This window comes from Apilactobacillus ozensis DSM 23829 = JCM 17196 (assembly GCF_001435995.1).
GTDB classification, from domain to species: domain Bacteria; phylum Bacillota; class Bacilli; order Lactobacillales; family Lactobacillaceae; genus Apilactobacillus; species Apilactobacillus ozensis.
Genome location: NZ_AYYQ01000034.1, coordinates 1 through 43705 on the forward strand (window position 1 = coordinate 1; position 43705 = coordinate 43705).

Genomic DNA, 43705 nt, shown 5'->3' on the forward strand with positions numbered 1-43705 from the left:
AAATAACCCCCAAATTATTGAACATTTTATTGTCCAACTTTTGGGGGTCACTTCATTCCTTTTTTATTTTATAAACTTAGATAGTAATTAATACATCATCGTTAAATGATTTTTTAGCTTTACCATCAGCAGTACAATAAATAATTTGAATTTCTTTACTGACTTCCTTAATTAGTTTCATTGCTTGATTCAATCTGTTTTCATCGTATTCATAAAATCCGTCATCAATGATGATGGGCAATTTATATTTTTCGCCAAAATTAACTGCCATTGAAAGCAAAATTGCAAAATAAAGCTGTTGCATCGTCCCTCTTGATAATTCACCAACATCAAATTTTAACTTATCGGCTCTTGTTAATTTAAGTTTACTTTTATAATAAGTAATGTTTATATAATTTGAATTAGTTAAAATAGAAAAATATTTTTTAGCTCTTTCTTTAATTTTAGGAATTAAGTCGGCTGTTGCTAAATCTAGCATTTCGTCAATCCACTGATTAGATAACTTTAAGGCAAGCCATTGATAAGTTATATGAATAATTTCAGATTCAAGATTGGCCTGTTTTTGAATTAATTCTGAATAAGTACCGTCTCTTTTTATAATCGATAATTTGGAATTTAGTTCAGTCTTATCTTTAGTTAAAGCCAACATACTATCTTGTAAGACTTTTCTCTCATAATTTAATTTAGTGTAATCACTATTTAGTTCATCAACATCAGTATATTTATTCATTGAAACATATAATTCATCAGGAATTTGTTTACTTATTTCTTTTAAATCTTTTAAATTATAAGCAATATTTTCTTGACGATTATACTCTTGAATAAATTCATCATAATTTTTTACATTTCGCTTGTTAAAAAATTCTACTAGTTGTTTTTTTAAAACTAATTTTTTGGAATTGATACTTTGTTGCTTGGATTTCAACAAAGTATAATGTTGTAAATTATTCTTATAACTGCTTATTTCATGCTCATTTTTATCAATATATTTTTTTAATTTTATTAATTTGTTGGAATAATCTTCATCGTTATTATCTAAAATATTTGTGATTTTATTGAATTTATCAAAATAATTATCTATTTTTTGTTTTAATTTAACCTTATCCGATGCTATTTGATCACGATTAATTAGTGTTTTTTTGTAATTTTTTAAAATAGGTTGAACAGCAATCCAATCATTAGGATTGTTACTTTTATAATTAAATTGTTGCTTATAAAAAGATATTTTTTCATCAATTTTAGTAACTTTTTGATTAATTTCATTCTTAGCTTTTAATTGTTTTTGATTAGATTTATAAAGTATTCCTATTATTATCGCCAAAACTAATCCAAATAAAGATAGTGACTTAGTGGTTAAAAATCCAAGCAACATCAAAACAAAAGATATCAAAAAAATAACTAAATATAAAATATTATTTTTACCAGTAGACATATTATTTGAGTTTAAAAGTTTATGTCGATTGACTAAAAGTGATTTTAGTTCAAACACCTGTTTTTGATGTAATGGTTCAGCATCTAACTCATTTGAGTAGTCATTTGAATAACTTTCAATTTGATTATTTAACGATTTTAAATTACTAATATTAGCATTATAATTAATAATGTTTTTTTCCATACTGTTAATTTCAGACTTGATATCGTCGATTTCAGACAAATGATTCTTAAACGTTTTATTTTGATCACTAATTTTGTTAGATACATTTAAATTTAATTGTTCATTTAAATTTTCAATTTTATCATCTACATTTTCTATGCTACGTGATAAGTTATCTAAAGTTTTCTTATCTTCAATGCTAAACCCAATAGGCATTTCTTTATTTTTTAGAGAGTTATATGCTTTAAGTTTTTGAAAAAGTGTCCAATTATTTTTATAACCCTGTAATGTTTTTAAATGATTATTTAATTTCGATAACTTATGACTAGCCAAGCTATATTTTTTATCAACATTATTGTATTCAAGTTCTAGTTGAGTGTATTCATTTTGATTTTGCTTTGCTTGTTCAATTTTATCTAAAAGTAATTTATAATCTTTTAGTTTTTTATTTAAGATGGGGTTCCTACCATTCTTAGCATATAACTTTTTATAACGTTTAGATAAATCATCTTTCAAAGCAATGAATTTTTCACTGCCAGCAAATCCCACTTTTTGTATTATATACGCCAATTGTTCATCACTAATTTTTGAAAAAGCTTTAGTGTCAAAATTGCCAAAATAAAATATACTATCAAAAGATTCACGATTAATTGGGCCCATAATGTCATCTAATTTTTCATTAGATATTGTTTCTCCCGAATCATTATCAACGATTGATAGTTCTCCACCGTGAGTTCCGGCTATGCGCTTTATTTTAAGCAGCTTATTATTTACATCAACCAGTAATTCTCCACCATAGGACTTAGTATTTTTAGGAATATATTGTTCATATGTATTATGACCATCCTTAAATCCAAATAGTATTCCTTTAATAAAACTAATTAATGTAGTTTTACCAGATTCATTATTACCAAAAATAACATTTAAATTTTTACTTTTTAAGGTTATTGTTGAATCCTGCCATTTACCGTACCCAAAAATATTTAATTGCTTAATTATCATTTATTCATCCCCTTTCATATTTTCACCCATTAAAATATTTTTAGCGGATTGATTTAAATCTTCAATGCTTTCATTTTTAGAAAAATGGTCGTTTATAAATGGGTACTTAAATAAAGAATCAGCAGTATTTAATATATTTTCATTATTAAAAACTTTAGACTCGGTTAGTTTCCAATATTTATCACCAATCAAATTAAAAGAATTTTGTATAGACTTCAAATTAATATTATAAACCCAAGCGTTAAGGTCAGTATAAATTGAATAAATCGCGTCTTGAACTATTTCTAACAGGTCATCACTAGACATTTCATCAATTTGATTGCAATATAAATTAATTTCTAATAAGTTAGTCTTACTAAACTGTTGTTTACTTATAGTATCAATTATTAAGTTTTTAATCTGTAATTCTGATAAATCATCAACTTTTAAATCCATACTATTCCAATCAATCACTGAAGTTGAAATAAACTTCGCCTTACTGTCATTATCAGTATCAACAAACAAATAACCTTTATCACCATTTTCATTTTTATGTCTACCCTGAATATTGCCTGAATACCAAACTGGTGGTTCAACGTTTAATTGTTGTCTTTTATGGATATGTCCTAAAGCCCAATAATCGTAGTGTTTGGCAAGTAAGTCATCAATCATAAAACTGGCATAATTAGATTCGTTACCCTGCTCTCCATGAAAAGTTCCAATTTGATAATCGATATTCTTTTTTATAGGATATTCATTAATTTTCTTTTCAGATATCCACTTATTAGTATAGCTAAAACCACATATACCGATTGTTTTATTATCAATATTAATTATCTTATTAGTAACTTGTTCTGGAAATACATAAACATTTTTAGGATATATACCTAAATCATTAGCGTGATAATCATGATTACCATAACTCATAAAAACACTTATATTTGCTTCATTAAGTTGCTGAAATTTCTCTTGTAGAAATAATTTTGCTTTAGGCGTAGGATTTTCAATATCAAATATATCACCTACAATTAAAATAAAATCAACTTTTTTACTAATAGCATCATTAACTAAATTAGTAAAAGCATTGAACGTAGAATTTAAAATCATTTTTTTTAAATTGCTGGGAAAATCATCCCCCAGTATTCCTCTAAAAGGACTTTCTAAATGCAAGTCTGCAGTATGAATAAATTTCATAAATTTCTCCTTAAAAAAAGTCGTATCATACTGAATATGATACGACTTTTAAAATACAATAGTCAAAATTTCTATTTTTCAATCATTTTTTTGGCACTTTCAATCCAATTTTCGGTATTTTGCTTAATGTTATTAAAACCGTCTTTAATACTAGAACCAAATTTGGATACACCATTTTTAATATTTTCCCAAGTGTCAGAACCATTAGCCGGTCTATTCTTTTCTTGAACCATTGAAGAGGCATCTTTAACATCAAAATTGCTATTCTTAGTAGTTGGAATAATTTGTTGCATTTCTTGTTTAAATAACGGTCCAACACCGGTGCCACTTAAATTTTCTAAATGATGAGTAGCATTGGTATTATCAAAACCTTCCCACGTTGCTACTACTACATCAGGTGTATAACCAATAATCCATTTATCTCTCGTTGCATTACTATCACCAGCATAATCAGCTTCGGTGCTTCCAGTTTTACCAGCAACTTGATATCCATCTGGTTTAGCATCAACACCAGTACCTTCATTAAATACATTTAGCATCATACTGGTCATTTCGTCAGCAACCTTACCACTCATAACTTTAGTAGGGTCACCATTATCTGTATTATCAACGACTGTAGTCCCTGATGCATCTACAATTTTTCGAATGTAATTTGGCTTAGTCATGGTACCTCCATTAGCAAAAGCTGTATAAGCTCCAGCCATTTCTTGAGGCGATACCCCTTTAGAAGTTCCACCTAAAGCTAAAGCTAAATTATTATCACTTTCGCTAATTGGTAGACCAAATTTTTTAACTGACTTATATCCTTCATCAGTACCTATTTTATTTAAAAGCCACACTGCAGGTGCATTCATACTATCAGCTAAAGCTTTATACATTGGAATTTTACCAGTATATTGATCATTATAATTTTTAGGTGTGTAATGGTTTGAACCGTAAGATTTTTTCTTATTAACCAGACTAGAATCATAAGAATAACCATTTTCTAAAGCTGGTGTGTAAACAGCAATCGGTTTTAAAGTTGAACCTGGTTGTCTTTTAATTTGATAAGCACGATTGTAACCTCTAAAAATATGTGTACCGCGTCCACCTACGACAGCCATGACGCCACCATTTTTTGGATTTACTGCAACTGATGCCGCTTGCACTTTCGTACCATCGGCAGCATTATTTGGAAACATACTAGGATTGTCAAATGAATTTTGCATCGCTGTTTGCTGTTGTTGATTTAAATTAGTGTATATTTTATATCCCTTATTCATAATATCAGACTCAGATATATGATATTTATTAACAGCTTCATCAATTACTGCATCAAAATAATAAGGGTATTTATATTTATCTTTATATGAATAGTTATCCTTCAAATTAATAGGTAATGTTTTTAAATAGTTTGCTTTACTTTGTGATAACTTATTATTTTCTACCATCAACTGTAATACTACATTACGTCTAGCTTTTGCTAAATCTGGATGATCTACTGGATTAAATCTTCCTGGATTAGTTAACATACCAGCAATAACAGCAGCATCTTGAACTGATAAATCTTTAGCTGGCATTCCAAAGTATCTTTGAGAAGCATCTTCTACTCCATAAACACCATTACCAAAATAAGCAGTATTCATGTACATAGATAAAATTGCATTTTTAGAGTAAACGTTTTCCACTTGAATTGAAATAAATAGCTCTTTTAGTTTTCGGCTGTATGTTTGCTCTTGAGTTAAATACGCATTTTTAACTAATTGTTGCGTTAAAGTACTACCACCACCACTGATGTAATTACGATGCATTATTTTATTTTTAATTACCATTAAGGCTGCTCTTCCAATTCCTTTAATTGAAAAACCATGTTCATGATAAAAATTACGATCCTCAGTCGATAAAATAGCATTCGGAATGTTAGGCGAAATCCGTTTAAAACCCACATACGTACCTTTTTGCGAGTAAATACTACCTGCTTTATTATTATTAGAATCATATATTCTAGTTGTTTTTTCTAGGGATGAGTGCAGTGTCCCAACATCGATAGTTTTAGCTACATAGGTACAATATGAACTAATAATAAAAATGGCTGCAAGTATAAATATAATTAAAAATTTAGTTATAAAATATCTCTGCCAAAATGCTCTAAGCTTAGATAAAAAATAACTAAAATTATTATTTTTTTCCATTAACAGTTTTCTCCTTTTATAAGGGAATTTTACTTTTAAACAAACACTATTTTACAACAAATCAATAAATTTATTCATAATAAAAAAGTACATTTAACAAAAATGTTAAATGCACTCTATTTATTACATTGCATCTGGAGCTTTAACACCAAGTAATCTCAATGATTCTTTTAATACAATTGATACAGATTTAACTAAAGCTAATCTAGCATTGAGTTCACTATCATCAGCCAATATCTTAGAATGAGCGTAGTATTTGTTAAATGCTTTGGCTAAACGTAAGGAATATTTAGCAACGACTGAGGGTTCTAATTCCTTGCAAGCCATTTTGATGATATTTGGAAAATCATTTAATAACTTAATAGTATCCCATGATTCAGTGTCGTTAAGCTTGTAGTCGTTATCATTAAATTCAGTTTTACCAGCTTTTCTTAAAATACTTTCAGCACGAGCGTGTGAATATTGTACGTAAGGACCTGTTTCACCTTCAAAACGTAGTTGGTCTTCTAGCACGAAATCAATATTGTTAATTTTTTCGTTCTTCAAATCACCAAATACAATTGCTCCAACACCTACTTCATTAGCAACTTCTTCTTTATTTGGTAAGCTTGGATTCTTTTCTTCAATTTGCTTTTTAGCAATTTCAATAGAATCATTTAAAACCTCGTCTAGTAAAATAATTCTACCAGAACGTGTTGATAACTTCTTACCATTAACAGTAATTAAACCAAATGGAACATGGTATAGATGTTCAGCTGAAGGAACTCCCATTTCTTTAAGTACTGCTTTTAATTGTTTGAAGTAATAAGTTTGTTCTGAACCTACTACATATAAATTCATAGCTGGCTTGTAGGTACGATCACGATACAAAGCAGTTGCAATATCACGAGTAATGTATAAAGAAGCTCCATCACTCTTTAAAATAAGTGCTGGATTTAAATCATACTTACTTAGATCAACAATAGTAGCACCTTGTGACTTACTTAGTAGACCTTTACCGTTTAAAATATCGATAACTTCTTGCATTTTATCGTTATAGAATGCTTCACCATTATAAGTATCAAATTTAACGCCTAATTTGTCATAAATTTTATCAAAGGCTTCAATTGAAACTTCACGGAACCATTTCCATAATTTAATGGCTTCTTCATTACCATTTTCAAGTTTTTTGAACCAGTCACGAGCAATATCATCTAATTCAGGATTTTCTTTGTCTAGTTTATGAAATTTAACATAGTACTTAACCAAATAGTTGATAGGGTCTTTTTTAACATCTTCTTCATTACCCCATTTCAAGTAAGCAGTAATTAACTTACCAAATTGAGTACCCCAATCACCTAAATGGTTATCTTTAACTGGGTGATAACCGTTTTTAGTTAAAATGTTAGCTATTGAGTTTCCAATTACAGTAGATCTTAAATGGCCCATTGAAATAGGCTTAGCAATGTTAGGTGATGACATATCAATAGTTACATTACCGTTTTTTCCATCATCATTAGCACCATAGTTACTGCCATCATTTAAAACATTCTTAATAACATTGTTACTAAAAGCACTCTTATCTAAGAAAAAGTTAACATATGGTCCTACAGCAACCACTTTTTCGAAACTATCTTTTTCAATTTTATCTACGATATCTAAAGCAATTTGTTGGGGAGCTTTACGCAAAACTTTAGCTAAAGCAAATGCTGGAAAGGCTAAATCTCCCATTTCAGAAGTTTTAGGTCTTTCAATTTTACTATAAATATCATCAACTGATAATTCGTTATCAATGGCTTTATTTACTGCTTGTGAAACTTGTTTTTTATAATCCATAATCATTTTACCTCCTAAATATAAAAAGTCCCTTACAATAAAAATTGTAAGAGACGAGTTTTCCCGCGGTACCACTCTAATTGATATAAATCCACTTTATAATTTATTTAACTGTGTTCTAAAAAGTGCGATTCGAAGCATTTAATTACCCAGCTCTCATCATCCTAGGCTCGCTAAAAATTAAAATGCATCTACTATTCTCTTATTATCGAACATAAAGAAAATCTAATTATATAATTTTCTAAAGCGGGTAACGGGAATCGGACCCGCGACTTAAGCTTGGGAAGCTTATATTTTACCACTAAACTATACCCGCATATGAAATGATTATAACATAATCAACACATGCATGTATAATTATTTTTTAGTAATTTTGGCATTCTTCTTGCTTACAATCGCTCTTTTATTATATTCATTTACAACTATTGAATCTTCTTTATTACTATCAGTTATAAATACCATGACAGAATTTTCATATATTTTTTCAATTTTTCCATAAAAATCGTGTTTTAAGTAACCAAATTTTGGTGCTGAAACATAATCACCAATTTTTAGCTCTTTTTCAGCCATTATTTTCACCTCAATCACATAGAATTAACGTGATATGATATTACCAAATAAAGACTGCTATATCAAGACTTAAAACAGTTAAAAATAAATTAATTATCCGTTTAAAACTTCTTCATATTTATTTTTAATATAGTTAGCTGAACTTTGCAATTTATTTAATTCATTTTCAGAAAGTTCTAATTTTGTTTGCTTAATTATTCCCTCACGTCCAACAACTGCTGGATATGATAAGTAAACACCATATTCTTCTCGATAGTTAGAAACTGGTAACACTGTCATTGAATTATTTAACACAACATTCATTAATCTAACCGCTGCAGTAGCAACTCCATAACTAGTATACTTTTTACCATTAAATACAGTAAATCCACCGCTACGTGCATCTTCATCTAACTGATCTAAATCTAAATGATATTCATCAACTAAATCATAAATAGAGTGTCCCAAAACGTCTACTGTTGACCAAGCTGTAAATTGTGAATTACCGTGTTCTCCTAAGTTATAACCGTTAACAGATCTTGAATCTACCCCTACCTTTTTAGCAACTGCACGTTTCATTCTAGCAGAATCAAGTAAAGTTCCCGTTCCCATAACACGTTCTTTAGGCAATCCAGTAAATTTTTGATATAAAGAAGTAATCACATCCACTGGATTAGTAATTGCAATTAAAATGCCTTTAAATCCAGATGCTTTAATTTTTTTAGAAACTTCGATAACATTTTTTTGATTAAAAGGTAGCTCCGCGAAACGATTGCCTTTGGCTTCAGGAGTATCTAAAATTCCAATGTTCCCTAATGCTGATATGATAACATCGGCATCTTTTAATTGATCATAATCATTTACAAAAATATTAGTATGACAATCTAAATTAGGCATAGCCTCTTCAAAATCAATTGCATCAGCATTAACTTTTTTATCATTAATGTCAATTAAAACTAAATCATCCACAAATCCATTTGCAACAATATAATGGGCAACTGTAGAACCAACATGTCCATCACCAATAATTCCAACTTTTCTAGACATATAAACAACTCCTTTTTAAGAATTTTATCATTATTTTTTAATTTAATAAAGTCAAAATAAAAAAGAGCTTATAGCTCTTTTTTATTTTTTGCCATTTCGATTGTTTTATCTACTAAAACCGACTGTGCATCCACCACATTAAAATCATGATTGCCTGCACGTTCTTGGGCAACCGAAAGTTCAGTACATCCCAATATAACAACGTCACTATCTAATTCGTTAGTCATTTCATCTAAAATGTTATGATATAAATCAACATTGACCTTATTTTTTTCTTTTACCCATTTATAAATTAACTCCATCGTTTCTAATTGCACATGTTCAGTTGGGCGAATTAAATTATAACCCATCGCTTTAATCTCATTATCATAAATATGATCATGAATAGTCCCTTGCGTTGCGATTAATCCAACATTTCTACAATTAGGAAAAGAAGTTTTAATAGATTTAACAGCTTCTTTAGGCATATGCAAAATTGGAGCGTTAGCTACCGATTGCAACTGTTCATAGAAATAATGTGCAGTATTACATGGCAGCGTGTAAAAATCCGGCTTTAATAAATTTTGTTGTTGTATGTCCTCAACTAAGTCATTTAAAGGATTGGGTTTACTATGGTCTAAAATATAATCAGTTCGGTCTGGAATAGTAGCATGATTAACCAAAATGTAATTTAAATACTCTTGATCGTAATGTGCGTCAGTACGCTCATTTAGAAGATGAATATAGCTTTCTGTGGCTTCGGTTCCCATACCACCGATAATTGAGAAAAAGTTTCTCATAAAAAATCATTCCTTATTAATTGAAAAATAACGATCAAAATTCTTCTTATAAATATGTTTCATCCAAGTTATTAATAACCAACGTTTAAAATTACGGTCCTTATCATACCAGAAAGTTGTACCAAATTTACCTTCGTTAATTAAGTTGTTAGCTAAATCTTTTTCAGAATTTTCCTTAGCATACTTTCTAAATACGTTTTTACCAACACCTAACCATAAACTATAATTTTCTTTATTCTTGTTACCGTATACAGTTGGTTGGTCTTTTAAGCTATCGTAAACATAATCTTGAATAACCCAATCAGCCAAATTATAACCGGCTAAAGTTACAAAAAAGCTACTACGGCCCTGTCTCAAATTAATTTCAAATAACTTGTAAGAACCGTCACGAGAATCATACTTCATATCAAAGTTAGCATATCCTGTGAACTTAATATCCTCAAGAAACTTTTGAATCATATCATAAATTGCTTGATTGTATTCAGGAATAATTGCTACATAGTTACCAATTGAAGAAGGTGATGGATCTTCCAATAATGGATGACCTAAGCACATCATTTTTACTTTATGGTTTTTGTCAACATATGCATTTAATACACGCATGTTGCTGTCATCACCTGGAATAAAGTCTTGAAGTATTAAGTCAGATGTATAACCATTTTCATATATTTTAGAAACAATATCTTTAAATTCTGCTTCTGATTTAATGACAAAGGCCTTTTTACGACCTTCAAAATGAATATCTAACCATTCAACACTATTAGTTGGTTTTAAAGCAACTGGATAACCAAATGGTTGTTTAATTGGTTGGTCACTTTCAAAATCATTTTTAGTAATAATCTTAGTTTTTGGATAGGGAAGATTGTGTTTATCACACATATTGTAGAAATTTTCTTTGCTATTAAGTTGCTTAATTAATTTGAAATCAACATATGGGCAAACAAAAACATCACTCAATTCGTCTTTATGTTTGGAAATTAATTCAGCATATCCATCGCCACAACCAATTAAGATTACAGGCTCTTGATGATTAGCATACACTTTTTTAAGTTCACGCATTTCTTCAATCCATTTAGGATCTTCACTAAATCCAGGAATGGTTGTTAAATCAACAATTTTAGTATATCTAGTAGGTGCTAAACGTACTTCTGCATAAGCTTTAACTGGCTTATGATATTTTTCGTATAGTGATCTAGCCATTCCATAAACATTAAAATCACTACCTAATAATATTGGTGTAAAATTTTTTAAATCACTCATTATTCTATAATCCCTTCAAAATGTTATTAACCACTACTGAATCTGTTTCGTAAGGTGTATCTACTCCGTTAATTTTTTGGTAAGGATCACGGCCCTTGCCGGCAACGACTATAATTGAGTTCTTATCACCACTAAGAATAGCTTTTTTGATAGCTTCCTTACGATCCATTACGAAATGAACATCTACTTTTTGATGATCAATATGCGCATCAATTTCCTTAGCAATGTCTAAAGGATTTTCAAAGGCTGGATCATCAGTCGTTAAAAATGCTTCATCAGCATTTTCTGTAAGTGCCTTACCAAAACCTTCTCGACGGTCTACACCCTTATTTCCAGGACTACCCACTACAACAATTACTCTTCCTTTAGGACTCTTGCTTTTTAAGAATCCAAGTAGAGCATGCATACTGGCATAGTTATGAGCATAATCTACATAAACAGTTCCATGATTTTTACTTTCATAGGATTCCATTCTCCCAGGTATTAACACAGAAGATAAGCCTAGTTTAGCATCTTGCACTTTAGAACCAGCAATAGCAGCAGCAATAATTGCTGAGGCAGCATTAGATTCGTTATAGTCACCCACTACGGCTAATTCATAGTCACTATCAATATTTAATTTTTTACATTTATCAGATACTGATAATACTTTAATAATATTAGAATTTAAATCGTCAGAGATGCTACTAAATTGGCAATCAACTGGTAAGTTCATTGAATTGGTAAATCCATTACGACTGTATAAATAAACATTATTAGGCTGAGATGTAGCCTTAGCGGTATAGTAAACATCATCTAAATAGTCAGTTTCAGCATTGATTATACATGTTCTAGAATTAACTAATAACTGTTCTTTACAGTGTAAATAATCAGCGAATGTAGGATGTTCATTCGGTCCAATATGGTCTGGAGAAATATTCAAGAAAAGTCCTACGTCAAATTTTAAGCCAAAAACACGATTTTTTTTGTATGCTTGCGAAGATACTTCCATAACTAAATGAGTCATGCCATTATCAACAGCTCTACGCATATTTTTAAAAATATCGATAGACTCTGGAGTAGTTAAATGTGATTTAAAACGGTCTTCCGGCTTATTTCCTAGAACTGTATCAATGGTTGAAAATAAGGCTATCTTATTATTAGTAGTGTTTTTTAAAATACTGCGTACAAAATAAGATGAAGTGGTTTTACCCTTAGTTCCAGTGTAAGCAATAATAAACAAGTCATTTTGCGGATACCCATAAAAAGCAGCTCCAATTAAAGACATTGATTTTTGAATGTCAGATACTTGAATTGAAAGCATACCTTGACCAGCTTCATATGTTTTTTCTGAAACATATGCCGTTGCCCCAGCTTTTTTAGCACTCAATAGATATTCTTCTTTAAAATTACCCTTACAGCAAAACAATGTTTTTGGCGTAACTTGTCTAGAATCATAAGTTAAATTTTCAAAAGCTAAATCATCAGCAAGCGATTCCACATTAGTTAATAAATTATGTTCTTTTAGGATGGTTAATATTTCTGTAAGTCTTAATGACAATTTAAAAACTCCCTATAAAGCTTGAGTAAGATGTACTTCATCAATTGTTTTTGCACTAGTATTTTCTGGGAAGTAAACTTCATACCACAAAATAAATGTGTAAATAGTGAAAATCTTTTGCATATTTGACTTACCTTCACCATGTTCTTTAAGTAAACGCATTAATTCATCAACATTAAAGAATTTTTCAGCTACGTCTGAATTAAATGCTCTAACGATTTTTTTGTGGTATTTAGGTTCATTCATCCAACTAGCAATTGGTGAAGGAAAGCCCATCTTTTCTTTCATCGCAACTTTGTCTGGTAATGCAGATTCAGCAGCTTTTCGTAATGAAATCTTAGTTCCTTCTTTATTGATACGAGTTTTAATTGGCATAGTAGCTGCAAATTTAGCTATTTCTTTATCAACCAATGGAGTTCTAACTTCTAGTGAGTTAGCCATACTCATACGGTCTGCCTTTTGTAAAATATCAAAAGGTAACCATGTATTTATATCAAAATATTGCATTTGAGTCATTTCATCTTTACCTTGAACTTCATCAAAAATGTGTTTTGAGTAATCACCAGAATCCATATTAAGTGATGGGTTCTTCAATACACGATTACGATCATCATAATTAAATACATAGTTAACACGATAGTAACGTTCGCTTAAAGGTTGAGCCCCACGAATCAAGAAGCGACGGCCATGGAATCTAGGCATCTTTTCAGCAATGTTAGCCAATGCTTTACGAGCAAAACGAGGCACAAATTTTTGGTATCTTTCAAATGGAACCGCTTCTAAATAAGTATTATATCCACCAAAGAATTCATCGGCACCTTCACCAGATAAGGCAACTTTAACATTTTTTCTAGTTCCTTGAGCTAGATAAAATAATTGTACGGCTGAAGGATTGGATAATGGTTCGTCCATGTAATACATCATAGTTGGTAAGAAATTAAAGTAATCATCACCAGTTATTTTAATTGGTGTGTTCTTTTGACCAATTTGTTGAGCAAAATCTGTCGACCATGCTAACTCACTATATTTAGAATTATCGAATCCTAATGAAAATGATTGAATTGGTTTTAACTTGGAAGCTTCATTTAAAACATAGCTGGAATCTACCCCACTAGAAAGAAAACTACCAACTTCAACATCAGCAATCATATGAGCTTTAACAGAATCTTTAACTAAAGCTTCAATTTTTTTAGCATTGCCTTCGATGGTTTCATTTTCATCAATATGGTCATAATTAAATCTGAAGTATGGTTTCATTTCAGTAGTTTTAGCATCAATGTCATGAATGAAATAGTTACCTGGCATTACTTTGAAAACATTCTTGAACATAGTTTCTTTTGAAGGGATAAATTCAAAGCTAAGGTGAATTGGTAATAATTTTTCATTTAATTCTTTTTTAAATGCTGGGTTTTCTAAAAATGATTTAATTTCAGAACCATACATAAAGCTTTCGCCATCATCATAGTAATATAGTGGCTTAATTCCAAAATGATCACGAGCCCCAAATAATTGATTCTTAGTACTGTCGTAAATAACAAAGGCAAACATTCCACGTAACTTTTGTAATAAGTCTTTACCCCACGCTTCATATCCACGAATTAAAACTTCAGAATCAACATCAGTGGAAAATTCATAACCCATTGATTGTAATTCTGATCTAATTTCTTTATAGTTATAAATTTCACCATTGAAAGTTAATACCTTTTTATTATCAGAACTATAAAGTGGTTGGCCTCCATGAGCTAAATCAATGATTGAAAGTCTTCTAAATGCCATGGAAACTTTATCATTTTGGAAATACTTTTCATCGTCAGGTCCACGATGTTTAATTCGATTAGCCATTTTTTCAATTGTTGTATTAGGAACATCTTTTTGATTAACATATCCACAAAATCCACACATAATATTTTCTCCTCTTAAGATACATCAAAGTTATTTTTATTATTTTAGTTATTTTTAATTTTATTAACACTGCTCACATTGTAACAAAGTTGATATTATAGTACCATTCATCTAGTTAGATATGGCTATATATAACGTGCAAAATATTACAATTAGATGTAGAATTAACTTGCTAGGCCCCAATGGCGGAACTGGCAGACGCGCAACGTTCAGGTCGTTGTTTGATTTTTCAAGTACAGGTTCGAATCCTGCTTGGGGCATATTATTTATTATATACCAAAATAAACATTTTTAAGCATAAAAAAGAGTGATTTACTTACATTAAATAAATCACTCTTTTTTTATTTACATATTATATTTTTTTAAATACTTTCCAGTTATTGATTTCTCATCTAATGTAGATTGCTCAGGAATGCCTTGATATAAAATGTGACCACCATTGATTCCGGCTCCTGGTCCAACATCAATCATCCAATCAGCTTTACTAATGATTTCTACATTATGTTCCACCACAATAAGAGTATTACCATCGTTAACTAATTCACTAAATAATTTTTCAATTCGCTTTACATCTTGCATGTGCAAACCAGCTGTTGGTTCATCAAGAATATAAACTGTCCCCTTATTATTTAGTTGATTAGCTAATTTCAATCTTTGAACTTCACCACCTGATAAAGTATCTAGAGATTGACCTAACGATAGATATCCTAACCCAACTTTTTGCATATTAGACAATTTTGCAACGATTTCGTCATTATTTTCAAAAAAATCATGTGCATCAGATATTGACATGTTCAAAACTTCACTGATGTTTTTACCATTATATAGGTAACTAAGTGCCTCATCATTATATCTTTTACCATGACAACGTTCACACACCTGAATTACTGGATCCATAAATGCCATATTGGTAATATTAACACCCTTACCTTTACACATAGGACATTTACCTTTTCCATTATAGCTAAACAAAGAACGCGAAACTTTGCCGTTAGCATTGCTAAATAATTTTCGAATTGAATCTAATATATTTAGGTATGTGGCTGAAGTAGCCCTAATATTTACGCCAACCGAATCTTGTGATAAATCTACATAATCTGAACTCAAATGTTTTTTAATTGAATTAACTAGAGAACTTTTCCCCGAACCAGCCACTCCTGAGATTACCGTCTCGGCATTCATCGGAATATCGACACTAACTGAATGCAAATTATGGACTTGGGCATCACGTATTTTCAAAAATTCACTATGTTTCTTAGTATCTTTGAAAGTCAATTTATTACGTAACATTTTTCCAGTGATTGTGTCAGACTTAAACATTTCATCGTAAGTTCCAGAAAAAGTAACTTCTCCACCATCTTTTCCAGCACCAGGTCCAATTTCAAATACATAGTCAGCTACTGGAATCAATTCAGGGTTATGTTCAACTATTACTACAGTGTTACCACTATCTCTTAATTTAAACAATGCTTTTTTTATTAACTCAATATCTTTAGGATGTAAGCCTACACTTGGTTCATCGAGTATATAAAGCATGTCAACAAGCGAGCTATTCATAAACTTAGCAATCTTTATTCTTTGCACTTCACCACCTGATAAAGTATCAGTACTTCGATCTAAAGTCAGATAGTCCAAGCCTAAATCAATTAAGGACTGTAACTTAGCTTTTAATTCACGAATAACTTCTAATGCAAGCGAATTTTTAATACTATCTAAGAACAATAATACTTTAGCTAAATTCATTTGTAAGACATCTGCTATATTGTAATTATTTATTTTACATTTTAAAATGTCATCCTTTAATTTTTTACCATGACATTTAGGACAAATTTTTCTAGTTACAGTATTAGCGATAGCTTTTTTATGATGCTGTCCCTCACGACTTTCTAAAATTGAACGTTTGATTCTAGGAATTAAACCTTCATAAAGAATAGAATTTTTCCATTGTTTAGGAGCGTTTTTTAATTTTTGTTGAGGTGCATAAAGTAACATATTAAGTTCATGGTCAGAATATTCTTTAAGTGGTTTATCATTATCAAACAAACCAGTGTACGCATATCTTTTCCAACGCCACGTATTCGGTCCAAAACTAACAAAGGTTATTGCCCCTTCGTTAAGTGACTTATTATAGTCTAAAATCTTTTCGGGCTTAATTTCATCAACATAGCCTAATCCTTGACATTCATCACACATTCCCTGTGGCAAATTAAATGAAAAAGCATCAGAATAACCAACCCAAGGTTTTCCAATTCTAGAAAATAATAATCGCAGTAATGAATAAATGCCAGTATAAGTAGATAGTGTCGACCTAGGATTTTTCCCAACCTTTTTTTGTTGAATAACGATTGCTACTGGTAAATTTTCGATATTCCCGACATGTGGAGCCCCATACTTAGGGAGATATTGTTGTGTAAAACTAGGAAATGTCTCATTTAATTCTCTTCTAGAGTTAGCAGCCAAAGTATCAAAAACTAATGACGATTTTCCAGAACCTGATAATCCTGTAAAAACTGTTATTAAATGCTTTGGTATTTTTAAACTTATATCTTTTAAATTGTTTTGATGAGCATCTTTTATATGAATAAAATCATTTGTCATAAATCGAACTCCTCTTTGTAAATATAGTTATTATTATAAAATTAATAAATATAAAATGCATTCAAATGAATTTTCGCCATTTTGATATATAATTAAAGTAACTAAATATTTAAGGAGTTGTAAATAATGAATGAAAAAATGTTAGATATCGCGATTTACGTTTATAACACTTATACAGGTAGCGATTTAAAATACGCTACCAGCATTTTATCTAAAGACTACGAAGAAAGTCTAAAGACTTTAGATAAAGCGTACAATGAGGAAGTAAAAGAATTCAAAGATAGACTTCTAGAACCAGCTAGTTCTTCATCTGAAACTGTATCTATTAATTACAGTGCTGCATTTGAAGAAGCCGCTTTAAACAAAGTTAAAGAAGTACAACTTCAAAAACGTGCCAGACACGCAACTATCGCTAAAGATTTATTACAAAAAATGAGATAACAAATAAAGGGAGTAAGCAAATTGCTTACTCCCTTTATTTGATTAATTGTTAATATAGTCAATTCCTTTTTGTCCAATGTCATGACGGTAATAGTAATCATCTAAATTAATGCAACTCTGTAAATAATTATTAACCTTATTTTGAGCACCGGATAATGAAGCATCTTTTGATGTTACCATCATTATTCTGCCACCTGAACTCAAAACACTATTCTGTTTAGACAAAGCTGTTCCAGCATAACTAATTAATAAATCTGAATTTAAGTTAATCTTAGGTAGCTGTTTACCATCAATTGGGTTTGATGGATACCCTTTGGAAACAACCACTGATCCTAAATAATAATTACCATGTTGCCATTTCACATCAGTCAATTTGTTATCCAATAGGTTTAAAATCGTTGTGCCAAAATCAGAAACCAATTGTGGTAAAACTACTTGTGTTTCTGGGTCACCCATCCGTACATTGAATTCAATAACTTTAACTCCGGATTTAGTCATTATTAATCCAGCATACAAGAAGCCAACAAATTTTTTATTGTCTTTAGACATTTGATTTAAAACTGGTTTAACAACATTATCAATAGCTTGCTTTTTTAAACTTTCACTTACTTGTGGAACCGGACTATAAGCACCCATTCCACCAGTATTAGGGCCCTCATCGTTATTTAATAAGCGTTTATGATCTTGTGAAACCGGCATAGTTATAAAATTAGTGCCATTAGCCATGACAAACAATGAAAACTCTTCACCATCTAAATAATCTTCAACTAAAATAGCCGATTGATTTTTACTCTTGAGCAAAGATTTAGCAGCTTCATCAGCTTGAATTTGAGTTTTAGCTACAACTACACCCTTACCACTAGCTAAACCATTAGCTTTAATGACAATGGGCAAACTTTTTGAATTAATATAGTGAATAGCTTTTCTTGTATCGGTAAACTCTTGATACCCAGCAGTAGGAACGCCAGCTTTTTTCATAACATTTTTAGCAAATGATTTAGAGCTTTCTAATTTTGCAGCTGCTTTAGAGGGACCAAATATTTTCAAGTCTTTAGCTTTAAAATAATCAACAATTCCCAAAGATAAAGGCTTTTCTGGACCAACAATTGTACATTCCACATCGTTTTTTTGAACAAATGCAGCTAATGTAGGAAAATCAGTTTCATCTATATTAATAGTTTCAACGTTTTTAATTTCGTCCATCATTGGATTACCTGGTGCAACAAAAATATGTCTTTGACTATTCTTAGCTAAAGTTTCAGCCATGACATATTCACGACCACCAGATCCGACAACTAACCAATTGTTCATTATCAAAGTCTCCTAGTATTAGTGTTTAAAATGACGTTTTTTAGAAAATACCATTGCAATACCATACTTATCAGCCATTGCAATTGAATCCTTATCTCTGATACTGCCACCAGGTTCAACAATTGCTTTTATATTATGTTGAGCTGCATACTCTACACAATCGTCCATTGGGAAAAATGCATCTGAAGCCATAATTGCATTTTCGTAGCCCTGCTTAGTTTCTGCTTTTTCAATTGAAATTTTGGTAGAATCAATTCGATTCATTTGACCAGCACCAATTCCTAATGTCTGATCTGCAGTGGTTATAACAACAGCGTTACTTTTAACATGCTTAACAACAGTTTGACCAAATTCTAGCGCTTTTAATTGTTCTTCAGTGGGTTGAGCCTTAGTAACAACTTCGAAATCAGCTACACTTTCATGTGCTAAGTCGGGTTCTTGAATTAAAGTACCGCCTAGTACTGAGACTTCATCCTTGTGTTTAGGATCAATTTTATCAAAATCTAAAGTAATCAATCTAATATTTTTCTTTTTAGCCAAAACATCGTAAGCTTCGTCACTAAATGATGGTGCAATCACAATTTCTAAAAAGATTTCATGCATTTTTTCTGCCGTTTTAAGATCGACTTCACGATTTAAAACAATGATTCCGCCAAAAATAGAAATTGAATCAGCATTGTAAGCCTTAGTCCAGGCATCAAATAAATTGTCAGCAAGCCCAATCCCGCATGGATTCATATGTTTAAGTGCAACTACTGCTGGTTGCTTAAATTCAGCTACAATTCTCAAAGCAGCATCAGCATCACGAATATTATTGTATGATAATTGCTTTCCATGCAACTGTTTTGAATTAGCTAATGAATATTTTTCTGGAATTGAATCTCGATAATAGGCAGCTTTTTGATGGCTATTTTCACCATAACGCATATCTTCTACTTTTTCGTAAGTTAAGGTAAGTTTTTCCGGAAACTCTTCTTTAGTCATATATTTAGCGATTAAGGCATCATATGCTGCTGTATCTCTAAACACTTTTGCTGCCAAGTGACGTTTAAATTCTTCATCAATTTCATCAGACTCTAATTTTTGAATAACAAGTTCATAGTCACTAGGTTCAGTAATTACAATTACATCTTTGTAGTTCTTAGCAGCTGCTCTTAACATTGATGGGCCACCAATATCGATATTCTCAATTGCTTCAGCGTCTGTAACGTCGGGTTTTTGAATTGTTTGTTTGAATGGATATAGATTAACACAAACTAAATCAATTGGGTTGATATTATTTTCCGCTAATTGCTGCATATGTACCTTATTGTCACGTTTAGCCAAAATACCAGCATGAATTCTAGGATGTAAGGTTTTTACACGTCCATCTAGCATTTCTTTAAAATTAGTAATATTTTCAACCGCTTCAGCATCTACATTGTTTTCTTGTAGCTTTTTAAGAGTACCACCAGTTGAAATAATGCTAAATCCTTGTTTGATTAATTTTTGAGCAAATTCAACAATTCCACTTTTATCAGAAACACTAAGTAAGGCTAATTTTTTCAACTTAAATCTCTCCTCTGTTTATTAAATCAAGAATAGTTTTAGGATATAAAACATGTTCCACTTTATGAATTCTGCTTTCTAAATCTTCAATACTATCATCTTTAAATATTGGGACCTCATGTTGTGCAATAATTTGACCAGTATCAATTCCTGCATCAATAAAATGAACAGTAACCCCAGTCTTATCTACTCCAGCGTTATAGGCATCATCAATTCCATGCCTACCTGGAAAGTGAGGTAATAAGGCTGGATGTAAATTCAAAATTTTTTTAGGATAGGCGTCTAATAAAACTTTTCCCACAATACGCATATATCCAGCTAGTACAATAAAGTCAATTTTTTTATCAAATAACTTATCTAAAATGCATTGCTCAAAAGCTTCCTTATCACGAAACTCTTTAAAATTTAAACACATTACTTCAACACCATGTTGTTTCGCCCTTTGGACTACTTTAGCATTGCTATGATCACAAACAAGTAATGAAACATTTATAGGTAGTTTAGCGTTTATGATTGCTTCAAAATTAGTTCCATTTCCAGAAGCAAAAATTGCAACATTTTTTTTACGAAATTGTAACTGCGACGTCGTCATGTCTGCTTACCACCTCACCAATCTCTAGCATTTCATCACCAAGAAAATCCTTTACTTTGGCAATATTTTTAGGATTTACAGCTAGTATCATCCCAATTCCCATATTAAATACCGAATGCATTTCTTGATGATCAATTTTTCCGTATTTTTGTAGTAAATCAAAAATTGCTGGTCGTTTCCATGTGCTTTCATCAATATCCGCAGTTAAATCGCTAGGAATAATTCTAGATAAATTATCTAAAATTCCACCACCAGTGATATGTGCAGCAGCATTGATTAAATTATTTTCTAGTAACAGATTTAAAACGTTGTAGTAAATTCTTGTTGGTCGCATTACAGAATCTAAAATACTTTCACCTAATTCTTTGCGATATTCTTCAACATTTAAATCGTTATCTTTAATAATTTTTCTAACTAAAGAATAACCATTGGAGTGAATTCCACTAGAAGATAGTCCAATTAATATATCACCTTTTGAAACATTTTTAGCACCAAGCATTTTGTTCCTATCAACCATTCCTACTGCGAATCCTGATAAATCGTAATCATTTTTTTGGTACATGCCTGGCATTTCTGCCATTTCACCACCAATTAAAGAAAGATGGCCTTGCTTACAACCTTCTGCAATTCCATTAACTACTTCAGAAACAGCATCTGGTTTTAGCAAACCTGTACTTAAATAATCTAAAAAGAATAGTGGATGAGCGCCTTGGGCTAAAATGTCATTTAAACACATAGCTACTAAATCAATTCCGATGTGCTTATTTCGATTATATTTAATTGCTAGCATTAATTTTGTACCGACTCCATCAGTTCCAGATACTAAAACTGGATCTTGCATTCTTTTTACAAATGAGCCGATTGCATATTCTGCACCAAATCCACCAATACCAGATAAAACATTGTTATCTTGAGTAGATTTAACCATTGACTTAATATCGTTTACAGCTTTTTCTCCAGCTTTAATATCTACACCGGCAGCTTTATATTGATCGTTCAATATAATTATCCTCCTCATAAAGTCCTAGCTCTTCAGCACTTTTATCAAATTGTGCTTGATAATCATACAAAGGAGTAGGATATTTTCCATCAAAGTAGGATGTACACAACCCACTACCTTCACCGTGATCATTTTTTAAGTTAATTGCTTTTATTAAACTATCGACGCTTAAATATCCTAAGGAGTCAGCACCGATGATATCTTTAATTTCACTAACTGTATGATTAGCAGCAATCAACTCTTCAGTAGTTTGAATGTCAATTCCGTAGAAACAAGGAAATCTTAGAGCAGGTGAAGCAATTCTGACATGAACTTCTTTAGCTCCAGAACGTTTTAATAGTTGAACAATATATTTACTGGTAGTACCTCTAACTATTGAATCATCAACTAGTACTACTTTTTTGCCTTCAACCACTGATTTAACTACTGATAATTTCATTGAAACACCACGTTCGCGTTTCTTTTGTGTAGGTTCAATAAAAGTCCTAGCAACATACTGACTTTTAATCATTCCCATGTCATAAGGAATATTACTACCTTTAGCATATCCTAATGCAGCAGATAAAGAGGAGTTTGGCACCCCAATAACTACATCAGCATCAACTGGGTTTTCTTTAGCACATAAAGCCCCCATGCGCATACGAGCTTCATGTACAGAAACGTTATGAATCACTGAATCAGGCCTAGCAAAGTAAATATATTCCATTGAACAAATAGCTAGGTTTGTATCATTGGTAAAGAAGTCATTTGTAATACCATTATTGTTGATAATTACGACTTCACCGGGTTTAACATCTCTAATGTATCTAGCATTAACCTGGTCCAATGCGCACGTTTCGCTACAAACTACATAAGAACCATCTTCTCTTCTGCCTATTACGAGCGGTCTAAAACCATTAGGATCTAAAGCAGCAATTAATTCATCACCTGTTGATAAAACAAATGCAAAACCACCCTTAATTTGACGAAGTGCCTCCTTTAAGCGATCAATGAATTTGACTTGTTTACTCATCTTTATCAATTGACCTAAAATTTCGCTATCAGAATCAGAGTTAAAACTAGCTCCTTTACTTTGCAAAGTACGTTTCAAAGTATCAGCATTAGTTAAATTACCATTATGTGCTAATGAGAAGTCTGTAAAATCGTCTAGGTGAAAAGTAAATGGTTGAATGTTTTTAACACCATGGCTTCCCGCCGTAGCATATCTTACATGACCAATCCCAATATTACCTTTTAAATCATCAAAAACATAATTATCGGAAAAAACTTGTGAGACTAATCCCAGACCCCTATGACGATGAATGTGATGTTCATTATCCATAACCACAATTCCAGCACCTTCTTGGCCACGGTGTTGCAGGCTATGTAATCCATCGTGGATTAATCCAGCAGTCTCATTCTCATTAGAGCCCCAAATGCCAAATAAACCACATTCCTCATTTAAACTTTTTACTTCATTAGGCATTCTAAACTGTCCTCCCAAGCACTCTTCAAAATTGATAGTTTAACATTAACTTGGTTATCTAAAAGACTTAAATTAAAAGATTCATTGTCTGTTACTTTACCAATTAATGTTGCATTATCTTGCATTAATTTTTCGAAATCTTTTTGATTTTTTGGATTGATACTTACAACAAATCGACTTTGTGTTTCTGAAAATAATTGACTAGAAGTTATATTAATTTTGGCATCAACACCAAAATTATTCTTAAAACAACACTCTGATAGAGATACCCCAAGTCCGCCTTCACTCACATCATGCACACTATTAACTAAATTATTAATAATTGCTTGGTGAATTAAGTTTTGATTTTTATTTTCAATATCTAAATCAAAATGCTCTATCTTACCTTCAATTTTCTTACCTTCAATTTTTTTAGAAACTAATTTTTGTAGTTCAGACCCACTGTAATCATCATAGGTTTCACCGATTATATATATTAGGTCATTACTATCTTTAAATTCTTGAGTAGTTATATGTTGATTATCTTCGATTAAGCCAACCATCCCAATCATTGGTGTAGGATAAATAGCTTTATTATCAGTTTCGTTATAAAGTGATACATTTCCAGATATTACTGGAGTATCAAAAAGTTGACATGCTTTAGAAATACCTTGAACTGATTGATCTAATTCATAAAAACTTTCAGCGTTATCAGGATTTCCAAAGTTTAAACAATCAGTAATTCCAATTGGAACCGCCCCAGAAGCAACTATATTTCTAGCAGCTTCACTAATTGCAATTTGTCCGCCAATGTATGGATCTAGATAAATGTATCGAGCGTTACAATCCGTTGTCATCGCTAATGATTTATTAGTATGACGAATTCTTACAACGGCTGAATCACTACCCGGAGATACCACAGTATTAGCTTGAACTCTAGTGTCATACTGACGATATATACTATGCTTAGATGCAATTGTTGGTGAAGATAATAAATCAGTTAATGTTTTACTAGGGTTTTCAACTGCAATATTAGCTGAGTTATTTTTATCCAAACGAGCTGGCCTTTTACTTTCGTGATGATATCTAGGTACATCGTCAACTAAAGTTCTAGTTGGTATATCACAAACTGTATTATTATCTTGAGTTAACACATATCGACCATCATCACTAACGTTACCAATATTTACAGCATCTAAACCATATTTTTTAAATACGTCGATGACTTCTTGTTCTTTACCTTTCTTCACGCAAAGTAACATTCTTTCTTGTGATTCGGAAAGCATAATTTCATATGGAGTCATATTAGGTTCTCGTTGTGGAACTAAGTCTAAATTAATGTGGATACCACTGTTAGCTTTAGAAGCCATTTCGGCTGAAGACGAAACAATTCCGCAAGCTCCCATATCTTGAATTCCAACCAAGGCATCTGAATGTTGATTAATAATTTCTAAGCAGGCATCAACTAGTAATTTTTCCATAAAAGGATCACCTACTTGTACTGCCGAACGATCAGAATCTTCTTCATCACTAAACTGACTCGAAGCAAAAGTTGCCCCGTTAATACCATCTCGACCAGTTTTAGCTCCAACATAGATAATTGAATTACCACTGCCTTGAGCTAAACCAGACTCTAAATTATCCTGGTTCATCAATCCCACACACATAACGTTGACCAATGGATTTCCATCATAAGATGAATCAAAAGCAATTTCGCCACCAACGGTAGGAACTCCTATACAATTTCCATAGTGAGCAATTCCAGAAACAACTTTTTCTAGTAAATACTTATTTTTAGAATTAGTTAATTCACCAAATCTCAAACTATCTAAAGAAGCTATTGGTTTAGCACCCATTGAAAAAATATCTCTAATTATGCCACCAACACCGGTCGCAGCCCCTTCAAAGGGCTCAACAAAGCTAGGATGATTGTGACTCTCGGCTTTAAAGACCACAGCTTGATTATCACCAATATCCAACACCCCAGCACCTTCACCTGGTCCTTGTAAAACTCGGCTACCTTTGGTCCAAAATTCTTTCAAGACCTCTTTAGAATTCTTATATGAGCAATGTTCACTCCACATTCCAGAATATAAGCCAGTCTCAGTATAATTGGGTAAACGATGCAATAATTTTGTTGAAATTAAATTATATTCATAATCAGTTAATCCCCAATCTCGATAAACTTTTTTATCTTTGATTTCTTGTGGTGAAATTTCTGTATTACTCAACTTCTGTTCCTCCTCTAAAACTTTTTAAAATGGATTTAAAAAGTTGAACTCCATCTTCACTACCTAAAATTTTTTCTACCGCTCTTTCAGGATGTGGCATCATTCCCATGACGTTACCATTTTTGTTGGTAACTCCAGCAATATTTGCAACGCTGCCATTTGGATTGTTGTTGTAGGTAAAAACGATTTGCTTGTTTGCTTTTAAATCTTCAAGTTCATTTTCACTACAATAGTAATTACCTTCACCGTGAGCAATTGGAATCATAATATTTTGCTTTGTTTCATACTCACTAGTGAAAATGGTTTTATTATTTTCCACCGTCAAAGCTTCATATTCAGAAATAAATTGCATATCTCGATTATTTTGTAAAGCTCCAGGCAATAGTCCAATTTCAGTTAAAATTTGGAATCCATTACATACTCCTAAAACTGGTTTTCCAGCATTAGCAAAGTCAATTAGTGATGGCATAATTCTTGCAAATTTAGCAATAGCACCACTTCTTAAATAATCACCATAAGAAAAACCTCCGGGGATTAAAACAGCATCAAATCCATCTAAACTGTTTTCATTATATGAAACCATTTCTACAGGCTCTTTTAAAATATCTTTCACAGCATAATACATATCATAGTCACAATTAGATCCTGGAAAACTAATAACAGCAAATTTCACAACTAATCTCCTACCTTTTCAACTTCAAATCGGTATGTTTCCATATTAGGATTAGCTAACAAAGAATCACAAATAGAATCAGTAATTTTTTCAGCTTCTTCCTTAGAATCACAGTCCAATTTAGTTTCAAAATACTTTCCTTGAGATACTGAAGTTACTGAATCGTAATCTAAACGATGTAAAGCGTTTTTAATAGCTTCACCTTGCGGATCTAAAATAGATTTTTTATGTGTCACAAATATTTTTGCCAAATACATAGCCCTAAATCCCCCAAAAAGATAATTAATTTATTTTGCTTCAGTTTCTAGTCTGGATAAAACAGTTTTATATCCATCAACTAAATTACCTAAGTTTTTTCTAAAAACATCTTTGTCCAAAGATTTCTTAGTTGTTTTATCAACTAAACGACATGAATCAGGAGAAATTTCATCCCCTAGCACAATCTTTCCGTCACTATCAATTCCAAACTCTACTTTAAAGTCAACTAGCATAATATTTGCTTTAGAAAATAAGTCTTTTAGTAAATCATTAATTTTTAAAGCCATGTCATGCATAATTTTAATTTGTTCATCATTTACAATACTTAATGCTTTAATTTGGTCATTATTCATGAATGGATCATCCAACTCATCACTTTTCATAAAGAACTCTTGAACCGGATTAGCTAAAGGTGCTAAATATTCAGTATTAAACTTTCTTTGAAAACTACCAGAAGCAAAATTACGAACCACAACTTCCAAAGGAATCATTTTTAATTTCTTATCCAATTGTTCGTTTTCAGATAGTTTCTCTAAAAAGCAAGTTTCAACTCCATTTTTAGCAAGATATGTAAAAATCAAACTAGAAATACGATTATTTAATGAACCTTTTTCATTAATATCTTCTTCACGTTTACCATTTAATGCAGTTGTATGGTTAGTATAGTGAACTCTAATGACGTTTTCGTCTTCAGTTGTAAAAAGTTGTTTAGTTTTACCTTCAGCAATTAGTTTATTCATTTTGTTTATCTCCAATAACTATTTAAATTTTTCTACGGAATCTAATAAATTATTCAACGAATTTCCTACTACAGTTATATGACCCATTTTTCTTTTAGGTCTTATCTCAGCTTTACCATAATCATGAAAATGCCATTCTGGATGTGTAGGTAAATTACGTCTACCAACAGTTAGTTCATCGCCCAACATGTTAACCATAACTGAGGAATTCAATAACTTGATTGGAGGAATTTCCAATCCACAAATGCTTCGTATATGTGCTTCAAATTGTGAAATATTACATGCCTCAATACTAAAGTGTCCTGAGTTATGTGGTCTTGGCGCTAATTCATTAACTAATAATTCATCATTATCTAAAACAAAAAATTCAATACCTAAAACTCCATATAATTCCAAAGAACTTGCTACTTTTTTTGATATCACGCTAGCTTTTTGATGAATTTCATCATCTACTCGAGCTGGAATAATACTAGTATGCAAAATATGGTCTCTATGAATATTTTCACTCAATGGAAAAGTCAAAACATTATTACGAAAATCTCGTGTAACAATCATTGAAACTTCTTTAACAAAGGATTGCTTTTTTTCGTAAATCCATTCAGCTTTTCCTATACTCTTAGATACTACTGACAAAAGTGAATCTTCATTAATATCAATTTGACCATGTCCATCATAACCACCTTCAGTGGTCTTTAAAATTCCTGGTCTACCAATTTTTTCTACTGCTTCGTAGAGTTCTTTTTCATTAGTAACACGTGCATATTGTGTAACCGGAATTCCGTTAGAAGACAGGAACGACTTTTCTTTTAAACGATTACTGGTAATTACTAATTCATCTATTTTTTGTGGAACTGAAGTTATTTTTTCTACTTTTTCTAAATTATATTGGTCTACATTTTCGAATTCATAAGTTAATACGTCTGATTTTTCTGCAAGTTCTTGTAATGCTTTTTCGTCAGAATAATTAGCTACAATCTGAAAGTCAGAAACCTGACCAGCCGGTGAGTTAGGTGTTGGGTCTAAAATTCCTACTTTGTATCCCATGGACTTGGCAGACAATGCCATCATTTGTCCCAACTGGCCCCCACCAATAATTCCAATTGTTGAAGGCGGTAAAATTTGTTTATTCAAGTTGCTCATTGCTTCTAATTGCCTCCTCGGATTGATTCTTACGATAACTTACTAACCTTTGGTAAATGCTATCATCATTCATTCCTAACATTTGAGCAGCGAGTAAACCAGCGTTTTTAGCGCCTGAATTACCTACTGCCACTGTAGCAACAGGAACTCCAAATGGCATTTGAACTATAGATAGTAGAGAATCAACACCATGTAAAGATTTGGTAAATACTGGAACTCCAATTACCGGAACTAAAGTATTAGCGGCCAACATACCTGGTAAATGAGCAGCACCACCAGCCGCAGCAATTATAACTTGGTAATGTTCGTCTTTTGCGTTTTTGGCAAATTGTTGTAAATGCTCTGGCATTCTATGTGCTGAAATTATTTTTTTATCATAATTAATTTTTAAATCATCCAAAACACTTGCAGTTTGCTTAACTACAGGCCAATCTGAAATAGATCCCATCACTAAAGCAACTTTCATAAAACATATACCCCTTTCTCTCATTGACCATATATTATCAAACATATAATGACTAGTCAACAAAAAATACGAACTATTTAAAAGTTTTAGATTTAAATAGTTCGTATTTTAATAGAGAATTAAAAAATCCCATACAAATGTATGGAATTTTTTATAATTTAATTTTTAATTATTTAAGTTTGTTGTATAAAGAACTAAAATCAACAGTTCCTAAACCGGTTGATTGATTATATAATTTACCTGGTTGACCAGTGTAGTAAATATTGCTGTTCTCATTAGTTGAATCTAGAGCAGTGAAAGGTGACCCAGATTGATTAGCAACCTTATATATTTGTGGATTCCAAAATCCAATTCTTTTTCCTAATTTATTACTCATCAAAGCATTTACTCCAGCAATTTGAGGGGCTACAACACTGGTACCTCCACCAAGTTGCCATACTCCATCGTTATAAATTGAATATCCAGTTGATGGATCTCCGTTAGCTGAAATATCAGGAACATTTCTCCCTTTATTAGTACCACTAATGCGTTTAGATGATTTTAATTGATAAAGATATTTACCATCAGATTCCCATAATTTATTAGCAGAGTAACTACCAATACCAGTAACATTTTGATAGTTAGGTAAACCATTAAAGTCACTAAATCCACCACCAGTTCCAGCAAAATATGCTTTCATCCAAGTATATTGATTTTTAAACATACTACTATTTTTGTTAAAGTATGGATATAAATAATCATTGGACCATGCTCGCTCATTTTTTACGTTAAAAGTAGTACTTGGCAATGTAGTAGCACCTGTTGCAGTAACATATGGAGAAGATGATGGTGAATCTACAGATAAATTAGTGTATCCATTAGGTAACCCATCATATGCTCCATAATCACCAGAAGCAGCAAAAACACTAATACCTTGTGCAGCTGCTTGCTGTAATAGTATATTCAATATTTGGTTATATTTTTTACTAATTAGTCCAGCATTCATATCATGTTTTAAAGCAGATTCACTTTCACCCCAACTGATTGCAATACTTCCAGATTTATTAGCACTAATAGCGCTTGCTAAATTGGAAACCATCCCTTCAATAGATGGATTAGCTAAATACACGTTTATATTCGATTTAGGCGCGATTGCTCCCGCTTGTTGAACGTCCATAGTAGTTTCTAAAGTATCACTGTTATTGATACTTTTATTATCAGTATTATAAACATGAATTCGATTAGGATTTGTTTTTATACCCATGCTATCCCAATAGGTTTTGGCAGCACTTTTATTTAACCCAGCAAACGATATTATGTCAATAGATTGTCCTTGTCCTTTATTATCGTTACTGTACAATGGTTTTAAGTTATAACGATTAATAAATTTATCTGGGCCATTACTTTTATCACCACTAGAGTTAGAAGCAGCTTTAGAAGTAATTAAATTGCTTTTCAATTTAGTAGAACTATCAATACCAACGTAATCTACAATATTATTTTTAATATTCTTAGGAAATGTTAATTTATGATTTGGCTTTAAAACATATTCTCCATTAACACTTGCTTTAACTAGCTTGAATTTAAAAGCCTTTTGCAAATTATTAGCAGAACCGTTGATTTTCAATACTAAATTTCCGGGATAAAAATTAGATTTAATTTTGTATTTATTCAGATACTGTCTAAATTTATTAACTTTAGTTTTATTCAAACCATACTTATATGAAAATTGCTTAGGATTTAAATATTTATGATAGTAAGATGAATTAGGATTAGTCGTCTTATAAATATATTTATCAATATTTGATTTGGGTTTCATTATGATTGATAAATTAATATTACTTTTACTAGTATGCTTGTTACTAGCAATTTTAACTTTATTGTTTACTCTAATTTTCTTCTTTTTGGTTTTTGCATTTGCACTAACACTAAAAGAAGAAAATAATAAGATAACAGAAAAGTAGCTTAATAAAATTTTCTTTTTATTATACATATAAAGACTTCCTCACTTATGATTTTTAATTATCCAAAGCATCAGAATTACTTGAATAATAATTAATAAGATTAACCATGTTAACAATAAAATTATGAACGGTATTTTCAAAAAAGTAGTTCCCCAAAAAAGTAAGAAGATAACTACAAACAAAGCAAAAAGATAAAGTACTTTTTTCATCATGATTACACTCCATATTTAAATATAGAAAAACTATGTTTAAGGCTATGATAACACATTGGAAATTATTAATATGTTAGCATATAATTATATTGTTATTTAGGAAAGGAGGTAAGTACATTGTTCAAAGAATTTAAAAACTTTATTTCTAGAGGAAACGTAATCGACTTAGCAGTTGGGGTAATTATTGGTTCAGCATTTACTGCAATTGTAAAATCATTAACTGATGATTTAATCAACCCAATTATTGGCATTTTCTTAGGTAAAGTTGATTTGTCTAACTTAGTATTAAAAGTTGGCAGTGCTCAACTTAAATACGGATCCTTCATTAATTCAGTTATCAACTTCTTAATTATTGCGTTCGTGGTATTTATTTTAATTAAAATTATTAATAGTTTTGTTAAGAAGAAAGAAGAAGCTGCTCCTCAAGTTAATAAGTCAGAAGTTTTACTTGAAGAAATTAGAGATTTACTTAAAAACCAAAAATAGTAAAAGGTGCTGAATAGCACCTTTTTTATTTAAATTTATTTCATTCTATAATCATAAATATGATAAACTATTATTATTAATTTTTAACTACTGAGGAGATTTTATGGTGATAATAACAGCTGGAATGATTGGTGTAGGTAAAACCACCCTAACAGAAAAAATAGCTAAGCATTTGGGAACAAAAGCGTTTTACGAACCTGTTGGTGATAATCCAGTTTTACCTTTATACTACAAAAATCCAGATCAATACGGATTTTTGTTGCAGATTTATTTTTTAAATAAAAGGTTTGCAATGATTAAAAAAGCACTTGCTGATGATAATAACATTTTAGATCGATCAATATATGAAGATGCACTTTTCACCAAGCAAAACAACATTGAAGGCAATATTTCTGATACAGAATTCAAAATATATTTACAATTAATAGATAACATGATGAACGAATTAAAATCACTACCTAAAAAATCACCAGACTTAATGATATACTTGGAAACTGATTTTGAAACTATTCTCAAACGTATTAAAAAACGTGGTAGAGACTATGAACAATTTGAAGATGACCCTAAATTAAAAGAGTATTATTATCATATGTGGAAAGCCTATAAGGATTGGTACGAAGAATACGATAAAAGTCCTAAAATTAAAATAAATCTGCAAAAATACGATTTGATCGACTCAAAGAACGAAAAAATAATTTTGCATAAAATAGATGAAGAATTATCAAAAATTAAATAAAAAAGATACGATTAGTTAAATCGTATCTTTTTTATTTCGTTATTCACATGATAATCTGTAAATCGATTGTCCATAAATTGACATTGCTAAAATCAAATCATTAACTGGTTGAAATTCATCAGCTTGATGCATAGTATCTTCAGTCCATGGGAATAAGGCCCCAAAAGCTACTCCTCTGGTCATCATTCGTCCATATGTTCCGCCACCAACAACTTCTGGATCAGAATCATTACGACCAGTTTGTTCACGATAAACAGACATAAGCTTATCTACAATTGGATCAGAAGGATCCACATAATGCGGTTCCATATTAGATATATTCTCAACGTTTCCGTTAAGCTCCTTGGCATTTGAAACTAACTGTTCCTTAATATTTGAAACTGAAATTCCCTTAGGATATCTAAAATTAGTATTAATAAAACCGCCACTTTGAACATCAAAAGTCATAATTCCAACATTCATAGTTAATTCACCCATCACTTCATCACTATAATTTAAACCTAACTTGTGGGCTCTAGAATCATTATGCAAATATTGACTAATAAATTTAACAAAGTAACTAGCATTACCACTAAGTTCATAATTGTTTAAAAAGTCAGCTAAATAAGTTCCACCATTAACACCGTTTTTAGGTTCCATCCCATGAGCAGATTTACCAATTACATGTATATTTAAGCAATTATTATCTAATGAAATATCACCATCAATGTTATTTTCTGCTATGAATTTATCAAAACTCGATACAATACTGTTTGCATCTTTAAAACCACTTAAGGTAGCAAATGCATCTCTGGGAACCATGTTTTCTCTTAAACCAGAATTAAATTTATGCAGGATTAGTTTAGAAACATCATCGTTACTATCTTTATTAAATTTAATTGTAAAGCTAGTATTACCTTTTTCACCATTTATTAGTGGGAACTCTGCATCTGGAGAAAATCCAAAGTCAGGAGCAGGTTCAACATCAAAATAATGTTTCATTCCAGTCCATTCAGATTCTTCATCAGTTCCAATAATAAATCTAATTTTACAATTTGGTTCAATGTTATTATCTTTCAACATTTTAAGACCATAATAAGCAGCTAAACCAGGACCTTTATCATCAGAAGCTCCACGTCCATAAACTTTACCGTCTTTTATAGTCATGTTAAATGGATCTGTATGCCAACCTTCTCCGGCAGGCATAACATCAGCATGTGCTAGAATCGCTAGTGTTTTATCACCCTCACCATATTCAATGTAACCTACGATATTATCTAAATTTTTTACTTTAAATCCATCACGTTGACCAAATTCTAAGTATTTCTTTAAAGCCATTGCTGGTCCTTTACCTAGTGGGAATTCATCGGTACTATGTGCATCGTCACGTTCGCTATCAATAGCAATTAATGCCTTTAAATCTTCTAGATAGCTGTCTTTATATTTTTCAGATTCAATTTTCCAGTTTATCATTAAATCACCCTGTCTTTGAAAGTTTAATTAATATTTTAGCACACACTAATCATTCTTCATAACACAATAAAACCGTACCCAATGCTATACTTATCAAGGGTGATAAAATATGATTAATTTATCTGACAAGATTTTAGAAGAAACTATAATAAAACGTCCCAATAAAAGCTATAAAGGTACGTTTGGTAGAATAACGTTAATTGGCGGCAATAAGAATTTTGCTGGAGCTATAATTATGGCATCTTCAGCTGCTGTTTATGCTGGAGCTGGTTTAGTTACAACTATGACGGATAAAAATAATAAAACCGCTTTAAATGAAGCCTTACCTGAAGCCATGTATGCTGATTATAAAAAAATAACCGATAACAAAGCTTTAATTCAAAATGCAGACGTCATAGTAATTGGTCCTGGATTAGGAACTAACGAATCAAGCGAAAAAATTTTAAGAAATGTATTAAAACTTATTGGTAAAAATCAAAAATTAATAATTGACGGATCAGCCATTACACTAATTGCCAAAAGAAAAATTAAACTGCCCCAGGCTAAAATTATATTGACTCCACATCAAATGGAATGGCAAAGACTTTCTGGAATAAAAATAGACGAACAAAATTACACTGTAAATAAAAAGTGTCAAGAAAAATTAAATGCCATTGTTGTCCTCAAATCACACCGCACCGAAATATACACTAACGATAAGTGTTTTAAAAATACCGTAGGAACGCCTGCACAAGCTACCGGTGGCATGGGTGATACATTAGCTGGTATGATTGCTGGATTCATTGGTCAATTTAAGCAAACTGAACAAGCTGTTAGTGCTGCTATTTATATGCATAGTAAAATAGCTGAAGAGCTGTCTAAAAATCAATACGTAGTTTTACCACATCAAATTATTAATAACATTCCATACTATATGAAAAAATATCAAAAAAAATAAAGAAGCTTTTAGTAAAAGCTTCTTTATTTTTTATTTTATTCTTAAAATTCTTCTAAGAGAATCCATTTTATTACCTATAATATCATCAGCCAATCGATTTTTTAAGGAAAGCAAGATATATACATAACCACCTATAATTGCTGATAGCATAACTACAATAAAGCTACCAACACTACTATATTGATTCATAAATAAACCAACTAATTTATTTCCTAAATGAACAACGATTAAAGCTACCATGTAAGTTGCAATTGAGTAAACTAATATTCGATTGATCTTATCGGATATGAATTTATATTCAATTCCAAATTGACGGTCTAAAGATCTAACGATTAGATAGTTAGCAACTATAAATCCAAATGCTGAAGATAATAATGGTCCAAAAATACCAAAGAAAAATACAAATGGAAATTGAGTAAGTGCTTTAGCAATAGTACCAACTACAAAGAATTTAACAGCTCGTTTATTTTGCGATATACCCTGCATCATAGCAGCAATAACAGTAAATAAACCAAATGAAATCCCAATTATGGAAGAAAAAGCCAATACATTAGCTGATAAAGCGGCTTGACTAGTTCCATAAAATACTCTGTTTAGAGGACCTGCAACAGCGGCCATCCCTAATGATGCTGGTAACATAACGAACATAAATAAAACCAACCCATTTGATATTTGCTTTTTAATAGCTTCATTATCATTACGGGTATAAGCTTCCGATAATAATGGAACCACTGTTATGGCCATCGCTGATGCTAATGAAATAGTAATCATAATTAATTTATTAGCGTTTCCAGCAAAAATAGTATATAAAGCATTTAAATGTGCATCTGAGTAGTTGGTCGCCAGATGCATAATTTTAAAGAAGGTATACTGATCAATTAATTGAAAAATAGTAATCCCCGAAGCTAATACAATAAATGGAACAGCTTGTGAAATTATTTCCTTATATAATTGATTCGTATTTACCTTTACTTTGTTATTACTATTAGCAACTAGAGAATCATAATATTTTTTACGCTTAAAATAATATAATCCTAAAATGGCCAAACCTGCTAAAGCCCCAATGAACGCTGCAAAAGTCGATTGAGCAACTGCATCTATCCAACTGCCATGAAAAACTTTTAATATCAAAAATGCACTTAACAGCATATAAATAACTCTAATTAACTGTTCTGCAAATTGTGAAATGGCAGATGGTGCCATATCTTGATATCCTTGAAAATATCCTCTAGTTAAACTCATTGTTGGAATAACTAAAACAGCCCATGCTAGCGAATGCATTATCGGGATAACGTTCTCATTATGTCCATCTAAGAGTGGTGCACCAATATACAGTATCAAAGCACACACAATTCCAGTAACAACAGAAAGCAATAACCCTCTCTTGTAGAGCCTAATTCCAACTCCATATTCATTTAAAGCATTATAGTGAGCTACTTGCTTAGCTATCGCAGAAGGAATTCCGGCTATCGAAATTATTAAGAAGAGACTATAAACATTGTAACCTTGTACATATAAAGCATTAGCTTGTAAAAATAAAGCTTCACCAAACAATATACGCCAAGGAATAATATATAATGCTCCCAAAATTCTAGATAAAATACTACCAGCCGTCATCCATGCGGAGCCCTGTATCATTTTATCTTGACCTGATGTATCTATCAAATCATCGTTTTTATTCTTTTCATCAACCTGCATAATTTACTTCCTACCTTAAAATTAGTTCAACTTGTTTATTTTAATAAAAAAGTAATAACTAATCAATGCTGATTTGTTTTATATCAAAAAAGTAGTGATAAAAATTTATCACTACTAAAAAATCTAATTAGCAACAATGTTAACGATTTTATTTGGAACTACAATAACTTTTCTAATATTCTTACCGTCTACAAATTCTTTAACGTTCTCATTAGCCAAAGCTATGTTTTCTACATTTTGACGATCAGCATCACGTTCAGTTTGAATATGTGCACGAACCTTACCATTAACTTGCACAACGTATTCAACTTGCTCGTCAATTAGCTTAGAAGCATCAAATGTTGGCCAAGATGCATAAGATATAGAATCTTCATGGCCTAATTTTGACCAAAGTTCTTCACAAACATGAGGAGCAATTGGTGCAAGCATTTTAACAAAGCCTTCAACGTATTCAAGTGGCAAACTATCTTGTTTATAACATTCGTTAATGAATACCATCATTTGTGAAATAGCTACGTTAAAGTGCATTTTTTCAAAATCTTCACTAACAATTTTAACAGTTTGATTATAAATTTTATCTAAAGCACCCGTGTTAACAGTTGTAATACGGTCTCTTAAATGATTATTATCATCTACGAACAATCTCCAGACACGCTTAATCCAACGATTTGCACCATTTAAACCTTCAGTACTCCATGGCTTTGCTTCAGTTAATGGCCCCATAAACATTTCGTATAGTCTTAAAGTATCAGCACCATACTCTTGTACAATGTCATCAGGATTTATTACGTTTCCTTTGGACTTGGACATTTTTTCGTGGTTAGTACCCAAAATCATCCCTTGATTTACAAGTTTTTGGAAAGGTTCTTTGGTTGAAACTACTCCTAAATCATAAAGAACTTTATGCCAGAAACGAGCATATAGTAAATGAAGAACAGCATGTTCAGCTCCACCAACGTATAAATCAACTGGCATCCATTGTTTTAGTTTTTCAGGATCAGCAATCATTTTATCGTTATTTGGATCAATGTATCTCAAATAATACCATGAGCTTCCAGCCCATTGAGGCATTGTATTGGTTTCACGCTTACCTTTACGACCATTTTCATCTACAACATTTACCCAACTGTCAACGTTGGCCAATGGAGATTCTCCTGTACCCGATGGTTGAATGTTTTCTACACTAGGTAATCTTAGAGGTAATTCATCTTCAGGGACTAATGAAGTAGTTCCATCTTCCCAATGAATAACTGGAATTGGTTCACCCCAGTATCTTTGACGAGAGAAAATCCAGTCACGTAATTTATAGTTAACTTTTTTATCGCCGGCGTTATGCTCTTTTAACCAATCAATTGCTGCTGACTTAGCATCTTCTTTACCCATACCATCTAAGAAACCAGAGTTAATGTGTTTTCCATCACCTGTATATGCTTCTTTTGTGATGTCTCCACCTTCGATAACCGGCAGAATTGGTAAATCAAATTTTTTAGCAAAATCATAGTCACGTTGGTCGTGGGCTGGAACAGCCATAATAGCTCCTGTTCCGTAGCTAGCAAGTACGTAATCACCAACCCAAATAGGTAACTTTTCACCATTAATTGGGTTAATAGCATAGGCCCCTGTAAATACTCCAGATTTATTCTTATTTAAATCTGTACGCTCTAAATCTGATTTTTTAGAAACTTCTTTTTTGTATTCATCAACTACAGCTTTTTTATCGTCTGTAACAATTTTATTGACTAATTTATGTTCTGGAGCTAATACCAAGTATGATGCACCAAACAATGTATCAGGTCTAGTTGTGAATACTTCGATATTTTCTTCGTGACCATCAATCCCGAAAGATACACTAGCACCTTCTGAACGGCCTATCCAATTGCGTTGCATTTCTTTGATACTTTCTGGCCAGTCTACATCGTCTAAATCATCAATTAAACGGTCAGCATAAGCAGTTATTCTTAATACCCATTGTTTCATTGGAACACGATAAACTGGGTATCCACCTCGTTCAGTCTTACCATCGATAACTTCTTCATTCGATACAACTACACCACCCATAAAATCTGGTGCCCAGTTAACTTCTATTTCATCTTCATAAGCTAAACCTTTTTCGTATAGTTTTTCGAAAATCCACTGGGTCCACTTGTAGTATTTAGGGTCAGTAGTGTTTATTTCTCGATCCCAGTCATAAGATAGTCCTAGTGACTTAATTTGTTCTCTAAAATGGTCAATGTTTTTCTCAGTAAAACTACCTGGATGGTGTCCAGTTTTTAATGCATATTGTTCCGCAGGAAGTCCAAATGCATCCCATCCCATTGGATGCAAAACGTTCTTACCTTGCATACGTTTCATGCGAGCCATGATATCAGTAGCTGTATATCCTTCTGGATGGCCTACGTGAAGACCTTGTCCAGATGGGTAAGGAAACATATCTAATACATAATAATTGTCTTTATTAGCATCTTCACCGGTCTTAAAAGTTTTATTTTTATCCCAGTATTTTTGCCACTTTTTTTCTATATCTAAATGATCATAAGGCATTAGCAATTCCTCCTAATAATTTTTAAATAATAAAAAAAGCCCTATAAGAAAAAGCATCTTATAGGACGAATATTCCGCGGTACCACCTAATTTTTTTCAACAAGTTGAAAACCCTTAATATTTTAACGCGATAAACGTTTCCACTTACTAAATATTTTCGGCAGAAAAATTAAAACGATGAGTTCGTATTATACTAAACCTAAATTCTCAGCAACCATTTAGTTTCTGTATGAATAATATAATCTAATAGTTCGTTTATTTTTTATTATTTAAATTTAATTACGATAATTATAACAAACACATTTTTTTTAATCAAGAACATCATTAAAAATAAATGTTATAATTTAAATTAATTTATATAAAGGAAGTTTTAGCTTGAAATTACAACCATCATTATATTATAGTCACACATTAATTAATCAAACTGTAGTTACTGGAGATTATGTTATTGATGCAACTGCTGGTAATGGTAATGATACTAGTTATTTATCAAGTATAGTCGGAAGCAAAGGAAGAGTTTATAGTTTTGATATTCAATCGGCAGCAATAAATAATACTAAAAAATTACTATCAGAGCGAAAACAATTAGATAACGTAACTCTATACAATTGTGGACACGAAAATATTGGTAAATTGATTAAAGAAAAAATAACTTGTGCTATTTTTAATTTAGGCTACTTGCCTGGTCAAGACACTAACAAAAATATTATTACTCATTCCGATACTACCCTTAGAGCAATTAAAGCGTGCCTAAAATTATTAAAAAAGAATGGATTAGTAATAATAGTCTTATATTATGGACATCCAGGTGGTCAACAAGAAAAAAATGATGTTATTAATTTTGCTAGCAAGCTTAATCAAAAATTTTTTACAGTATTGAAATATCAATTTATTAACCAAATTAACGAACCACCTATTTTAATAGCTATTCAAAAAAAGAAAGATGAATTTATCTAATTTCATCTTTCTTTTTTATGTTAAATAAATTAATAAGCATTGAAAAAATTATTAAACTAAATAAGAACAAAAATACCCAATTTAATGAGTTAAATAATACACTTTTTAAATTATATAGTGATTTTAATGGTAAATCTTTAGCGTATTTAGGATTAATTAACCTATTAATCATCGCCAAAGATGTCTTAGGTGTATTTAAGATTTCAATCTTTAATTTAGTGTTCATAACAATGCCTAAAATAGAAATAATAAAAGTTTGTCCAAATATTCTGCAAAGTGTGTTAAAAGAAGTTGCAACTCCAATATCTTCTTTGCTAACTAATTTTTGTGAAACTAAAGTACTATTAGTAATAGTAATACCAAATCCGATTCCACAAATAGCAGAAATAACAAAGAAATATTCATAGTGGGCATTTATAGATAAATTAATTATCCAAAAAGATGCTATTAATATTAAGAACAAACCAATTAAGGTGCTATAAACAACATTTATTTTTTTTATAAGATATCCTGAAATAAAAGAACCTATAATCCAAAACAATGATGCTGGCGTTATAACTAATCCCGCCATGGAAGCTCCAAGCCCCATAATACCCTGCGTCCAGTCTGGTACATAAACTTCCAGCCCCATAATAAATCCACTTACCAATAAAGCAACTGCATTTTGTATGACAAATGTTCTATTTTGAAATAACTTTGTTGGAATAATAGGATTTATAAATACATTTTCTCTTCTAACAAAAAATATAAAAGTAATAATAGCTAAATTGATAAAAATAGACAATTCTATACCATCAAAATTTTTACTACTTAAAATTTTTACTACATAAATAATAGCAAATAAAAATAATGACAATAATAACATACCTAAATAGTCAAAATTATAATTTTTCACTTCAAATTTTTCATTAAAAAAGAAGTAAATAGCTATAATAGCTAAAATTCCTATTGGAATATTTATAAAGAAAATCCAATGCCAAGACAAACGATCAACCAAAATTCCGCCAAGTACTGGAGATATTATAGAGGCAATGCCCCAAATTGCACCATTTAACCCTAAAATTTTACCTCGCTTTTCGAATGGATATATATCGGCAATTATGGTATAAGAAACTGGCATAATAGCACCTGCTCCCAGTCCTTGAAACGCTCGCCAAAAGATTAAATTAACCATTGATTTGGATAATCCAGCAAATAATGAAGCTATTAAAAATATAGTTAAACCGAAAATGAAAATCTTTTTTCGACCAAATTGATCAGCAATTTTACCGTATATGGGAGTTGAAACAGCATTAGTTAATAGGAAAACTGAAAAAACCCAGTTCATTATTGATACACCGTGTAGATTACTAACTATTGTAGGCATAGCCGTTGAAACGATAGTTCCTTCTACAGCAGTCATAAATGTAGCTATCATCAAAGCAATAGTTGTTAATCTAATATTTCTTTTTGAATTATTGAACATAAACATCTCCTAAAAATAAAAAAGCGGATACATGAAATCATCACATAAACCGCATTTTAATTATTTATTGTTATTTACAAAATCTATTAAAGCATCTACTTTATCAGTATGTTCCCAAGGTAAATCTATATCAGTTCTACCAAAGTGTCCATAAGCAGCTGTCTGTTTATATATTGGGCGTTTTAAGTTTAACATATTTATAATTCCTGCTGGTCTAAGATCAAATATTGCTCTAATAGCCTTAATCAATTTTTCTTCGGATATTTTACCAGTATTAAAAGTATTTACAGATATAGAAACAGGTTGAGCAACTCCAATTGCATAAGCTATTTGAACTTCTACTTTACTTGCTAACTGTGCTGCTACAATATTTTTAGCAATGTATCTAGCAGCATAACTAGCAGATCGGTCTACCTTTGTAGCATCTTTACCAGAAAAAGCACCTCCACCATGATGAGCAGAACCACCATAAGTATCAACGATTATCTTTCTACCAGTTAAGCCAGCGTCTCCTTGTGGGCCACCAATTACAAAACGGCCTGTTGGATTAATAAAGTATTTAGTTTTTTCATCTAAAAATTTATCAGGAATAACTGCTTTTACTACTTTATCAATTACATCTTTTTTTATCTGTTCAAGTGATACATCTGGATCATGCTGGGTACTTAATACTACTGTATCAACTCTAATAGGCTTTTCATTATCATCATATTGTACTGTAACTTCTGCCTTTGCATCTGGTCTTAGATAACTAATTTCACCACTTTTTCTCAAGCTAGCTATTTTACGCATAAGTTTATGACTTAATGAAATAGGTAATGGCATAAGTTCAGGAGTTTCATCAACTGCGTATCCAAACATTAAACCTTGATCACCAGCACCAATTTTATTTAAAATATCTTCTTTAGATAGCCTATTTTCTAAAGAATCATCCACTCCTTGTGCAATATCTGGCGATTGTTCATCAATAGCAACAATAACTGCACAAGTATGTCCATCAAAACCGTACTTATCATTATCATATCCTATGTTAGTTATAGTATCTCTAACAATTTTTTGGATATTAACATAAGCCTTAGTAGTTATCTCACCAAATACCAAAACTAATCCTGTAGTTACCGAACACTCACAGGCTACTCTTGAATCAGGATCTTGCTTTAATAATTCATCTAGAATTGCGTCACTAATTTGATCAGCAATTTTATCTGGATGACCTTCTGAAACAGATTCAGAAGTAAATAAATGTCTTTCTCTCATTTTAAACTATTCCCCCTCTTTTTGGTTACAAGGCATCTTCACTAAGGTGAATCCTATCGGGAATACACTCATAACTTTATAATAATATCATAATTATAACTTTTTTTAAAGTACACAAAAAAAACCAATAACCATAAAAAAGTTATTGGTTTATAATTATACCGGAGGTGGGGTTCGAACCCACACGATCTCAACGATCACTGGATTTTGAGTCCAGCGCGTCTGCCAATTCCGCCACTCCGGCATTTTAAATTAAATGTAATATAAAGGCGGTAATCGGATTTGAACCGATGATAAAGGTTTTGCAGACCTCTGCCTTACCACTTGGCTATACCGCCATCAATTACGAATCCAACTAACTGGGTTAGCTGGATTCGAACCAGCGCATGATGGAGTCAAAGTCCATTGCCTTACCACTTGGCTATAACCCAATCAAAAGGGCGGTATGTGGGAATCGAACCCACGCGTGTCGGATCCACAAACCGATGTGTTAACCACTTCACCAATACCGCCATAGCATTATAAACAGGGATAGTAGGAGTTGAACCCACACCGACGGTTTTGGAGACCGTAGTTCTACCATTAAACTATATCCCTATATGGTGGAGGGGAGTGGATTCGAACCACCGAACCCGAAGGAGCGGATTTACAGTCCGCCGCGTTTAGCCAGACTTCGCTACCCCTCCATAAATGGCGCGGGACAGAATCGAACTGCCGACACACGGAGCTTCAATCCGTTGCTCTACC

At 31.5% G+C, this 43705-nt stretch carries 33 protein-coding genes, 8 tRNA genes, 1 riboswitch and 1 other annotated feature; of the genes, 6 read left to right on the forward strand and 35 right to left on the reverse strand.

Going from position 1 to position 43705, the window contains the following annotated elements; translation table 11 throughout:
• Nucleotides 1-76: 76 nt before the first annotated feature.
• From FD06_RS05250 to asnB, 11 genes are all read right to left on the reverse strand, one after another.
• The gene (locus FD06_RS05250) at nt 77-2596 is read right to left on the reverse strand and encodes an ATP-binding protein (RefSeq protein ID WP_056966562.1); all 2520 of its coding nucleotides are present in this window, start codon (nt 2594-2596) and stop codon (nt 77-79) included.
• On the reverse strand, nt 2597-3769 hold the full coding sequence (locus FD06_RS05255) for a metallophosphoesterase family protein (RefSeq protein ID WP_056966563.1): 1173 nt from the start codon (nt 3767-3769) through the stop codon (nt 2597-2599). It lies immediately after the preceding gene.
• A gap of 71 nt (nt 3770-3840) precedes the next feature.
• Complete coding sequence (locus FD06_RS05260; protein ID WP_056966565.1) at nt 3841-5940, reverse strand: transglycosylase domain-containing protein; 2100 nt, start codon at nt 5938-5940, stop codon at nt 3841-3843.
• 123 nt (nt 5941-6063) lie between these two features.
• Entirely contained in the window at nt 6064-7755 is a 1692-nt protein-coding gene (argS, locus tag FD06_RS05265) for an arginine--tRNA ligase (RefSeq protein WP_056966568.1), read from the reverse strand.
• A gap of 245 nt (nt 7756-8000) precedes the next feature.
• Nucleotides 8001-8071 (reverse strand) — tRNA-Gly (locus FD06_RS05270).
• A gap of 41 nt (nt 8072-8112) precedes the next feature.
• Nucleotides 8113-8325 (reverse strand): DUF2187 domain-containing protein, encoded by a 213-nt coding sequence (locus FD06_RS05275; RefSeq protein WP_056966570.1) that lies wholly within the window; start codon nt 8323-8325, stop codon nt 8113-8115.
• Between the two features lie 93 nt (nt 8326-8418).
• Nucleotides 8419-9351: an L-lactate dehydrogenase gene (locus tag FD06_RS05280; RefSeq protein WP_056966572.1), complete on the reverse strand. Its 933-nt coding sequence runs from the start codon at nt 9349-9351 to the stop codon at nt 8419-8421.
• A 68-nt stretch (nt 9352-9419) separates the two neighbouring features.
• A complete protein-coding gene (locus FD06_RS05285; RefSeq protein WP_056966574.1) occupies nt 9420-10130 on the reverse strand; it encodes an aspartate/glutamate racemase family protein in 711 nt (236 codons plus the stop codon).
• Between the two features lie 6 nt (nt 10131-10136).
• Nucleotides 10137-11390: a carboxylate--amine ligase gene (locus FD06_RS05290; RefSeq protein ID WP_056966575.1), complete on the reverse strand. Its 1254-nt coding sequence runs from the start codon at nt 11388-11390 to the stop codon at nt 10137-10139.
• A gap of 4 nt (nt 11391-11394) precedes the next feature.
• The gene (locus tag FD06_RS05295; RefSeq protein WP_056966577.1) at nt 11395-12930 is read right to left on the reverse strand and encodes a UDP-N-acetylmuramoyl-L-alanyl-D-glutamate--2,6-diaminopimelate ligase; all 1536 of its coding nucleotides are present in this window, start codon (nt 12928-12930) and stop codon (nt 11395-11397) included.
• A gap of 12 nt (nt 12931-12942) precedes the next feature.
• Entirely contained in the window at nt 12943-14832 is a 1890-nt protein-coding gene (gene asnB, locus FD06_RS05300; protein WP_056966579.1) for an asparagine synthase (glutamine-hydrolyzing), read from the reverse strand.
• Between the two features lie 176 nt (nt 14833-15008).
• Between asnB and FD06_RS05305 the strand changes: the two genes are divergently transcribed.
• A tRNA-Leu gene (locus FD06_RS05305) sits at nt 15009-15092 on the forward strand.
• 85 nt (nt 15093-15177) lie between these two features.
• Here FD06_RS05305 and FD06_RS05310 read toward each other — a convergent pair.
• The gene (locus FD06_RS05310) at nt 15178-17430 is read right to left on the reverse strand and encodes an ATP-binding cassette domain-containing protein (RefSeq protein ID WP_056966580.1); all 2253 of its coding nucleotides are present in this window, start codon (nt 17428-17430) and stop codon (nt 15178-15180) included.
• Nucleotides 17431-17556: 126 nt separating this feature from the next.
• On the opposite strand from FD06_RS05310, the gene FD06_RS05315 reads away from it, so the two are divergent.
• Nucleotides 17557-17871, forward strand: a complete 315-nt coding sequence (locus FD06_RS05315) for a hypothetical protein (protein ID WP_056966582.1) — start codon at nt 17557-17559, stop codon at nt 17869-17871.
• A 42-nt stretch (nt 17872-17913) separates the two neighbouring features.
• Here FD06_RS05315 and purD read toward each other — a convergent pair whose 3' ends face one another.
• From purD to FD06_RS05375, 12 genes are all read right to left on the reverse strand, one after another.
• Entirely contained in the window at nt 17914-19182 is a 1269-nt protein-coding gene (gene purD, locus FD06_RS05320) for a phosphoribosylamine--glycine ligase (protein WP_056966585.1), read from the reverse strand.
• Between the two features lie 18 nt (nt 19183-19200).
• Nucleotides 19201-20730 (reverse strand): bifunctional phosphoribosylaminoimidazolecarboxamide formyltransferase/IMP cyclohydrolase, encoded by a 1530-nt coding sequence (purH, locus tag FD06_RS05325; protein ID WP_056966586.1) that lies wholly within the window; start codon nt 20728-20730, stop codon nt 19201-19203.
• 1 nt (nt 20731) lies between these two features.
• Nucleotides 20732-21322: a phosphoribosylglycinamide formyltransferase gene (gene purN / locus FD06_RS05330; RefSeq protein ID WP_056966588.1), complete on the reverse strand. Its 591-nt coding sequence runs from the start codon at nt 21320-21322 to the stop codon at nt 20732-20734.
• Nucleotides 21294-22340 (reverse strand): phosphoribosylformylglycinamidine cyclo-ligase, encoded by a 1047-nt coding sequence (gene purM, locus FD06_RS05335; RefSeq protein WP_054658035.1) that lies wholly within the window; start codon nt 22338-22340, stop codon nt 21294-21296. The genes purN and purM overlap by 29 nt, the downstream gene beginning before the upstream one ends.
• Nucleotides 22306-23787: an amidophosphoribosyltransferase gene (gene purF, locus FD06_RS05340; RefSeq protein WP_056966591.1), complete on the reverse strand. Its 1482-nt coding sequence runs from the start codon at nt 23785-23787 to the stop codon at nt 22306-22308. The genes purM and purF overlap by 35 nt, the downstream gene beginning before the upstream one ends.
• Nucleotides 23772-25997 (reverse strand): phosphoribosylformylglycinamidine synthase subunit PurL, encoded by a 2226-nt coding sequence (purL, locus tag FD06_RS05345; RefSeq protein ID WP_056966593.1) that lies wholly within the window; start codon nt 25995-25997, stop codon nt 23772-23774. The genes purF and purL overlap by 16 nt, the downstream gene beginning before the upstream one ends.
• The gene (gene purQ, locus FD06_RS05350) at nt 25990-26670 is read right to left on the reverse strand and encodes a phosphoribosylformylglycinamidine synthase subunit PurQ (protein WP_056966595.1); all 681 of its coding nucleotides are present in this window, start codon (nt 26668-26670) and stop codon (nt 25990-25992) included. Before purQ ends, purL begins: the two co-directional genes overlap by 8 nt.
• 2 nt (nt 26671-26672) lie before the next feature.
• The gene (gene purS, locus FD06_RS05355) at nt 26673-26927 is read right to left on the reverse strand and encodes a phosphoribosylformylglycinamidine synthase subunit PurS (protein WP_056966597.1); all 255 of its coding nucleotides are present in this window, start codon (nt 26925-26927) and stop codon (nt 26673-26675) included.
• A gap of 30 nt (nt 26928-26957) precedes the next feature.
• Entirely contained in the window at nt 26958-27668 is a 711-nt protein-coding gene (gene purC, locus FD06_RS05360) for a phosphoribosylaminoimidazolesuccinocarboxamide synthase (RefSeq protein WP_056966599.1), read from the reverse strand.
• Nucleotides 27669-27686: 18 nt separating this feature from the next.
• Complete coding sequence (purK, locus tag FD06_RS05365; RefSeq protein WP_056966600.1) at nt 27687-28808, reverse strand: 5-(carboxyamino)imidazole ribonucleotide synthase; 1122 nt, start codon at nt 28806-28808, stop codon at nt 27687-27689.
• Nucleotides 28792-29274: a 5-(carboxyamino)imidazole ribonucleotide mutase gene (gene purE / locus FD06_RS05370; RefSeq protein WP_054658033.1), complete on the reverse strand. Its 483-nt coding sequence runs from the start codon at nt 29272-29274 to the stop codon at nt 28792-28794. The genes purK and purE overlap by 17 nt, the downstream gene beginning before the upstream one ends.
• 169 nt (nt 29275-29443) lie before the next feature.
• Nucleotides 29444-31246 carry a S53 family peptidase gene (locus FD06_RS05375; RefSeq protein WP_054658031.1) on the reverse strand — a complete coding sequence of 601 codons (1803 nt, stop codon included), beginning with the start codon at nt 31244-31246 and terminating at the stop codon, nt 29444-29446.
• A gap of 300 nt (nt 31247-31546) precedes the next feature.
• Between FD06_RS05375 and mscL the strand changes: the two genes are divergently transcribed.
• Together mscL and FD06_RS05385 are read left to right on the forward strand one after the other, a co-directional pair.
• Nucleotides 31547-31915 carry a large-conductance mechanosensitive channel protein MscL gene (mscL, locus tag FD06_RS05380; protein ID WP_054658029.1) on the forward strand — a complete coding sequence of 123 codons (369 nt, stop codon included), beginning with the start codon at nt 31547-31549 and terminating at the stop codon, nt 31913-31915.
• A 103-nt stretch (nt 31916-32018) separates the two neighbouring features.
• Nucleotides 32019-32651, forward strand: a complete 633-nt coding sequence (locus tag FD06_RS05385; protein WP_056966602.1) for a deoxynucleoside kinase — start codon at nt 32019-32021, stop codon at nt 32649-32651.
• Between the two features lie 39 nt (nt 32652-32690).
• Here the strand turns inward: FD06_RS05385 and pepV are convergent, their stop codons facing one another.
• On the reverse strand, nt 32691-34103 hold the full coding sequence (pepV, locus tag FD06_RS05390) for a dipeptidase PepV (protein ID WP_056966604.1): 1413 nt from the start codon (nt 34101-34103) through the stop codon (nt 32691-32693).
• 109 nt (nt 34104-34212) lie between these two features.
• Here pepV and FD06_RS05395 point away from each other — a divergent pair, with 109 nt between their 5' ends.
• The gene (locus tag FD06_RS05395; protein ID WP_056966606.1) at nt 34213-35040 is read left to right on the forward strand and encodes an NAD(P)H-hydrate dehydratase; all 828 of its coding nucleotides are present in this window, start codon (nt 34213-34215) and stop codon (nt 35038-35040) included.
• Between the two features lie 30 nt (nt 35041-35070).
• On the opposite strand, the gene FD06_RS05400 is transcribed toward FD06_RS05395, so the two are convergent.
• Nucleotides 35071-36738: a putative polysaccharide biosynthesis protein gene (locus FD06_RS05400; protein ID WP_054658027.1), complete on the reverse strand. Its 1668-nt coding sequence runs from the start codon at nt 36736-36738 to the stop codon at nt 35071-35073.
• A 123-nt stretch (nt 36739-36861) separates the two neighbouring features.
• A complete protein-coding gene (leuS, locus tag FD06_RS05405) occupies nt 36862-39279 on the reverse strand; it encodes a leucine--tRNA ligase (RefSeq protein WP_056966608.1) in 2418 nt (805 codons plus the stop codon).
• A gap of 58 nt (nt 39280-39337) precedes the next feature.
• Nucleotides 39338-39544 (reverse strand) — a binding site (T-box leader).
• A 110-nt stretch (nt 39545-39654) separates the two neighbouring features.
• Here leuS and mnmM point away from each other — a divergent pair.
• A complete protein-coding gene (gene mnmM, locus FD06_RS05410) occupies nt 39655-40236 on the forward strand; it encodes a tRNA 5-(aminomethyl)-2-thiouridylate-methyltransferase MnmM (protein ID WP_056966610.1) in 582 nt (193 codons plus the stop codon).
• On the opposite strand, the gene FD06_RS05415 is transcribed toward mnmM, so the two are convergent.
• The 8 genes from FD06_RS05415 to FD06_RS05450 all read right to left on the reverse strand — a co-directional run bounded on the left by FD06_RS05415 (nt 40229) and on the right by FD06_RS05450 (nt 43644).
• Nucleotides 40229-41701 (reverse strand): MDR family MFS transporter, encoded by a 1473-nt coding sequence (locus tag FD06_RS05415; RefSeq protein WP_056966612.1) that lies wholly within the window; start codon nt 41699-41701, stop codon nt 40229-40231. The genes mnmM and FD06_RS05415 overlap by 8 nt on opposite strands.
• 60 nt (nt 41702-41761) lie before the next feature.
• The gene (metK, locus tag FD06_RS05420) at nt 41762-42958 is read right to left on the reverse strand and encodes a methionine adenosyltransferase (protein ID WP_056966614.1); all 1197 of its coding nucleotides are present in this window, start codon (nt 42956-42958) and stop codon (nt 41762-41764) included.
• Nucleotides 42956-43037: riboswitch (SMK box riboswitch) on the reverse strand. (Overlaps the previous gene by 3 nt.)
• Before the next feature lie 80 nt (nt 43038-43117).
• A tRNA-Leu gene (locus FD06_RS05425) sits at nt 43118-43202 on the reverse strand.
• A 23-nt stretch (nt 43203-43225) separates the two neighbouring features.
• A tRNA-Cys gene (locus FD06_RS05430) sits at nt 43226-43296 on the reverse strand.
• Nucleotides 43297-43317: 21 nt separating this feature from the next.
• Nucleotides 43318-43389, reverse strand: a tRNA-Gln gene (locus tag FD06_RS05435).
• An 8-nt stretch (nt 43390-43397) separates the two neighbouring features.
• Nucleotides 43398-43470, reverse strand: a tRNA-His gene (locus tag FD06_RS05440).
• Between the two features lie 14 nt (nt 43471-43484).
• A tRNA-Trp gene (locus FD06_RS05445) sits at nt 43485-43555 on the reverse strand.
• 3 nt (nt 43556-43558) lie between these two features.
• A tRNA-Tyr gene (locus tag FD06_RS05450) sits at nt 43559-43644 on the reverse strand.
• Nucleotides 43645-43705: the final 61 nt, after the last annotated feature.

Coding starts and splice junctions, on each gene's coding strand:
- leuS (WP_056966608.1), bottom strand. CDS start 39,279: ATGCCTTATGATCATTTAGATATAGAAAAAAAGTGGCAAAAATACTGG.
- FD06_RS05280 (WP_056966572.1), bottom strand. CDS start 9,351: ATGTCTAGAAAAGTTGGAATTATTGGTGATGGACATGTTGGTTCTACA.
- purC (WP_056966599.1), bottom strand. CDS start 27,668: ATGAATAAACTAATTGCTGAAGGTAAAACTAAACAACTTTTTACAACT.
- FD06_RS05260 (WP_056966565.1), bottom strand. CDS start 5,940: ATGGAAAAAAATAATAATTTTAGTTATTTTTTATCTAAGCTTAGAGCA.
- purD (WP_056966585.1), bottom strand. CDS start 19,182: ATGAACAATTGGTTAGTTGTCGGATCTGGTGGTCGTGAATATGTCATG.
- purS (WP_056966597.1), bottom strand. CDS start 26,927: ATGTATTTGGCAAAAATATTTGTGACACATAAAAAATCTATTTTAGAT.
- argS (WP_056966568.1), bottom strand. CDS start 7,755: ATGGATTATAAAAAACAAGTTTCACAAGCAGTAAATAAAGCCATTGAT.
- purK (WP_056966600.1), bottom strand. CDS start 28,808: ATGAGCAACTTGAATAAACAAATTTTACCGCCTTCAACAATTGGAATT.
- purF (WP_056966591.1), bottom strand. CDS start 23,787: ATGCCTAATGAAGTAAAAAGTTTAAATGAGGAATGTGGTTTATTTGGC.
- FD06_RS05315 (WP_056966582.1), top strand. CDS start 17,557: ATGAATGAAAAAATGTTAGATATCGCGATTTACGTTTATAACACTTAT.
- purM (WP_054658035.1), bottom strand. CDS start 22,340: ATGAGGAGGATAATTATATTGAACGATCAATATAAAGCTGCCGGTGTA.
- FD06_RS05385 (WP_056966602.1), top strand. CDS start 32,019: ATGGTGATAATAACAGCTGGAATGATTGGTGTAGGTAAAACCACCCTA.
- purN (WP_056966588.1), bottom strand. CDS start 21,322: ATGACGACGTCGCAGTTACAATTTCGTAAAAAAAATGTTGCAATTTTT.
- FD06_RS05290 (WP_056966575.1), bottom strand. CDS start 11,390: ATGAGTGATTTAAAAAATTTTACACCAATATTATTAGGTAGTGATTTT.
- FD06_RS05375 (WP_054658031.1), bottom strand. CDS start 31,246: ATGTATAATAAAAAGAAAATTTTATTAAGCTACTTTTCTGTTATCTTA.
- FD06_RS05255 (WP_056966563.1), bottom strand. CDS start 3,769: ATGAAATTTATTCATACTGCAGACTTGCATTTAGAAAGTCCTTTTAGA.
- pepV (WP_056966604.1), bottom strand. CDS start 34,103: ATGATAAACTGGAAAATTGAATCTGAAAAATATAAAGACAGCTATCTA.
- metK (WP_056966614.1), bottom strand. CDS start 42,958: ATGAGAGAAAGACATTTATTTACTTCTGAATCTGTTTCAGAAGGTCAT.
- FD06_RS05285 (WP_056966574.1), bottom strand. CDS start 10,130: ATGAGAAACTTTTTCTCAATTATCGGTGGTATGGGAACCGAAGCCACA.
- FD06_RS05415 (WP_056966612.1), bottom strand. CDS start 41,701: ATGTTCAATAATTCAAAAAGAAATATTAGATTAACAACTATTGCTTTG.
- FD06_RS05275 (WP_056966570.1), bottom strand. CDS start 8,325: ATGGCTGAAAAAGAGCTAAAAATTGGTGATTATGTTTCAGCACCAAAA.
- purE (WP_054658033.1), bottom strand. CDS start 29,274: ATGAAAGTTGCTTTAGTGATGGGATCTATTTCAGATTGGCCTGTAGTT.
- FD06_RS05400 (WP_054658027.1), bottom strand. CDS start 36,738: ATGCAGGTTGATGAAAAGAATAAAAACGATGATTTGATAGATACATCA.
- FD06_RS05310 (WP_056966580.1), bottom strand. CDS start 17,430: ATGACAAATGATTTTATTCATATAAAAGATGCTCATCAAAACAATTTA.
- asnB (WP_056966579.1), bottom strand. CDS start 14,832: ATGTGTGGATTTTGTGGATATGTTAATCAAAAAGATGTTCCTAATACA.
- FD06_RS05250 (WP_056966562.1), bottom strand. CDS start 2,596: ATGATAATTAAGCAATTAAATATTTTTGGGTACGGTAAATGGCAGGAT.
- FD06_RS05395 (WP_056966606.1), top strand. CDS start 34,213: ATGATTAATTTATCTGACAAGATTTTAGAAGAAACTATAATAAAACGT.